Source organism: Occallatibacter sp., from assembly GCF_035317045.1.
Lineage (GTDB): Bacteria > Acidobacteriota > Terriglobia > Terriglobales > Acidobacteriaceae > Telmatobacter.
On the sequence record NZ_DATHHT010000040.1, the window covers coordinates 1 to 57,671 of the forward strand.

45 protein-coding genes and 1 tRNA gene (1 of these 46 running past the window's edge) are annotated in these 57,671 nt (G+C 57.7%); 28 read left to right on the forward strand and 18 right to left on the reverse strand.

Annotated elements, in window-relative coordinates:
• Both VK574_RS19215 and VK574_RS19220 read right to left on the reverse strand, forming a co-directional pair.
• Nucleotides 1–2,053: PPC domain-containing protein (locus VK574_RS19215; RefSeq protein WP_472801493.1), on the reverse strand; the 2,053-nt coding region annotated here is incomplete at its 3' end.
• Nucleotides 2,054–2,095: 42 nt separating this feature from the next.
• A complete protein-coding gene (locus tag VK574_RS19220) occupies nucleotides 2,096–3,694 on the reverse strand; it encodes a hypothetical protein (protein ID WP_472801494.1) in 1,599 nt (532 codons plus the stop codon).
• 429 nt (nucleotides 3,695–4,123) lie between these two features.
• On the opposite strand from VK574_RS19220, the gene VK574_RS19225 reads away from it, so the two are divergent.
• The 16 genes from VK574_RS19225 (at nucleotide 4,124) to VK574_RS19300 (ending at nucleotide 23,573) form a co-directional block, all read left to right on the forward strand.
• A complete protein-coding gene (locus VK574_RS19225) occupies nucleotides 4,124–4,762 on the forward strand; it encodes a sigma-70 family RNA polymerase sigma factor (RefSeq protein WP_472801495.1) in 639 nt (212 codons plus the stop codon).
• The gene (locus VK574_RS19230) at nucleotides 4,759–7,356 is read left to right on the forward strand and encodes a protein kinase domain-containing protein (RefSeq protein ID WP_472801496.1); all 2,598 of its coding nucleotides are present in this window, start codon (nucleotides 4,759–4,761) and stop codon (nucleotides 7,354–7,356) included. Before VK574_RS19225 ends, VK574_RS19230 begins: the two co-directional genes overlap by 4 nt.
• A 238-nt stretch (nucleotides 7,357–7,594) precedes the next feature.
• The gene (locus VK574_RS19235) at nucleotides 7,595–11,107 is read left to right on the forward strand and encodes a TonB-dependent receptor (RefSeq protein ID WP_472801497.1); all 3,513 of its coding nucleotides are present in this window, start codon (nucleotides 7,595–7,597) and stop codon (nucleotides 11,105–11,107) included.
• Between the two features lie 203 nt (nucleotides 11,108–11,310).
• Complete coding sequence (locus VK574_RS19240) at nucleotides 11,311–12,192, forward strand: sugar phosphate isomerase/epimerase family protein (RefSeq protein WP_472801498.1); 882 nt, start codon at nucleotides 11,311–11,313, stop codon at nucleotides 12,190–12,192.
• A 57-nt stretch (nucleotides 12,193–12,249) separates the two neighbouring features.
• The gene (locus tag VK574_RS19245) at nucleotides 12,250–13,569 is read left to right on the forward strand and encodes a Gfo/Idh/MocA family protein (protein ID WP_472801499.1); all 1,320 of its coding nucleotides are present in this window, start codon (nucleotides 12,250–12,252) and stop codon (nucleotides 13,567–13,569) included.
• Between the two features lie 128 nt (nucleotides 13,570–13,697).
• Complete coding sequence (locus VK574_RS19250) at nucleotides 13,698–14,858, forward strand: ROK family protein (RefSeq protein ID WP_472801500.1); 1,161 nt, start codon at nucleotides 13,698–13,700, stop codon at nucleotides 14,856–14,858.
• A gap of 272 nt (nucleotides 14,859–15,130) precedes the next feature.
• Nucleotides 15,131–15,206 (forward strand) — tRNA-Ile (locus VK574_RS19255).
• A 97-nt stretch (nucleotides 15,207–15,303) separates the two neighbouring features.
• On the forward strand, nucleotides 15,304–16,116 hold the full coding sequence (gene trpC / locus VK574_RS19260) for an indole-3-glycerol phosphate synthase TrpC (protein WP_472801501.1): 813 nt from the start codon (nucleotides 15,304–15,306) through the stop codon (nucleotides 16,114–16,116).
• Nucleotides 16,113–16,790 carry a phosphoribosylanthranilate isomerase gene (locus VK574_RS19265; RefSeq protein ID WP_472801502.1) on the forward strand — a complete coding sequence of 226 codons (678 nt, stop codon included), beginning with the start codon at nucleotides 16,113–16,115 and terminating at the stop codon, nucleotides 16,788–16,790. Before trpC ends, VK574_RS19265 begins: the two co-directional genes overlap by 4 nt.
• A gap of 86 nt (nucleotides 16,791–16,876) precedes the next feature.
• A complete protein-coding gene (gene trpB / locus VK574_RS19270; RefSeq protein ID WP_472801503.1) occupies nucleotides 16,877–18,094 on the forward strand; it encodes a tryptophan synthase subunit beta in 1,218 nt (405 codons plus the stop codon).
• A gap of 9 nt (nucleotides 18,095–18,103) precedes the next feature.
• Nucleotides 18,104–18,886, forward strand: coding sequence for a tryptophan synthase subunit alpha (trpA, locus tag VK574_RS19275; protein WP_472801504.1), 783 nt, complete (start codon nucleotides 18,104–18,106; stop codon nucleotides 18,884–18,886).
• 123 nt (nucleotides 18,887–19,009) lie between these two features.
• The gene (locus VK574_RS19280; protein ID WP_472801505.1) at nucleotides 19,010–19,384 is read left to right on the forward strand and encodes a chorismate mutase; all 375 of its coding nucleotides are present in this window, start codon (nucleotides 19,010–19,012) and stop codon (nucleotides 19,382–19,384) included.
• The gene (aroF, locus tag VK574_RS19285) at nucleotides 19,381–20,397 is read left to right on the forward strand and encodes a 3-deoxy-7-phosphoheptulonate synthase (protein ID WP_472801506.1); all 1,017 of its coding nucleotides are present in this window, start codon (nucleotides 19,381–19,383) and stop codon (nucleotides 20,395–20,397) included. The genes VK574_RS19280 and aroF overlap by 4 nt, the downstream gene beginning before the upstream one ends.
• Nucleotides 20,398–20,485: 88 nt before the next feature.
• Entirely contained in the window at nucleotides 20,486–21,346 is an 861-nt protein-coding gene (locus tag VK574_RS19290) for a prephenate dehydrogenase (RefSeq protein WP_472801507.1), read from the forward strand.
• 152 nt (nucleotides 21,347–21,498) lie between these two features.
• On the forward strand, nucleotides 21,499–22,380 hold the full coding sequence (locus VK574_RS19295; RefSeq protein WP_472801508.1) for a tyrosine-type recombinase/integrase: 882 nt from the start codon (nucleotides 21,499–21,501) through the stop codon (nucleotides 22,378–22,380).
• 20 nt (nucleotides 22,381–22,400) lie between these two features.
• A complete protein-coding gene (locus VK574_RS19300) occupies nucleotides 22,401–23,573 on the forward strand; it encodes an IS91 family transposase (RefSeq protein WP_472801819.1) in 1,173 nt (390 codons plus the stop codon).
• Nucleotides 23,574–23,961: 388 nt separating this feature from the next.
• Here the strand turns inward: VK574_RS19300 and VK574_RS19305 are convergent, their stop codons facing one another.
• The gene (locus VK574_RS19305; RefSeq protein ID WP_472801509.1) at nucleotides 23,962–24,408 is read right to left on the reverse strand and encodes an Lrp/AsnC family transcriptional regulator; all 447 of its coding nucleotides are present in this window, start codon (nucleotides 24,406–24,408) and stop codon (nucleotides 23,962–23,964) included.
• A 108-nt stretch (nucleotides 24,409–24,516) separates the two neighbouring features.
• Between VK574_RS19305 and VK574_RS19310 the strand changes: the two genes are divergently transcribed.
• On the forward strand, nucleotides 24,517–25,689 hold the full coding sequence (locus VK574_RS19310) for a hypothetical protein (RefSeq protein WP_472801510.1): 1,173 nt from the start codon (nucleotides 24,517–24,519) through the stop codon (nucleotides 25,687–25,689).
• 285 nt (nucleotides 25,690–25,974) lie between these two features.
• On the forward strand, nucleotides 25,975–28,392 hold the full coding sequence (locus VK574_RS19315) for an ABC transporter permease (RefSeq protein ID WP_472801511.1): 2,418 nt from the start codon (nucleotides 25,975–25,977) through the stop codon (nucleotides 28,390–28,392).
• Nucleotides 28,393–28,406: 14 nt separating this feature from the next.
• Here VK574_RS19315 and VK574_RS19320 read toward each other — a convergent pair whose 3' ends face one another.
• Together VK574_RS19320 and VK574_RS19325 are read right to left on the reverse strand one after the other, a co-directional pair.
• Nucleotides 28,407–28,883, reverse strand: a complete 477-nt coding sequence (locus tag VK574_RS19320; RefSeq protein WP_472801512.1) for a type II toxin-antitoxin system VapC family toxin — start codon at nucleotides 28,881–28,883, stop codon at nucleotides 28,407–28,409.
• Nucleotides 28,880–29,596 carry a hypothetical protein gene (locus VK574_RS19325; RefSeq protein WP_472801513.1) on the reverse strand — a complete coding sequence of 239 codons (717 nt, stop codon included), beginning with the start codon at nucleotides 29,594–29,596 and terminating at the stop codon, nucleotides 28,880–28,882. Before VK574_RS19325 ends, VK574_RS19320 begins: the two co-directional genes overlap by 4 nt.
• Nucleotides 29,597–30,020: 424 nt before the next feature.
• Between VK574_RS19325 and VK574_RS19330 the strand changes: the two genes are divergently transcribed.
• On the forward strand, nucleotides 30,021–32,549 hold the full coding sequence (locus tag VK574_RS19330; protein WP_472801514.1) for a hypothetical protein: 2,529 nt from the start codon (nucleotides 30,021–30,023) through the stop codon (nucleotides 32,547–32,549).
• A gap of 197 nt (nucleotides 32,550–32,746) precedes the next feature.
• Here VK574_RS19330 and VK574_RS19335 read toward each other — a convergent pair whose 3' ends face one another.
• Entirely contained in the window at nucleotides 32,747–32,998 is a 252-nt protein-coding gene (locus tag VK574_RS19335) for a 4Fe-4S dicluster domain-containing protein (RefSeq protein ID WP_472801515.1), read from the reverse strand.
• A gap of 322 nt (nucleotides 32,999–33,320) precedes the next feature.
• Here VK574_RS19335 and VK574_RS19340 point away from each other — a divergent pair, with 322 nt between their 5' ends.
• From VK574_RS19340 to VK574_RS19350, 3 genes are all read left to right on the forward strand, one after another.
• Nucleotides 33,321–34,388 (forward strand): hypothetical protein, encoded by a 1,068-nt coding sequence (locus tag VK574_RS19340; protein WP_472801516.1) that lies wholly within the window; start codon nucleotides 33,321–33,323, stop codon nucleotides 34,386–34,388.
• 760 nt (nucleotides 34,389–35,148) lie between these two features.
• Nucleotides 35,149–35,517 (forward strand): hypothetical protein, encoded by a 369-nt coding sequence (locus tag VK574_RS19345; RefSeq protein ID WP_472801517.1) that lies wholly within the window; start codon nucleotides 35,149–35,151, stop codon nucleotides 35,515–35,517.
• Between the two features lie 213 nt (nucleotides 35,518–35,730).
• The gene (locus tag VK574_RS19350; protein WP_472801518.1) at nucleotides 35,731–36,351 is read left to right on the forward strand and encodes a hypothetical protein; all 621 of its coding nucleotides are present in this window, start codon (nucleotides 35,731–35,733) and stop codon (nucleotides 36,349–36,351) included.
• 54 nt (nucleotides 36,352–36,405) lie between these two features.
• Here the strand turns inward: VK574_RS19350 and VK574_RS19355 are convergent, their stop codons facing one another.
• Nucleotides 36,406–36,831 (reverse strand): OsmC family protein, encoded by a 426-nt coding sequence (locus VK574_RS19355; RefSeq protein WP_472801519.1) that lies wholly within the window; start codon nucleotides 36,829–36,831, stop codon nucleotides 36,406–36,408.
• A gap of 187 nt (nucleotides 36,832–37,018) precedes the next feature.
• Nucleotides 37,019–37,240 (reverse strand): hypothetical protein, encoded by a 222-nt coding sequence (locus tag VK574_RS19360; RefSeq protein ID WP_472801520.1) that lies wholly within the window; start codon nucleotides 37,238–37,240, stop codon nucleotides 37,019–37,021.
• A 193-nt stretch (nucleotides 37,241–37,433) separates the two neighbouring features.
• Between VK574_RS19360 and VK574_RS19365 the strand changes: the two genes are divergently transcribed.
• The 4 genes from VK574_RS19365 to VK574_RS19380 all read left to right on the forward strand — a co-directional run bounded on the left by VK574_RS19365 (nucleotide 37,434) and on the right by VK574_RS19380 (nucleotide 42,056).
• On the forward strand, nucleotides 37,434–37,853 hold the full coding sequence (locus VK574_RS19365) for a hypothetical protein (protein WP_472801521.1): 420 nt from the start codon (nucleotides 37,434–37,436) through the stop codon (nucleotides 37,851–37,853).
• 106 nt (nucleotides 37,854–37,959) lie between these two features.
• A complete protein-coding gene (locus VK574_RS19370; RefSeq protein ID WP_472801522.1) occupies nucleotides 37,960–39,966 on the forward strand; it encodes a TonB-dependent receptor plug domain-containing protein in 2,007 nt (668 codons plus the stop codon).
• Nucleotides 39,967–39,969: 3 nt separating this feature from the next.
• The gene (locus VK574_RS19375; protein ID WP_472801523.1) at nucleotides 39,970–40,599 is read left to right on the forward strand and encodes a YfiR family protein; all 630 of its coding nucleotides are present in this window, start codon (nucleotides 39,970–39,972) and stop codon (nucleotides 40,597–40,599) included.
• A complete protein-coding gene (locus tag VK574_RS19380; RefSeq protein WP_472801524.1) occupies nucleotides 40,596–42,056 on the forward strand; it encodes a sensor histidine kinase in 1,461 nt (486 codons plus the stop codon). The genes VK574_RS19375 and VK574_RS19380 overlap by 4 nt, the downstream gene beginning before the upstream one ends.
• A gap of 10 nt (nucleotides 42,057–42,066) precedes the next feature.
• Here VK574_RS19380 and VK574_RS19385 read toward each other — a convergent pair whose 3' ends face one another.
• From VK574_RS19385 to nusG, 9 genes are all read right to left on the reverse strand, one after another.
• Entirely contained in the window at nucleotides 42,067–43,008 is a 942-nt protein-coding gene (locus tag VK574_RS19385; RefSeq protein WP_472801525.1) for a glycosyltransferase family 2 protein, read from the reverse strand.
• Between the two features lie 83 nt (nucleotides 43,009–43,091).
• On the reverse strand, nucleotides 43,092–44,831 hold the full coding sequence (locus tag VK574_RS19390; protein WP_472801526.1) for a glycosyltransferase: 1,740 nt from the start codon (nucleotides 44,829–44,831) through the stop codon (nucleotides 43,092–43,094).
• Nucleotides 44,828–46,108 (reverse strand): O-antigen polymerase, encoded by a 1,281-nt coding sequence (locus tag VK574_RS19395; RefSeq protein WP_472801527.1) that lies wholly within the window; start codon nucleotides 46,106–46,108, stop codon nucleotides 44,828–44,830. Before VK574_RS19395 ends, VK574_RS19390 begins: the two co-directional genes overlap by 4 nt.
• The gene (locus VK574_RS19400) at nucleotides 46,105–47,100 is read right to left on the reverse strand and encodes a glycosyltransferase (protein ID WP_472801528.1); all 996 of its coding nucleotides are present in this window, start codon (nucleotides 47,098–47,100) and stop codon (nucleotides 46,105–46,107) included. The genes VK574_RS19395 and VK574_RS19400 overlap by 4 nt, the downstream gene beginning before the upstream one ends.
• A 3-nt stretch (nucleotides 47,101–47,103) precedes the next feature.
• A complete protein-coding gene (locus VK574_RS19405; RefSeq protein ID WP_472801529.1) occupies nucleotides 47,104–48,519 on the reverse strand; it encodes a hypothetical protein in 1,416 nt (471 codons plus the stop codon).
• Between the two features lie 67 nt (nucleotides 48,520–48,586).
• Complete coding sequence (locus VK574_RS19410; protein ID WP_472801530.1) at nucleotides 48,587–49,915, reverse strand: GumC family protein; 1,329 nt, start codon at nucleotides 49,913–49,915, stop codon at nucleotides 48,587–48,589.
• 89 nt (nucleotides 49,916–50,004) lie between these two features.
• Nucleotides 50,005–52,620 (reverse strand): SLBB domain-containing protein, encoded by a 2,616-nt coding sequence (locus VK574_RS19415; RefSeq protein ID WP_472801531.1) that lies wholly within the window; start codon nucleotides 52,618–52,620, stop codon nucleotides 50,005–50,007.
• A gap of 147 nt (nucleotides 52,621–52,767) precedes the next feature.
• Complete coding sequence (locus VK574_RS19420) at nucleotides 52,768–53,553, reverse strand: sugar transferase (RefSeq protein ID WP_472801532.1); 786 nt, start codon at nucleotides 53,551–53,553, stop codon at nucleotides 52,768–52,770.
• A 242-nt stretch (nucleotides 53,554–53,795) separates the two neighbouring features.
• Nucleotides 53,796–54,527, reverse strand: a complete 732-nt coding sequence (nusG, locus tag VK574_RS19425) for a transcription termination/antitermination protein NusG (RefSeq protein WP_472801533.1) — start codon at nucleotides 54,525–54,527, stop codon at nucleotides 53,796–53,798.
• 321 nt (nucleotides 54,528–54,848) lie between these two features.
• Here nusG and VK574_RS19430 point away from each other — a divergent pair, with 321 nt between their 5' ends.
• Nucleotides 54,849–55,202 (forward strand): DUF309 domain-containing protein, encoded by a 354-nt coding sequence (locus tag VK574_RS19430; RefSeq protein WP_472801534.1) that lies wholly within the window; start codon nucleotides 54,849–54,851, stop codon nucleotides 55,200–55,202.
• A gap of 335 nt (nucleotides 55,203–55,537) precedes the next feature.
• The gene (locus tag VK574_RS19435; protein ID WP_472801535.1) at nucleotides 55,538–56,116 is read left to right on the forward strand and encodes a hypothetical protein; all 579 of its coding nucleotides are present in this window, start codon (nucleotides 55,538–55,540) and stop codon (nucleotides 56,114–56,116) included.
• A 70-nt stretch (nucleotides 56,117–56,186) separates the two neighbouring features.
• Here the strand turns inward: VK574_RS19435 and VK574_RS19440 are convergent, their stop codons facing one another.
• Nucleotides 56,187–57,671, reverse strand: the 3' portion of a protein-coding gene (locus VK574_RS19440) for a diguanylate cyclase domain-containing protein (protein ID WP_472801536.1). It continues 867 nt past the right edge of the window; the window shows 1,485 of its 2,352 coding nt (coding positions 868–2,352); the start codon falls outside the window, past its right edge; it ends in the stop codon at nucleotides 56,187–56,189.

A 57,671-nucleotide genomic window follows, 5' to 3' on the forward strand; every position in this document is an offset into this window, starting at 1 on the left:
AGCTTTGGGGCACTGAAGAGCTCGATGTTCCCTGTTGAGCTACCGGCGCGGCTCTGCTTTGCAGCCCGCCAGGCAGGACATTGCCAGACCCGAATGTCAGCCCATTGACGCTGAGGGAGTAGGAAGGGGAGGCTGTACTCCATGCGTAAGACCTTACTTCAACAAGGACGGTGTTGCTACTCTGTGACGCTCCGAAGGTGGTCTTGAAATTCTCTGAACTTGTTCCGCGAGTCAGCGAGCAGCCAATCGGTGTGAGATCGGAACGATAAACATATAAATCGAAATCCGACCCGGCCTGCATGCCACTCAGGGAAATGTTTGCGTCTGTTCCAGCACTCAACGTGATCTGGTAGAAATGCCGATCGGTAGCCGAGGTCAGATTCCCCGGATCCACAATCGATTGACCTGCCGACATCGTGCCGATGATGATCGGATTGCCGATGCCTTGAGCCATGCTTGCGCCGACGCAGCTTTGGGGCACTGAAGAGCTCGATGTTCCCTGTTGAGCTACCGGCGCGGCTCTGCTTTGCAGCCCGCCAGGCAGGACATTGCCAGACCCGAATGTCAGTCCATTGACGCTGAGGGAGTAGGAAGTGGAGGTAGTGTTCCAACTGTACGGCTTCACCTCAACGATCACCGCGTTGCTGCTTTGTGTAGCGCCGAATGATGTCTTGATATTCTCTGAACTTGTTCCGCGAGTCAGCGAGCAGCCTATCGGCGTAAGGTCGGAGTGGTAAGCATACAGATCAAAGTCCGCCCCGGCCTGCATGCCGCTGAGAGAGATACTTGCGTCGACTCCGGCAGGCAAGGTGAATTGATAGAATTTCCGGTCCGAGGCCGATGTCAAATTCCCGGCATTCGATGCTGAGCCACCTGACGGAATAGTTCCAATTATGTTGGGACTGTACGGACTGCTGGATCCTTGCAGTAGGCCTGGATCCGTACAACCAGCTTGAGCGCCAGTGTTTTGCTGATTCGCGCCCAGCGTCGAACCCTGTTTTGCCGGATCCGTCGCGCCGCTCGATGCCGCGCCCGCAGTCCCAGCTCCACCGGCCGCACCGCCACCCGACGCAGCACCCGCGGTCCCAGCTCCACCGGCCGCACCGCCACCCGACGCCGCGCCCGCAGTCCCAGCTCCACCGGCCGCACCGCCACCCGACGCAGCACCCGCGGTCCCAGCTCCACCGGCTGCACCGCCACCCGACGCCGCGCCCGCGGTCCCAGCTCCACCGGCTGCACCGCCACCCGACGCAGCGCCCGCAGTCCCAGCTCCACCGGCCGCACCACCCGGCTTAGAGCCCGATCCGCTGGCTCCGGAAGCACCGGGGGGGACAGCTCCTGCGTTCGAGATCGAAACTGGGAGGGGTGAATTCGCCGCATTTGGCGAGCGGGCTAAATTCGCCGCTGTTACGGATGCTGGCGGCGGTAAAGCGTCAACACCTTGGTGAAATTGCCATTTACAAGTGGCAGTCCCATTCACCGTTGGAGACTGCAGAGGCAATAAGCCTCCAGAAACAACAATCGTGCCCGATCCGCTGATTTTCGTGCTGTTGGACGCGTCCTCAATGACAGGAAACGGCCACTCAAAAGCAGCAAGGTCGACCGGCGATTGTGTGGCCGACCCGCTCGCAGGGACAAGTTGACGAGTGCCGGTAGTGGCGCTCGGAACACGCAATTGTGAATGCCACGGCTTGATGAGTAGTCGATTGTCTGAGGCGCGGACAAACACCGCTATCGGCGCGCTCGTTTCCGGAACTTTCGTATTCCACTGGGCGGAAAGAACCTGTGAGCCTGACGTCCGTTGGTTTGCGCCTTGCCCGGCCACGCTCCAGGTTCCTGGATAGATCGGCATGGCCCCCGGCGCACTCGTCGAAGCGCCGGTAATCGTCCAGGTCTGCACTTCCTGGTGGACGTAATCTGAGCCCTGCATATTCAGTTGGCACTGCGCCTGCCCCGACCAAATCGGCGGGGCCTGGGAGAAAGCAGGCCCCGCAGCCCCAACGCACGGCAGTGCGACAAGAACGAGTACACGCGCACCGAACTGGGATTTCACAAACCGAAATCCGAACCGGCTGTTCATCGCAAAGCCCCCGGTCTATTTCTTCGTGACTTCGGTCAGAATCGAGTTGGCTGCCTGCTGGATCAGTGGAGTCAAAACATCTTCCCCATCCGACTTGGATTTGCCCTTCAGCTCGTTTTGCAACTTGGGCTGAGTCCCTCCCGTTGGAAGAAGCTGGTAGTCGACGGTCACTTCATCCTTTGACTTGATCTGGCCGTTGAAACCGGAGAGTTGGCCCATGGCCTGCTGTTGTGTTGTCATGGCGGCTGTCGTCTGCATCACAGTCTGTGTCGCAATCATGCCGTTCACCGCGCCCATGCTGTGCGCCATCATGCCCAGAGGCGTGAAGTTGGCAGCCATGCTGCCGGCCTTCATGAACTTGCTCAAACCCCCGCTGCTGGCGCGTTTCACGGTCACGGCGGACACCAGGATGTAGTCGCACTGTTTCTGCTGAGCCTCGGCCTGCAACTGAATTGGAAGCTGCGCATCCAGTGCGGTGATTTCAACCGCCGGCCCGTTCATCATGAAGACAATCGCGTTTCTCACGGGAGTGCTGTAGTCGGCTTGCGCGTTGTTCCCTTGTCCCATTTGCGCCTGCGCCGGAGCAATGCCAATTCGTATCTTGCCCGGCGCCTTCGGACCTAGCGCCTGCGGTAGCGGGACCTGCGCGCCCGGGGGAGGGCCTTGCATGCCTGTCGCGCCATTGGGAAGTTTACCGCCCATCCGCTGCGCCAGCATCGACATCGCAGATGGCATTCCGCCGGTCATGCCCATTGGGGAGGGGGAGGGCATCGCGTTCATTGCCAGGTTCTGCGGAGCCGCAGGTGCGGGTGAGTTTGCTTGAGCCGGTTGCTGCAACGCAGCCGATGCGTAAAGCTCCATCTCTGAATGCACTTCGTGAAACTCAGCGGGGACGTCGAATAGTTCGGGCTTCAATGTCTCCTTGGAGATATCCGACGTGGCGACCTCTATCTTTGTAGGGTTCGCACCGTCATTCTGGAGCGCGATGGTCTCGCGCAGCGGATAGCCCGGTTTGGCCGTTCCCTTGTGGCGGACGACAATCCTGTCAGTGCAATTGGCAGCCACCTTCACCGGAGGGAGAGATTGTGAACAACTTACCTGCTCCTTGCCCAAATCGGCATACCAGCCGTCAATGTCATATTTCTGACTAATGGGGGAGCACGCGTTCGCCGAAGACTCTACGACAACGACCGTCTTGAGATGCCGCGCCGCATACCCGGAAATCTGCTTGCGCTCGCCGGTGTCGGTCACACTGATCGTCTGAGTGATGACGCCTCCGGAACTTGAAGGTGTCGCGGATGCGCCTGTCATCAGGGCGGCGGCGTTTGAGGCCGACTGATCCTGCGGATCGTTCACGACGAAATAGGATTGACTCTGCTCGTTTACTGTCACCGTCCGCTTGAGATCGCATTGGCGCAAGCTGACGACATCACCCGCTGGCGATTTTGTGACAGTGCGTTCGCGCGTCCCTTTTACCCAGGTTTCGGAACCGGAAACAGGGTTTCCTTCAACCGAGATGCTCTTTTTGAAATGCAGATCGTCTGCCGGTGCGGCCAGACTCAACGACGATACGACAAGCAACAGGGATGCGTAACGCAGAGAACTCACAAACATGGGACACTCCTTTGCGGGAAGGATCGCGGAGATGTCGGCGCGCTCAGGTATCCGCTTGGACAATGGACCAATCGGAAGAGTGAAGTCGCCCTGAACAGCCAACCAACTGTATTCCGTCTTCTATCTTGTCTAAACGTGAATTCGAGAGAAACCGGCTCAGAGATTGCGAAATATTTCAGCTGCTGAATGACCAATCCATCTGGTGACCGGGGATTTCAGGTTCCGCCGCTCGTTGGACACACATCAACGATCGCGGCGCTGGGGCTCTAGCGTCGCCGTTCTACCGCTCCGAGCCGACGGACAGTGCATTCGGCTCTCTCATTTACCTGAACGTAAAATCGAGCCGGATTGGCTCACAGGGAACGCGGGGACACTGCGAACGCTGCATGGAGAGCGGTCGAAATCAATCTGCCCTTAACGAACAACCCGTTGACTTCCTACCGGGTGGACGGTACCATTCCTCATCTTCTCGACGGTCGGGGCAAGCGCGTGACGTCTACTTCATCGCAACCAGTGACCGAATTGCTCGCCCGTTGGAGCAACGGAGACATCTCGGCGCGAGATGCATTGATCCCCCTGGTTTACGACGAACTGCGACGTATCGCTCGCCGCTGCCTTACAAGCCAATCCAGCAGTCACACTTTGCAGCCCACCGCCCTTGTCCATGAAGCGTATCTGCGTCTGGCTCGGCGCGATCACATCGATTGGCAAGGACGCGCCCACTTCTTCGCTATGGCAGCGCAGATGATGCGTCAGATTCTGGTGGATCATGCACGCAAGCATGCCGCAGCCAAACGAGGCTCTAATCCCGTCACTCTCGTAATCGACGAAGCTTCTGCAACCACTAAGGCGCTAAGCCTCGACCTCCTCGCACTCGACGCCGCCATGCAACAGCTCGCCAATCTGGACGCGCGTCAATGCCGGATCGTCGAGCTGAGATTCTTTGGTGGACTTTCAATCGAGGAGACCGCCGAGATCGTTAAGATTTCGCCGGCGACCACGAAGCGGGAGTGGGCGACCGCACGCCTGTGGCTACATCAAACCATGAGCAACAGAACGCTGCTATGACTCCGGAACGTTGGGAGAGAATCAAGGACGTCCTCGGCACGGCACTCGAACTGCCGGACGATGACCGCCCCCTGTATCTCGATCAACAGTGTGGGAGCGACATCTCTCTTCGCTACGAGGTTGAACTCCTGCTGCGAGGTGAACAAAGCCTCGAGCCTCAGTTTTTGGGTGAAACTTCTCTGGCTGAAGTCGCAGCAGCTCTTATTCCGACAGAAGAAAATCCGTGGATCGGACGCCGTGTTGGCGTATACAAAGTCGTCGAGCAAATCGGATCCGGCGGGATGGGCGAAGTATATCGGGCCTTCCGCGCCGACGATCAGTATAAAAAGGAAGTTGCACTGAAGGTGATCCGTGCTGGCCAGGATTCCGGCTCCGTCATCACGCGATTCAAGAATGAGCGCCAAATCCTGGCAAGCCTTGAACACCCGAATATCGCGCGATTGCTTGACGGAGGCACGACTGAAGAAGGCGTTCCGTATTTCGCGATGGAACTGATCGAAGGTCGACCCATCGCGGAGTATTGCGACGAGAAGAGGCTTTCGATTGCCGATCGGCTCCGCCTCTTTATGCAAGTTTGCGGAGCTGTCCAGTACGCGCATCAGCATTTGATTATTCATCGTGACATCAAACCCGGAAATATTCTTGTAACAGCTGAAGGCACGCCGAAGTTGTTGGACTTCGGCATCGCCAAAATTGTCGATATCAGCGGCGACCGTAATTTCACTGACTCGACCGTGACTGCTTTCCGGGTTCTGACGCCTCGATACAGCAGTCCGGAGCAGATTCACGGCGACCCGATAACTACTGCCAGCGACGTGTACTCGTTGGGAATCGTGTTGTACGAGTTGCTGACCGGACAAAGTCCCTACCGGTTGGCCACCGGTTCGTCGCAGGAGATGATTCAAGCTGTCTGCAAAACAGAGCCGCAAAGACCGAGCGTCGCCGTTTGTAGGGTCGACCCCCGGCATGAACCGTCAACGCAGCTTCCTGGACGGGAAGAACGCAGCGGGTTGAGAGACAGCTCTCCTGAGCGCCTTCGCAAGCGGCTCAATGGCGATCTCGACAACATCGTCTTGATGGCGTTAGAGAAAGATCCCACTCGTCGCTACCGCTCGGTCGAGCAGCTACAGGAAGATATCCGTCGGCATCTGGAAAATATTCCCGTCATTGCGCGCAACGGAACCGCCTGGTATCGCGCATCGAAGTTTGTGACCCGTCATAAGGCCGGAGTCGCATTTACCGGAGCGTTCGCTCTGGCGCTTCTGACCGGCATGGCCATTACCCTGCATGAGGCGAGGGTCGCACGCATGGAGCGCGCGAGGGCCGAGATGCGGTTTAACGACGTTCGCAAGCTGGCAAATTCCCTCATGTTTGAAATTCATGATTCGATCCGGGATCTCGCTGGAGCAACACAGGCCAGAAAACTGCTGGTGGAACGTGCGCAGGAATACCTGGATAGCTTGTCGAAAGAGGCCTCAGGCGATCTGTCTTTGCAGCGCGAACTTGCCGCTGCCTACGATCGCGTTGGAGACCTGCTGGGATATGACGGCGCCGCGAATCTCGGAGACGTTGCCGGAGCGATGCAGAGCTACAAAAAAGCACTTGCGATCCGCTCCGCTGCCGCTGCCGCCAACCCCGGCGACGCTGCGATCCAGTCTGATCTGTTAAGCGACTATTTCCGCTTGAGCTTTGTGCTTCTTGCTGCCGGAGATTACGCGGGCGCTTTGAGCGATCTGCATTCCGCGCTTCCCATTGCGCAGAAACTCGCGGATACGCAGACAGATCCAAAGTACAAAGACTTCCTGGCCGGCTTCTATTGGCAAACTGGATCGGTGCAGAACCAGGCGGGTGACTACCTCCATGCGGCGGAGAACTTCAGGCAGGCAGCGGCGATTCGCGCGGTTGCTGCGAATGCCAGCGCAGAATTTAGAACGCATCTCGCGGGAGACTATCTTGGCCTTGCAACTGCATTGCAGAAGACGGGCGAAATCGGTCCTGCGCTTGAGGCCGCGAATGAAGGATTGCGGCTAACCGAGCAGTTATCTCAATCCAATCCAACCAACGCAACCTATCGCGAATACCTTGGTGAAGCCTACAACCTTTCAGCACCATTGCTGGAAAAGAAAGGCGACATCAACCTTGCCTTGGAGTATTACCGAAACGCTCACCGAATCTTCGCCGGTCTGCGAACTACTGATCTGGCCAACTCTTTGGCGAGAGCTAATTTTGGCTTCAGCGATCTGGGCATTGCCAGGGAATTGCTGCTGAAGCATCAAATTCAGGCTGCATTCACACCAATCCGCGAAGCAATGGCTACATTCGAGCCGATAAAGCAAAAAAGCAGATACGACATGGAGGGCCAAGCCCAGTCGTACGAGACTATGGGCTTGGCCTTTGCGGCACTTGCCGACCGCGCACCAGCGAATTCGAAGAAAGCTGCGGACCTGCGCGAAACGCGGGGTTGGCTGCAGAAAAGCCTTCACGCCTGGGAGCAGGACTCGAGCCAGGGTGCCAGTGATCCAGTGGCCGGTTACGAGTCTAACCGCGTTCGGCGGGAACTCTACAATTGCGAATCCACTCTCGCGAAGATTTGACACCGGAGCCGGTCAACCTTGGCATTTCAGCGAATTGGTCCCCACAGGGCCTCCCGGCTACGACTGTCGGATAGCCATCCTGTCGCTCCCACAACCCGTAGATTGCTAAATCGATAAAGCTTTAAGCTGAGCGGATTCTTCTTGACAGCGCTGATCACTCAAAGCTAGCTTGTTCGGAATTCGAACAATATAGGAAACAGGTCCCCCAAAATTCAGATCGACTTCTTGGAGGTTTCAGATGGCCAAATCAATCAAGAATGTGAATTCGTTCCTGGGAATCCTAACCGCGTTTATCGTTTTCTGTTTCTCCCATCCACTGATGGGACAGGCGGTCAATGGGACGCTGCTGGGTACCGTCACCGATAGTTCAGGGGCAACCGTTCCGGGAGCAAAGGTCTTAGCGACTGAGGCCGAGACCGGGGCTATCCATGAAGCCATGACCAATGAAAGCGGAAACTACTCTTTTCCGGACCTCCAGCCCGGAACATATTCCGTTGGCGCTGAGGCAAAGGGATTCAAGCGCGTAACTCAGGAGAACATCGGTCTGCTCAGCAACACCTCAACCCGCGTGGATCTATCGCTCACACCGGGAAATGTGTCGGAGACCGTTGTTGTCAACACGGCGCCGCCTGAACTGCAAACGGATCGCGCTGACATCAGCACCAAACTCGATTCGGAAGCTGTCGTGGATATGCCTTTGGGCACAAACCGCAATTTCCAGTCTCTCTTGAACCTGGTTCCAGGCGCTGCGCCCGCTGTCTATCAGCACTCACAGTTCTTTAATGCGGCGAGTTCACTGCAAACCGAGGCGAACGGTTTGCCGCGGGAAGGGAACCTTTACCAGATTGAAGGCATTGATGACGACGAACGCACAGGTCTTCTCCAGATCATCATTCCTCCCGCCGAAGCCATCGAATCTGTCGACATTTCAACAAACAACTTCGAGGCGGAACTTGGTCGCGCTACTGGTGCTGTCACAAATGTCACGCTAAAATCCGGCACCAATCGCTTCCACGGGTCGGCATTCGAGTTCATCCAGAACAACGACTTGAATGCGCGCTCCTACTTCGGAGGCCCGCTTGGGCATCTCTCTTATAACTACTTCGGTGGTAGCGCCGGCGGGCCTATTATGAAAGATCGTCTGTTCATCTTCGGCGACTATCTGCGCACATCCGATCACGAAGCAATCGGCAGCACCTTCACAATCCCGGATTCCCGCTTCTTCACCCCGACCATGGGACAGGCCGGATGCAACGATCCGTCTGGATGTATCGACTTGAGCGCTGCAATGAGCGGTACGAAGGGGCAGGTCTACGACCCGAACAGCGGCGACGGAAGGACGATTGCCCAGGGAGGAACTCCGCGCACGCCATACCCAAACAACCAGATTCCATTCAGCGCGGTGAATCCGGTGTCGCTGGCAATCCTGCAACAGTTGAATGTAGCGGCCGCGAAGTTTGGAACGCTCGCGACCAAGCCCCTGAACAACCCGGCGAACAACTACACAACCAACCTTCCCTTCACTAAGACCACAGACAGTTTTGATATCAAGTCTGATTTCAAATTGACTGAGAAGAACCACATCAGCGGCCGCTACAGTTTTCAGCGCGTGATCACCTTCCAGCAAGCTGCGTTCGGAACCTTTCTCGGCGGGCCGGCTGGCGGGGGCTTTGAAGGCACGGGCAATCAGAAGTCCTATAGCACCGGCATCAACTTTGATCACGTCTTTTCTCCGACTCTCCTGACCGAAGCGCGATTCGGAGTTGCACACCTGGGTAACAGTGCGCAACCCAATGATTTTGGCTCCAATGACGCGACCACGATCGGAATCCAGGGCGTGAACATCGCGGGGCAGCCGTTCACGAGCGGACAGGCTGCTATTACAATCAACGGCGGTTTTACCAACCCAATCATGGGATACTCCGCCTCCGTGCCGTGGATCCGGGCCGAATCGAATATCGACTTCGTCAACAACTGGACCAAGATTGTAGGGAACCATACGTTTAAATGGGGCGCGGATGTTCGACGCGTGCACGACGACCTCCTCCAGGATCAGACCTTCAGCCCGCGAGGGGCGTTTACTTTCTCTGACGTGCAAACGTCAGATGCGAGTGCGCCGGGAACAACGGTCGCCAACGATATCGGCAGCTTCCTGCTCGATCAGCCGAGCCAGACGGGCCGCGACCTTAACACCTTCTTCCCCCGTTATCGGCAATGGTGGGTCTTTGCGTTTGCCAGCGATAAGTGGCAGGCTACCTCGAAGCTGACTTTGGATCTCGGCGTACGCTGGGACTTCTATCCGCCTGCAACGCCCGTAGTCCAGGGCGGATTCTCCAACTACAACCCTGCCAACAACACACTCGTTCTCACCGGCTTCGGCGGTAATCCGTCGAACATGGGGATGAAGACTCAGTATAAGTATTTCGCTCCGCGAACCGGATTCGCGTACCGCGTCACTCCCAACACAGTTGTTCGTGGCGGATTCGGCATCAGCTACACTCCGTTCCCTGACAACACCTACGCATATAACTACCCGGTCCGCGCCAATAACAGCTATCAGCCAGTTGGCGCCTCTGGATTTACTCCCGCCGTTCTCGGGGACGGAACAACGGTCGCAACCTTCCAGGCAGGTTTCCCGGCCCCGGTTCCAGTGGCGATTCCCACCAACGGCATCATCGTTCTGCCAACTTCGGGCACAACGCTTTTGGCGAAACAACTCATCGCACAGGTCTACACATACATTCCACTGAACTACAAGAATCCGTACGCCGATTCATGGAATGTAGCGCTGCAGCAGGCGTTGCCGTACGACCTTTCGTTCCAGATCGCCTACGTGGCGAACCACGGTACACACATCTCCGGCAGTCAGAACATCAATCTGCCGAGCTACTTCGGCGGAGGCGCAGCGTCCGATCCTGAAAATCACGATGCGAACGGAAACCTCACGTTTGGCCGCACGGCAGCCACAAACGAGTACTTTCTCGGTTTCTCCTCCAATTACAACTCACTGCAACTGCAGCTGACGAAGCGCACCTCGCACGATCTGACGTTTACCTCAGCCTTTACCTGGGGCAAGGCGCTGGGATATACCAACGACGACGACGGCGGACTTCAGTTCTTCATCAACTGGCGTAGGAACTATGCCCCGTTGGACTTCGATCGACAGTTGAACTATGAACAGAGCTTTACCTACGGACTGCCGTTCGGCCGTGGGCATCAGCTTGCCAACTCAACTCTGGCGGATGCAATCGTCGGCGGCTGGAAGTTCGCCGGGATCATATCCGTGGTGAGTGGTATGCCCATGATGATCACTGCCAACGGAGGTTCGCTGAATACGCCTGGCACGGCACAGACACCGACTCTGGTGAAACCTTTCCGTAAGACCGGAAAGATTGGCGCGAATACTCCATGGTTCGATCCAACGTCGTTTGCGCAACCGACCGGCTGCACATCCACTCCCTGCAATCCAGGGCTCGGCAATGTTGGAAGAAACCAGTTCCGCGGTCCCGGGTACCTTCAGGACAATCTCTCCGTCTTCAAGCGGTTCCCGATCTATCGCGAAAGCGCTCTTGAGGTTCGAGTGGACGCGTTCCAATTCAGCAATACCCCACAGTTTGGTCAGCCCAATTTAAGCGGTGTGACCGCGGCGAGCTTTGGCACCATCACAACAACGCTGGGAAGCGGTCAGGGCAGCGTGAATGGTGTTGGAGGAGGACGTACTCTGCAGGGATCAGTGAAGATCAGCTTCTAGAGAAAAGATTTTGTCACGCAATGAGAGCGGCCGGTAATCGCGCAACGGTTATCGGCCGCACGGCTAAATGGCCTGTCGAAGAGGATCCCCAAAATGAACAATGGAGCAGTATGACGAGCTGTTCAAGACGTGCGTTTCTTGCAAAATCGGGAGCAGCATGCGCAGCCTGGTCTGCCTTGCCGATTCTCAGTATTGCTGAATCCTTGAAAAGTTCTTTCAGGATTGCAGTCATTAACGATGAGATTTCTCCGGACTTTGATCATGCCTGCTACGTTGCCTCACACGACTTCGGGATGAGTTGGATAGAACTTCGTTCCATGTGGGGCAAGAATGTCATCGATCTGGATTCAGCGCAGATCAATGAGGCGCGAACAATTCTCAGTAAGTACAAGCTTCAGGTGACTGACATTGCCAGCCCGCTCTTTAAAACCGATTGGCCGGGAGCGCCAAGATCGCCATACGGTTCAAAAGAAGATCTGCACGGCGCCCCTGAAGTCACCTTCAAACAACAGGATGGAATTCTCGAACGCTCGATCTCGTTGGCAAAGGAATTCGACACCGCCAAGGTCCGCTGCTTCGATTTCTGGCGACTGGAAGACGTTGCGCCCCATCGTCAGGCGATCGACGAAAAGCTTAGGTCAACCGCGGAGATTTGCGGCAAGCAAGGGATCCTCCTGGTTCTCGAGAATGAGTTTGCCTGCAACACAGCAACCGGCCGAGAAGCGGCACGCACCATGAATGCGGTGCAGACTCCCCACCTGGCGCTGAACTGGGACCCGGGCAATGCCGTGATGCGCAATGAACTTGATGCTTTCCCTGTTGCTTGGGACTTGATTCCAAAAAATCGAATTCATCATTGCCATTGCAAGAATGCAATCAAGGGCACCGGAGACAAGATCGAATGGGCGCCGGTCGATAAAGGCTACATCGATTGGGCCGGACAGTTTCGCGCCTTCAAGCAGATGGGCTATCACGAAGCAGTCAGCCTTGAAACGCACTGGCACGGCGGCGGCACTCCCGAAGAGTCCACACGGATCAGTTGGGCGGGAATGAAACAAGCCCTCGAGAGCGCGAAAGCCGTTTGACGCCAAACAGCAAGTCGATCAAAGATCGACATTGCACTTCAGAGAAGGAGAGAAGAGATGCTCACTCGACGGGAGTTTCTCGACACGCTTGCTGTGGGAAGCGCAGGCCTGGCAATCAATTCGACAGCCAGGAGCTATGGCCAGATTCTAGGTTCTAACGACCGCCTGAATTTTGCAGTCATCGGCCTGCATTCGCGCGCCTATGCCCATCTTTCTGCTTTGAAGGCCAACAAGGATACGGCTCGTGTCGCGTATGTGTGCGACGTCGACACCAACACGATGAAGAAGTTTGCAAGCGATACCGAGCGCGAGTTGGGCTACGCTCCGGCTACGGATCAGGACTTCCGCCATATTCTGCAAAAGAAAGACGTCGACGCCATCACGGTCGCGACTCCGGACCACTGGCACGCTCCCATGGCGATCCTCGGGTTACAGGCTGGTAAGCACGTCTATGTCGAAAAGCCGTGCAGCCACAATCCTGCTGAAGGAGCGTTGCTCGTCAAAGCGCAGCAGAAATATGGAAAACTCGTCCAGATGGGGACGCAGCAACGTTCTTCAGCTCACACCATCGAGATCGTCGACAAGATCCACAACGGTCTGATCGGCAGGGCCTATTACGCGAAAGCCTGGTACAGCAACATTCGAAAATCGATCGGCGTAGGCAAGGAAGCGCCAGTCCCTGCTCAACTCGACTGGGATCTGTGGCAGGGGCCTGCCCCGCGCGTTGCCTATAGAGACAATGTCCAACCCTATAACTGGCACTGGTTCAAGATCTGGGGCACCGGCGAGACACTGAACAATGGCACGCACGAGATTGACGTCTGCCGCTGGGCTCTCGATGTTGATTATCCTCGCTCCATTTCGTCGTCCGGCGGTCGATACCATTTCAAAGATGATTGGCAGTTCTACGACACGCTGGTGACAAACTTCAACTACGAAGACAAGATGATCTCGTGGGAGTGCAAGTGCTGCGAAGGGATGAGATTCTACGGTCGCGATCGCGGATCAGTGATCATCGGAACAAGCGGCTCAGTTCTCGTCGACCGCGACGGTTATGAGATCTACGATCTCAAAGGGAATAAGACGAGCGAATTCAAAGCCGGTAGCGTGACGTCGTCGACCGATCTGACCGGTCGCGATTCCATGACTGATGCTCATTTTGCCAACTTCATCGCTGGAGTCCGCAAAGGCGACAAGCTGAATGCCCCGGTCTCCATTGGGAATGTAGCCGTAACCATGCTTCAGTTGTCCAACGTGGCCTGGGAGCTGCGGCGCGAATTGCAACTCGCCCAGGACACAGGTCAGCCGCGGAATGATCCGGATGCAATGAAGCTATGGGGCAGACAATATGAGAAGGGATGGGAGCCGCGAGTTTAGCCCCATAGTTAGAGATACTCTCAGGAAAAGCGGAGCGTGCGCGTCCCTCTCGGCGGGAAACAGAGCGGGAATTTCTCTTGTGTTCCAACTTTGTATCCTATCCTCGAAGTGGAGAATAACGATTCCAGATGCCAACGTCGCGCTTTACCCTCAATGGAAATCTGAGCGCGTCGAATAGAATCGCAAGACAAATCAATCGGAATCTCATCTTCAACCAGATTCGCGTGAAGCAGCCAATCTCTCGAGCGGAGTTGGCGCGCACCTCGGGCCTCCAAAGAAGCACGGTCTCGCTGATCGTTGAGGAGTTGCTCACAGATCGGTGGGTTGTCGAGGGACTAACCGGGGAGATTCCTCGCGGTAGAAAGCCTACGTTTCTCAACATCAATGGCCAGCGCGGGGTTCTCGCGCTCGACATCCATCCAGCACACGCCATGTTGGCGGTGACTGACCTGGGCGGCAAGATCATTTCCCTCGATTCCGTTGAATTTCCTGCCAATCCTCAGAACGTCATCGGAGCAATTCTGAATTCCGTGAAGAAGATGCTTCGAGCCCATCCGAACCGCACTTTCGAGGGCATCGGCATCAATCTCCCGGGACGCTTTGATCCACATCTTGAAAAATCCATCTTTGCGCCAAACGTTGATTGGCCCATCGGTCAGCTTAAGTCGAGCGTCGAACGTGCCACCGGCCTTCCCGTTGTTGTCGACAACGTCGCCAACGCATGCGCCTTGTCTGAAATATGGTTCGGACACAGCGACAAGATCCATGACCTGGTCGTCGTGAATGTCTCTGAGGGAATTGGCACCGGAATCTTCGCAAATGGGCATCTCTTGCGTGGCCAGGCTGGTGTAGCGGGCGAATTTGGTCATGTTCAGCTTGACCCAAATGGAGTGCGCTGCGGATGCGGCGGAAAAGGTTGCTGGGAGACTATCGCTTCCAATCGCGCCGGCATGCGCTACTTCGCTGAAATCGCAAAGAAACCGATTTCGTCATTCGATGCCCTCATCCAACTAGCCAAAGCGGACGACGACGCGGCCAAGCAGGCGTTGACGATGATGTGCAAAGCACTGGGACGCGGAATGCACATGATAGCTCTGGCTCTGGCACCCGGGGAAATCGTGGTTGTCGGCGACATCGCCAATGTCTGGGATTTGGCGGGTCCCGTGATTGAAGCGGAGATGCGTAGCTTCGCTTTAGTCCGGGCTCCAAGTATTCGATCTGCCCGCGAGGGAAATAAAGCACGACTTCGCAGTGCGGTTGCCTTGATCATGAACTCAAAGGTGCTCTAACATTTGATTGCCCCAAGCTGAATAATCCAACAGCATCCGGGATCATTCGTCGAGGCCGAAGCTCACGATGAGTCTCCAGCGATTCAACGTTCAGAATAGATCAAGCTGTTTTACCCTGGAAGGTGCATGTTGCATGGCGCCTTTTGCACGGAATCAAGGCTGACAGTATAGATTGAGCGGCGCTAGAACCGGCACCAGAGGGTATGGATCTCAGAAATCGAAATTTAGATGCCCCAATAAAACATGCAATTACAATTAGATAAGTCACAAGCGGGCCTGTAGCTCAACGGTTAGAGCAGGGGACTCATAATCCCTTGGTTGGGGGTTCGAATCCCTCCGGGCCCACCAGAGCAATCTTCCTTGTCTTCGATCTGCGCAATCCGCCTTCTTCCCCCCGCGACCTCGCCGCAACGATCCTCGGCCGACCGTATACTCAAGCCAGCGCATGTCGACTCGACTGGACAATATTCTAGGCACAACGCGAGCCACAGTCGCCGCTGCCAAAACTCGTGTGCCGCTGGCCGATCTCGAGAGAAAGGCCAGCCTTCATGAGCCACGCGGCTGGACCTCGGCTCTTCGCCGGCGCTCCCTGTCTGAACCGGCTATCATCGCTGAAATCAAAAAAGCTTCGCCGTCAAAGGGACCGATCCGCGCTGACTTCGATGTGGCGTGGCTCGCGAAAGCATATCAAGACGGCGGCGCTACTGCGCTCTCCGTTCTCACCGATGAGCCCTACTTCCAGGGGAGCCTGCGCAATCTCGAAATCGCTTCAGCCGCGGTGAACCTCCCCTGCCTTCGCAAGGACTTCACCGTCGACGAGTACCAGATCGTTGAGGCGCGCGCCCATTGCGCCGACGCGATTCTCCTCATCGCCGCCGCACTCACCAGCGCCGAACTCAAGCAATTCGCCGCCGCGGCCCACAAGCAGGCACTTGATGTCCTCGTCGAAGTTCACACTGCGGACGAACTCGACTCCGTGCTCAACACACTCGGCGACAACGGCGCTGACGCCATCGGCGTCAACAATCGCGACCTCAAGACCTTCGAAGTGCGCATGGAAACTTCCCTCGAACTCGCAGCCCGCATTCCAACCAACGTCGTTCGCGTAGCCGAAAGCGGAATCGCAACTTCGGAGGACATCGATCGCTTGCGAACCTCCGGTTTCCACGCATTCCTCCTCGGCGAGAGCCTGATGCGCCAGCCCGACCCCGGCGCCGCCCTCTCCGCTCTGCTCGCAAGTTCCAAAGTCATCCGATGAGCCTCTGGATCAAAATCTGCGGCAACACTTCGCTCGAAGACGCAACGCTCGCCGCTGAAGCCGGCGCAGACGCCCTCGGGTTCGTCTTCGCGCCCAGCCCGCGTCACGTCACACGCGAACAAGTCGCAAAGATCATTCCTCATCTGCCGCCCGCCATTGAGAAAATCGGAGTCTTCGTCGACGCAACCTTCGAAGAAATCGAAGCAATCGTCAGCGCCTGCAACCTCACCGGAGTTCAATTGCAATTTGAAGCGAACCCAGACACTCGGTCCCAATTGCGCGACAAGTTCGGTCCTAATCTCCGCATCCTGCAGACGCTTCACTTTAACCCAGCCATCGCCGAGCAAGCCGCCGCTCTCGCTCCCGACAGAAATATTGATGCACTCCTCGTCGACTCCCGCACCGCCACCGCCGTCGGCGGAACCGGCATCGCCCTCGACTGGACTGGCGCCGCCTCCACACTCTTCGGAACTCCGGGCACCCACCACAAGCTTGTAGCCGCCGGCGGACTCACCCCCGAGAACGTATCCGAAGCCATAGCAGTGCTGAATCCCTGGGGCGTCGACGTGGTCTCCGGCGTAGAATCCGTCCCCGGCTGCAAAAATCCCGAAAAGGTCCGCGCCTTCATTACGCAGGCACGAGCCGCAACCGCCAAAAACAAGCGCGCAACCTGACCAAACCCGGCATTCCGGCTCTTCCACTCCTCCTAGTAAACTGAAAGTGATCGTCTCACCCGCAAGATCTGCAGGAGGCCGGCCCCATGGCATCAGTGATCCTTCCATCCGCCCCATCGGAGTCGCGTCCCGGGCGCTTCGGCATTTACGGCGGCCGGTACGTCCCCGAGACCCTGATGGCCGCGTTGCTCGAACTCGAGCACGAATACGAGCTCGCGAAGGCCGACGCCGCGTTCCAGACCGAACTTGATGGCTTGCTCAAGGACTTTGCCGGCCGCCCCACACCCCTCTACTTCGCAAAGCGACTGACCGAAGAACTTGGCGGCGCCAGAATCTACCTCAAGCGCGAAGACCTGCTCCACACCGGCGCCCACAAGATCAACAACGCTCTCGGCCAGGGATTGCTCGCGAAGCGCATGGGCAAAAAGCGCATCATCGCCGAAACCGGCGCCGGCCAGCACGGCGTCGCCACCGCCACCGTCTGCGCGCTGCTCGGCATGGAGTGCGTCATCTATATGGGCGACGTGGACATGGAGCGCCAGGAGCTGAACGTCCTGCGCATGCGCCTGCTCGGAGCAGAAGTCCGCGGCGTTTCCTCCGGATCCAAAACACTCAAAGACGCCATCAGCGAAGCCATGCGCGACTGGGTCACCAACGTGCGCACTACTCACTATTTGTTGGGCAGCGCTTTGGGTGCGCATCCCTACCCGACGATGGTTCGCGATTTTCACCGCTGCATCAGCCGCGAGATGAAACAGCAGATCCTCGAGAAGGAAGGCCGCCTGCCCACTGCGGTAATCGCATGTGTCGGCGGCGGATCCAATGCCATCGGCGCGTTCTACGAATTCATTCCCGATCGCAACGTGCGGCTGATCGGCGTCGAAGCCGGCGGCAGAGGCACAGAACTTGGCCAGCACGCAGCACGATTCAGCGGCGGTGTTCCCGGAGTTTTGCAAGGCACATTCTCCTACGTGCTGCAGGATGAAAACGGGCAGATCGCCGAAACGCACTCCGTTTCTGCCGGGTTGGACTATGCCTCCATCGGTCCCGAACATGCCGCGCTCCACGACTCTGGTCGAGCCGAATACGTTTCGCAGGATGACGCGGCCACGCTCGACGCCGTCGTGAAGCTGGCGCGAACCGAAGGCATCCTGCCTGCACTTGAAAGCGCGCACGCGGTTGCCGAGTGCCTGCGCATCGCTCCTTCGTTCTCGCCGCATGACATACTGATAGTGAACCTCTCCGGACGCGGCGATAAGGATATGGGCATCCTGGCGCGCGAACTGGAAATCCAGGGAGCGTAACCAACTTCAATGGCGCTTACCTTCACTCACAAACCAGGCTTGGTCGTCTATTTGACGGCCGGCGATCCCAGCGTCGAAATCACGCGAGACATCGCGCTTGCTGCACTTGATGCCGGTGCTGATGTGATTGAACTCGGCGTCCCCTTCAGCGACCCCCTGGCCGACGGTCCTGTGATCCAGCGCGCCAGCGAACGAGCCGTCGCACGCGGAACCAGCATGGCCGACGTGCTAAAGATTGCCCGCGAGATTCGTGTCGCACGGCCCAATGCCGGCCTCGTGATTTTCACGTACCTCAATCCCGTTTTGCGTTATGGCTTTTCTCGATTCGCCGACCATGCTGCGGCGGCAGGCGCAGACGGCGTTCTCATCATCGACATGATTGTCGAAGAAGCCGGCGAATATTTGTCTCAGATGAATCGTGTCGGACTCGCACCGATCTTCCTCGCCGCGCCCACCAGCCCCGACGAACGTCTCGAGGCGATCGCCACGCACGCCAGGGGATTCGTCTACGCCATTTCGCGCGTCGGCATTACCGGCAAGCAGCAAAGCATGACCGCTGACGCCGCGGCTCTGGTCGCCCGGATTCGCCATTGGACCGGGCTGCCGGTGGCCGTCGGATTCGGTATCTCCACTCCCGAGCATGTTGCGCAGGTGGCGGAGTTCGCCGATGCCGCGGTGATTGGCAGCGCGATTGTGGAGTTGATCGAGCGGTCTGATCCAGGAGCGGCGCCCGAAGCCGTGGCGCGATTTATCAAGGGTCTGCGTCTGCCCCAGGCAACGCTGGCCCGGTAGTTACGCGGTTCTGGGCGGCCCGCCATAGCGCAAGCCGCTGTTTCGGTTCAACTCTTGTTCCCACGCACCGTGGTGGGCCGGCCTCGCAAGAGGTCCACACCCCGGGCGCATCACGAGGATGGAATGACGCTGGAAGAATTGCGAAATCAAATCGATATTCTGGACCGCCAGCTTGTGGAATTACTGAGCGAGCGGGCCCGTGCCGCATTGATGATCGGTCATCTGAAAGTCGCGACCTCCCTGCCGGTCTATGAGCCGGCTCGCGAAAAGGTCATCTACGCCAACGTGCGCGCCGCCAACAAGGGGCCGTTACCCGACATCGAGTTGACGCATATCTACGAGCGCATCATCGACGTGATGCGGGCATTGCAGAGGAACGAGTTGGCTTCAGAAAGAAATGCCCTCAAGGGCCAGGACACAGGCGCCCCGCAATCCCAGCAGCAAGGACCCGTTGCTGGAAACCCCGGAGCCGCGTCCGAGACAGGGAAAGAAAAATGATAGTCGCAATGCAGGAGAAGGCCACCGAAGAACAGATTGATTTCGTCATTGAAGTCATGGTCGAAGCAGGAGTCGGCGTTCATCGCACCACAGGCGCAACCCAAACCATCCTTGCCGGCGTGGGCCCCACAGCAACGATCGACCTCACAAAGTTTGAAAACTTACCCGGTGTGCTTCACGTTCACCGCATCAGTTCGCCGTACAAACTAGCCGGCAGAGGCTTCCGCCCCGAAGGCACCGTCATTGAATTTGCCAACGGTGTAAAGCTCGGAGGCGAACAGGTTGTCGTGATGGCCGGCCCGTGCTCCATCGAAAATGAAGCGCAGATTTTCGAGACCGCAAAGCGCGTAAAGGCCGCGGGAGCAGCATTCCTGCGCGGTGGCGCTTACAAGCCACGCAGCTCGCCCTATTCTTTTCAGGGCATGGGTATTCCAGGTCTAAAGCTCATGTACGATGCCGCCCGCGCCAACGGTCTGCTCGTCGTCAGTGAAGTGATGGAGATAGCGCAGATCGAGCCCATGCTTGGCCTTGTCGATTGCTTCCAGGTGGGCGCGCGGAACATGCAGAACTTTAATTTGCTCCGCGAACTGGGCATCGCTCGCAAGCCGGTTCTGCTCAAGCGCGGAATCGCCGCCACCATCGAAGAACTGCTGCTCTCGAGCGAATACATCATGTCGGGCGGCAACTACGACGTCATCCTGTGCGAGCGCGGCATCCGTACCTACGAAACCGCCACGCGCAATACGATGGACATCTCCGCCATTCCCGTCGTCAAGAAGTTTTCCCATCTGCCCATCGTCGGCGACCCGTCGCACGGCACCGGCCATCGCGAAATGGTTGCACCCATGGCGCGCGCCGCTGTCGCCGCTGGAGCCGACGGCATTCTCGTAGAAGTTCATCCCAATGCAGACAAAGCCACCTCCGATGCCGCGCAGACGCTGTACCCCGATCAGTTTGAGAAACTCATGGCGGATCTGCGCGTGATTGCCAGGGCGGTCGGGAGAACGATGTAGCGGGGTTCGCGGAGCTAGCGGTGCTAGCATCGTCATGCTAACTCCGCTAGCTCCGCTGGTTTTGACTAGCTCCGCTCCGAAGGAATCCATGATCGAACGCGTCGCCATTGTCGGTACGGGCCTGCTGGGTACATCGGTAGGCCTCGCGCTGCGTGCCGCCGGATTCAAAGGATCGATCATCGGCTGGAATCGCAGCGCTGAAGGCGCACAAATCGCCTTCAAGTCCGGCGCAATCGATTCCATTGCGTCCGATCCGATCTCTGCGGCACGTGAAGCCGACGTGACGATTCTCTCCGTGCCTGTCTATGCCACGCTTGATCTGATGGCGCAAGTTACCATGCATATTGGCGGAGATCATCTCGTCACCGACGTGGGCAGCACCAAGCTTCAGATCACCAAAGCTGGAACACAGTACTTCAACCAGGTGGGCTGCGCTGCCTTTCTCCCCGGTCATCCCATGGCGGGTAAGGAGCGGGGCGGCGCAGAGCTCGGCGACGCGAACCTCTTCCGCGGCGCAGCGTGGCTCTTCACCGACGCGCCTGGCGCAGTGCGCACACAACGCGGTGGCGAACTCGTTCTGAGCTGGCGCGAATGGGTGGTCGCCATGGGCTCCAAAGTCATCGACCTTGACGCCGCCCGCCACGACGAACTCGTCGCCTGGGTCAGCCATCTACCGCAATTTGTCGCCACCGCGCTCAGTTCGGTGCTAGCGGAACGGGTTGGCGATGCTCCGGAATTGAAAGATGTTGGCGGTCGCGCTCTTCGCGAGATGACGCGTCTCGGCGCCAGCCCGTTTTCCATGTGGCGCGACATCGCCCATACCAACACCGATGCTATTGCAGCCGCGCTTGAGGCTCTCGAACAGCGCCTCGCCCATATCCGCGAAAATCTGCGCACGCCCGAATTGCGCGATGAATTCGAAAAGGCCAATCGCTTCCGGCGCGAATGAGGCTGTCACGAAACTTTGCGCTGTGCCCTCCTCAGCGATTACTGATGGGAAGCCGACTTGAACGAAGCCGCTGCGGCGGCGGACGCTTCGCGTGCTCCTGAGCCGACATTTGCGGCGGTCCCGGTAGGTTGGTTCGCAGAGGAGGGACTTCTGTGAACCAACTACGTCAGCTCATGCTTGAGGAGTTGCATCGCCGCAACTTCGCCGCTACCACCATCCGCACATACCTGCACGGTGTTGAGCACTTCAGCCGGTACTTTCGCCGTCCGCCCGATCAGCTTGGCCCTGAGGACATTCGCAAGTACCAGGCGATGCTGTTCACCAAGTTGAAGTTCAGTCCGAACACCGTCATCCTGCGGCTGGCGTCTCTGCGGTTCTTCTACATCCACGTGTTGAAGCGCAACTGGAGCATCGCGGAGACCCCTTATCCGAAGAAGCTGCGTCACCTTCCCGGGGTGCTCAGTCAGGAAGAGGTTACGCGGCTGATCGACGCCGCGGACACACCCTTTCATCGCATCCTGCTGATGACTATGTATGCCACCGGCGCACGCCGCGCAGAAGCAGCCCGTCTCAAGGTGAGCGACATCGACAGCAAGCGGATGGTGGTTCATATCCGCGAGGGCAAGGGCGGCAAGGACCGCGATGTCATGCTCAGCCCGAAGCTGCTCGAAGAACTGCGCGCCTACTGGCGCGGCCTCCGGCGCAAGCCCAAGGAGTGGCTGTTTCCGGGCAACCGCTGGCACACATCGAGTCATCCAGTGACCACCAAGGTTCTATGGTCTGCATGTCAGATCGCAGCCGAACGCGCTGGCCTCGACAACAGGCGCATCCATCCCCACACGTTGCGCCACTGCTTCGCCACACACCTTCTTGAAGCCGGTGCCGACCTGCGCACTATTCAGATTCTGCTCGGTCATCGCGATCTCGAGGTCACCACAGTCTACCTGCATCTGTCCCAGCGGCATCTCAGCGCGACCGCCAGCCCGCTCGATGCGCTCACTCTCTCTTCCCACGGAGGACAGCAACACAGTTGAACAACCGGCCTCTCCTGGAGATGGCCGACATTGTTCGCTGTGCTGGACAGACATTTGTGGAACACAGCCGCAGGTGGATCAACTGGCAACACCAGAAGGTGCTGCTGGCCATCGTGCGCTGCCGCACCGCCGCGCTGGGTGGGCATCGCGACCGCTGCACCGGCTGCGGACATACGACCACCATCTCCTACAACTCGTGCAGAAACAGACATTGCCCTCGCTGCCAGGGCAACGCGCGCCGACGCTGGCTCCAGGCGCGCGAACGGGAGCTTCTGCCCACTCACTACGTCCACGCGGTCTTTACTCTCCCGCGCGAACTGGCTCCGCTCGCATTACAGAACAAGCGGCTCATCTACAACCTGCTGTTCCATGCCAGCGCTGAGACCCTGCTTGAAGTCGCTCGTGATCCACGCCATCTCGGTGCCGAGATCGGTTTCTTCAGTGTGCTTCACAGTTGGAACCAGCGACTACAGTTTCATCCGCATATCCACTGCGTACTTTCCGCCGGCGGTCTCGCTCCGGATCATTCCCGCTGGATCTCCGCTCGGCGTTCCTTCTTTCTTCCCATCGGCGTACTCAGCCGCGTCTTTCGCGGCAAGTTCGTCGCCGGGCTCCGCAACGCCTTTCATCGTGGCGAGCTTCAGTTTCACGGCGAGCTTTTGCCGCTAGCTCATCCGAGCGCCTTCGCTCGATGGCTGAGGGTACTGTTCCGCCACGACTGGGTCGTCTACTCCAAGCGGCCCTTTGGCGGACCGGAACATGTGCTGCGCTATCTCGGCGCCTACACCCATCGCGTTGCCATCTCCAACTCAAGGCTGGTCGATCTCTCCGATGGCATCGTCACCTTCCGCTGGCGCGATTCCGCGCACGGCAACAAGAAGAGGCTCATGGCTCTCACTGTCGACGAGTTCCTGCGCCGCTTCCTGCTCCACCTGTTGCCGCCCGGCTTCGTGCGCATCCGCAACTTCGGATTCCTCGCCAACCGCAACCGCGCTTCTCTCCTGCCGCTATGCTTCCAACTGCTCAGCGGCACAGAGAGGATCACTGCTTCGCCAGCATTACCGCCCGCTGATCAGAACCACTCACTCTGGAACTGTCCTGTTTGCGGCGCAACCATGCGCGTTGTCGAACGGCTCTCCGCTGCGCAACTCCTGCTTCGCTCACCACCTCAACCAGACCGGTGTGCAGCATGAAGCTCTATCTACATCCCCGGCCTTGCCCAGTGCTTCGGCGCGCTCGCCGATCCCTTGTCTCTTCCGGTCAAAACCCCTTCGATACCAGCCTCGCCACCCTCTACATCAGGTCTCGGCAAGTCAATAGGCTGCCCCAACCTCCCCTTAAGTCATCGGATACTGCGCAACTCTGTTTGTGCCTGATCCCGCTGCATCCGTTCAGACCGATTCAAAGTACATAGGCTTCCATGTGGGCGGCTTCCTTCAAGTCGCTGTATCCGAAGCGCCCCCTGAAGACTCTCCAACTGCGCACCATCGCGTGGCGGGCGCTCCAGATACAGCACTAAGACTTATCGGTATCGATTCCTGGCTACGGTGGCTTGCAGTTTCCGCGCTGAGCCAGAAACGTTCAAAAGCGCGCCCCAGATGCATCTACGCTCCGGCAGATCAGAACACTGTTCGTCTCATGAACGCCGCCCTTGCTTCGAATCTCCTCGATCGTGCGGATGAGGTCCTCCTGATCCCTGCAGGCTACTTTGATCCTGAGATCGAAGGTTCCCGTAAGTATTTCTATCCTGACCACGCTTTCGACCGTGGAGACGGCCGTTTCGAATTTCTTCGCGTGTGCTCCTGCGATCAGCTTTACATCGATGTATGCCTGCACCATGAGACCAAGTTGCCCTAGATCTAAATCGGCATAGAATCCCCTGATCACTTTTTTGCCAATGAGTCTCCGCACCCTCTCTGTAGTGGCGTTTGCGCTTAGATTGACCTCTGAAGCCAGTTCGCGAAAGCTTATGCGTCCCCGGCGAGAGAGAGCTCGCAGAATAGCGAGGTCGATCTCATCGAATGTCATAGATTACCTCCGTTAACCCTGTCTGGAGGGCTTTTGCATTATAAATACCCAAAATATAGCGATACAGCAGATGTTTTGTCAGGTTTCGCGCTATAAAGGGAGTCACTTATGAAGAAGCAATCGCAATTCTCGGGCTTTGTAATGTTGGGTCTACTCTGCTCCGTCGTTGTTCGCGCCCAGACAGGGCTAGCTCTGCGCCCCGCCAACGTTGATCAACTGGTTGCGGCCGGCATCGCGCAGGCCGCTGCCGCGAAGCCACTAGATCCAGTAGACGGCATCATCAATGCGTTCAAAACCCACGATGTCGTTGCGCTCGGCGAAGGCGATCATGGCAACGAACAGGGCGCAGCATTCCGCACGAAACTCTATCGCGATCCTCGCTTTCAGGCTGTCGTTAACGACATTGTCGTCGAGAGCGGCAACGGGCGCTATCAAGCGATGATGGATCGCTACATCGCGGGCGAGACCGTTCCCGAGAAAGAACTTCGCATGGCGTGGCTGGAGACGACGCAACCCAACGATGTCTGGGACCGCGATATCTACGCCGACATGTTTCATACGATCCGAGAGATCAACCAGAAACTGCCGAAGGAGAAACAACTCCGGGTGCTGCTGGGCGACACGCCTTATCCGTCCGATCCCGCCAACCCGGGGGCCCGGAAGGGGCGCAGCGACACTTTTCCTGCCGAGCTGATCGAGCGCGAAGTGATCGCGAAGAAGCGCAAGGCACTGATCGTGTATGGCCAGATGCATTTTCTGCGCAGGATCCCGCCGCCGATGCCTAACCAACCTGCCGGAACAATTGTCGGCCTGCTTGAAACGGCAGGTGTAAAGGTCTTCTCAGTTTGGACTTTCACAGCGCTCGGAGCGGATCTTTCCACCCTGCAACCCGACATCACGACCTGGAAGAAGCCGAGCCTCACGCTGATCAAAAACACGCCGCTCGGGACGGCGCACTTCACCTTCTACTACCCGAAGGATTCGGGCATGACGATGCGCCCTGGCCCGAACGGGCCAATCATGGTCGATCTGGGCGAGGCGATCGGCGGAGTAATGCAGGAACAGTTCGACGCGGTGCTCTATCTCGGCCCGAAGAACGAGATTACCTACGCTGGGCTCTCAAAATCCCTGTGCTCCGACCCCGAATACGTCGAGATGCGCGCCGCCCGCCTGTCTGCGATGCAACGGCCAGGGACACCCACCACAGAACCTTCTCCCGCCGACGACTTTCGTCGGGGTTGCAAGGAGGCGGTGGAGGGCCCGGGTACCCCAAAGGAGTGAAGAATCCCTTGACGGCATCCGGCTCAAAGCGGACGATCTACCGTAGCGCCAATGACAGGCAAACCAGAATGACTATGCAGAGATTTTCGTTCCGGTTCAGCCAGGGCGCGTACCGATGTTTCGACTGACCTGTGAAGTCCACTGGATTACTCCTGATAAACGCTCTTGTCGTCATCTGCAGGCTAGTGCAAACCGATGAGCAGGGTAAATGCCGCTACGGGTTTCATAACGAACTCGAATAGCACCCGAGCGGCTCATTCATCTCACCCCCTATAATCCAACGACATGCGGCTTCTCCTTCGCGACCTGCGCTTCGGCCTGCGCACCCTTGCCAGGACACCCCTCTTCACCCTCGCGGTTGTTCTCACTCTCGCCCTCGGCATCGGTGCGAATACGGCGATCTTTACGGTTACGAATGCGCTCCTCCTCCGCCCGTTTCCCTATCACGATCCCGATCAGATTGTCAGCATCACGTCCAAAGATGCCACGAAAGAAAATCAATGCACCCTACTGCGCTTTGAACTGGTGCGCGATTTCAATCGCTCGTTGCAATCCGTTGCTGTGTGGACCAGCGACAACCTGAATCTCACCGGAAATGGCGAGCCACTTCAGGTTCCCGTCGCGCGTGTCTCTGCGGGATTCCTCGAGATGCTCGACATACATCCCCAACTGGGCCGCGGTTTCACGCAGCAGGAGGGCACTCCCGCCGGTAGTCCCGTCGTGATCCTCAGCGACGCCATCTGGCGTGCGCGCTATCATGCCGACCCCAGGATCGTCGGCTCCGTCGTCACCCTCGACTCGGTTTCCAGCACCGTCGTCGGCGTGCTCCCCGCTGATGCGCATTTTCCCTTCATGCCCAAAGCGGACATCTTCACCCCGCGGTACTTTGAGCTCTCCCTCATGACGCCGCAGCGCCTGCGTCTCGGCGTCGGATACCTTAGCATGATTGCGCGCCTCCGTGCCGGCACTGCGTTGGCGGATGCCAACAATGAACTGGCCGTCCTCAACCAGCGCTACCGCGAGCAGAATCCGACCGCACCCGACGCGGCCCCCGGGACAACAATGTCGGCCGCAAGCCTGCGCGACCAGGTTGTCGGCGACGTTCGGCCCAAGATCCTCATCCTCTCCGGCGCGGTGTTTGTAGTCCTGCTCATTGCATGCGCAAACGTTGCCAGCCTTCTGCTCTCCCGCGCCTTCGCGCGCAAGCAGGAAATCGCCACGCGTGCCGCCATCGGAGCAAGCCGCAGTGCTATCGTTCGGCAACTGCTCACCGAGAGCATGCTTCTCGCGCTCACCGCCGGCGCACTTGGTGTCGGAATCGGATGGGCCGCCACTCGCGCACTCGCCACCTGGGGAGCGTCTCATGTCCCCCAGGGTTTTTCCGTCTCCCTCGACCTGCGCGTCTTGCTTTTCACGCTCGCGATCTCGCTGCTCGCCGGTGTTGCATTCGGCATCTTCCCCGCTGCGCAGCTTGCCCGCATCGATCTGAATACCACCTTGCGTGCCGAAGGCCGATCCGCATCCCCCGGCCGCTCCGGCTCCATGACCCGATCGCTCCTGGTCGTCAGCCAGGTCGCGCTCTCCCTGGTGCTGCTCATCGCCGCCGGACTGCTTCTGCGAAGCTTCGACCAGCTCATCCACGTTGATCCGGGATTCGACGCGCAGAATCTGCTCACCATGAATCTCTCGCTCTCAACAACCAAATACGCAAAGCCCGATCAGCAGGTGGCCTTCTTCGACGACGTGCTCCAGCGCGTATCAACCCAGCCCGGAATTCGCTCCGCCGCCATCAGCGCAACCCTGCCGCTGACCTTCAAGCGCATCTCGCCCGTGCTTCCGGAGGGCCATCCCGATGTGCCCCTCGCCCAGCGGCCATTCATCGATATTGAAGCCATCAGTCCGCGCTGGTTTGAGACCATGCGCGTTCCCCTGCGCAACGGACGCACCTTCACCACCGACGACAACGCCACAGCGCCCTCAGTAGTCATCGTCAACGAAACCTTCGCTCGCCAGTTCTGGCCCGGTCAGTCCGCAATCGGAAAGAAAGTCATCATCGGCCGCAAGCCGCTGCCAGCCCTGGTAGTCGCCGTCGCTGCCGACATCAAAAACCAGGGCCTCGAGAAAGAGTCGCAGCCCCAACTCTATCTGCCGTTCCCGCAACTCCCGTGGAGCGATATGAACCTTCTGGTGCGAACCGAGATCCCCCCGGAGACAGCCATCTCCACGATCCGCGCCCAGATCGCCGCTGTCGACAGCAATCAGCCCGTCGATGAAATCCAGACCGCCCAGGACCTCATCGGCACTTCGCGCGCGCAGCCCCGTTTCACCATGTTGCTCGTCGGCGGCTTCTCAGCAACGGCGCTTCTGCTGGCCATCGTCGGAGTCTACGGTGTTTTGTCTTATTCGGTTGGTCAGCGCCGCCAGGAGTTCGGCATCCGCCTCGCGCTTGGCGCCCATCGCTCCGACATCCTGCGCATCGTCATGCGCCAGGCAATGCTTCTCGCAATAGGTGGAGTCATCGCAGGACTATGCGTCGCACTTGCGCTCACCCGGTTTCTTGAGCATGTTCTCTACAAGACCGGCTCGCACGATCTGGCAACCTTCATTCTGGCGCCGTCAATATTTCTGCTGGTAGCAGCGCTCGCCAGCTATCTTCCCGCCCGGCGTGCCATGAAGCTCGAACCGGTCGATATTCTCAAGTAATCCGCAGGTCGAATTCAAGCCGTTCGTTCAACCGCCTCAATGCCGTCTTTCTCGGGATCAAGAACCTGGAAACCTTCCGCTCGTGCGGTTTCCATCAATACCGGTGAAGCCGAAACAAAGATGATCTCGGTGCCCCTGAACATTTCGCGCGCCACCAGCGCCGCTCCCAGCTGCAGCGCATCCGTCCAGCGTAGTTTCGTGCGGTCCAGCAGTTGCCGTGCAGATTCCAGCACCGCGGGATTCAGCGGCTCCTGCACCATCCGAGCTGACTCAATGCGGAGAATTTCGAATGCCGCCGCGGCGTCCGCTTGACTAATGTCCCCGGCCCGCTCCCGGCGCCGAATCGCCGCATAGACCTCTAACGGCGCGCTGGCTGCAATCAGCTTGCGGTTATCTTCAACCGACTCCATGAGCCGAATCAAAGCATCCGTGCCCGGTTCCTGCACAAACAGCTTCGCAAATGCCGTCGATTCGAGGAAGTAGCAGTTCACAACTTTCCTCGTTCGTCCTGGATGACTTCGGTGATCGACTCGCCCTGGATCACCACCGGATGAAAGCGCTGTGCCTCTTCAGGCACGCCGGCCTCCGCCCGATTCAATCGAATCGTCGTCGTCGGGTAGGCTGGAGTCTTTGGATTCGCGATTTTACTGGTAAGCACCACACCGCGCTGTATCGCCTCCGCCAGCACCGCTTGTCTCGACTCCGGATGCTGGTTCCAGCGAAATGCCTTGCGCGGCAAAAATGAATCCCGGAACCACTTCAACGCAATGAATGCATGCCCGCCCCGCTCTGCTTCCGCGAGGGCCGCGCAAAGTTCCTTTACGCGCGCATCCAGATCCGCCGGTACCGCCACTTCATCGTCGGGCTCCTCTTCGAAACTCGTCTCGATCGGGGCCCGCGATCCGCGGCTCTGCCTCACCGGCGCCGAGCCATCATCCAGCCGTTCGAAGTAGATGCGAACCTCATCTTCTTCCGGCGACCAGCTGTCTGCCGGTGCATTCCGGCGCTTGCTGCGCCCGTTCTCGCTGCACAATTCGACAATCGCCTGGTAGCCCGGAGGCGCCAGAAACCGTAGCGCGCGCGCCAGCCCGGGATCCTGGGAAAAAGCCAGTTCACTCAAGGCCTCTTCAATAATCTCTTCAGCGTCCGGAACACTCAAATTGCTTATGTCTACGCTGCTTTGCGCAGCCCGGTTCGACTTCATGACATTCTCCATATAAAGCTTCTTTAGCCTGCCCTCATCGCGCCACGCGCCCCGGGAATCGAAACCCGCAAGCAGCATCGTTTTTTCGGCGAGTGACAGGTCTCCGATCTGGATGTAACTGAACCATCGGCTTTTCCGACACGTTGTAAGGTAATCAGGGCGGATTTAGTCGTGCCGAAGCAGCCTGGTCTCCACCTCTGCTTCTGTCTTGATACCCCACTGGGCCGAGTAAAAACTTTAACTAAAATGCACTTCCAGCCTAACCACGCACCAGTGTAAACGATTGTGCAGCCGAACCCCACGCTTATGCAAGAGATACCCCACATGCCGGGTCGTCCTGGCTGCCCCAATTTCCATCAAAAGTCTCCGCGCACTCCGTGCGGTTGTCATATGCTTCGCACCCTCATCTTCGTACAATAGAAAGATGCGGCGTTGTTTTCTTTTACTGTTGTTTGTTTCGCTGGTTTGGGAAAGTACACCGGTACACGGTCAGGCAGCAGCACCATCATTCGACCTGGTCGGACCGAAAGTCGATGTGCACGTGAAACGCGGAGAGGTCACTCTGCCGATTGGACAGGTTCCCAACCTTCTTCCCGGTGACCGCCTGTGGATTCATCCCGATTTCCCCGAAAGCCAGTCTGAGCGATACGTGCTCATTGTCGCCTTTCTGCGCGGCGCTACCAATCCTCCACCCTCTGAATGGTTTATCCGCGTCGACACATGGGCAAAAAAAGCCCGCCAGGAAGGCATTTTTGTCACGGTTCCCAACGAAGCGCAGCAGGCAATCGTATTCCTTGCGCCCGCGACAGGCGGCGACTTCAGCACCCTGCGCAATGCCGTTCGGGGCCGTCCTGGTATCTTCGTCCGGGCCACCCAGGACCTGCAGGCTGCGGGCCTCGACAGGATGCGCCTCGACGCCTATTTGGCCGAGGTCAAGGTCACCTCGCAGACCGACCCGAATTCGCTCAAGGATCGGGCACAAAAAGCGGCTTCCGTTCTCGGCATCCGGCTTGACCAGCAGTGTTTCGATAAGCCCACCGATCAGCAGGCCCCTTGCCTTACACAGCACACCGAAGGCATGGTTCTCGACGACGCAAACGTCTCCAGTCGCGTGTCACAGCTCACCAGCGGCAGCAGCGGCGACCTCATGAACCAGCTCAGTTATTCCTCGCTCGGCGGGGCCGGTATCTACAGCGCCTACATCGGTGCAATTGTGGACACCGCCCGGATTCTTGCCTCCCTCCACACCGCGCACTTCCAGTACATTCCCGCGCTCGCGTTGCCCACCGAAGATACACTGAACCTCCGTTTGAGCGTGCCACCCTCATTCAGAGACCCGAAATCGGTGGTGGTCGTCGCGCTGCCTCCCGTGGCGTCCGCTAAGATGCCGCCGCTGCACCCCTTGAATCCTGAGGAGCAGTTCTGTGCTCAGAAGACAGGCCTCGTGCTTCCGGCTGACGGCGCACCGATGGTGTATGCCACTCCTGAGGCACATGATCTCAAGTTGCACATTGAATCGAAGAAGGGCCCGATGGACGTGCCTCTCAAGGCGGATGCCGCTGAAGGCGGCCTTGTGCCGTTGCATGCCATCCCCATGTTGCCCCCCGGCGACTTCACCGGGGTGGTTCAGGGCAAATGGGGCTTCGATGATTGGGTCGGGCCCAGATTTCACCTCGTAAGTGCGGAAGCTGGCAAGTGGACCGTTTCGCCGAGCGACCAGTCGGCCCTGGTGGTCGGCCGCGAAGATACACTCCACATCAACGGGGAAAATACCCTGTGCATCGAGAAGGTCGAGGCACAGTCAACCGGCGCGAGCCCGGTAAAGCTCCAATGGAAGTCTTCCAAGCCAGGCTCACTCGAAATGGGAGTGCCCCTGAAGGACGCCGCGCCCGGTCCGGTAACAATCAATATCGACCAGTACGGTCTGGGTGCGCCCGACAAACTCACCCTGATGGCCTACTCCGAAGCCGCGTCACTCGAGAGGATGACCCTCAGCGCAGGTGACAGCGATGCAGCGCTCACCGGAAACCGGCTCGATGAAGTTGCCAAGGTCTCGCTCAATGGCATTGACTGGATCCCCGTGAACTTGAAGCGTGTGCAGGACCAGGATCAGTTGCGGATGAAGGCAGATAGGGCCACGGATAATTTTGAGCCGGGAAAGCACTACACCGCCAAAGTTGAACTGCGCGACGGACGCGAATTGAAAGTTCCGGTCAGCGTCGACCCACCAAGGCCGGAAGTGACCCTGTTAAGCAAGGGTACGCAGGATGAAGCATCAGCTGATCCCTCGCCGGTTCACCTGGGAAGCCCCAACGATCTTCCCGTCGACGGCAGACTGGTGTTCTTCTTGAAATCGAAAACGCCGGCAAATTTCCCGCGCAACGAAAAAGTGGAGGTCGCAGCCGTCGACAATAGCTTCCACACCACTCTCTCCGTCAGCGACGGATCGCTGATGCTGGAAGATGCGAATACCGCGCTTGGCGTCGTCGAACCGCTGGCCAAGTTCGGTTCATCGGCATTCGGGCCGCTGCAGGCGCGAGCCGTTTCCGCCGACGGCGTGGCTGGAGACTGGATGTCGCTCGGAACGCTTGTGCGTCTTCCCGGTTTCAAAGAGCTGCACTGCCCGCACAATGTCTCGCGCCCCTGCACCTTGACGGGCACCAATCTTTTTCTGGCCGAGTCGGTTGCATCGTCATCCGACTTCGACAACGCAATAAATGTGCCGGCAGACTTCACCGGCACCCAGCTTTCCGTGCCGCACCCGGTGGGCGGAGTGCTGTACCTGAAGTTGCGCGACGATCCAGAAACGGTTCAGACGCTGGCACTTTCCGCAATGCCGATGACCCCCGGCACGTCGGCTCCAGCGGCGATCAAGACCCCTGCCGCGACACAGCCGGCGGATCAACAGAACGCACAAACACCGACTCCGCCACCTTCCAAGACAGAACCTTAGCGGGATCTCTCCCTGCCGTCGCGGGGTACCGTGCGCAGACCGTCGTGTCCTGAGTCCGAAATCCTTCCCTTTAGTCAGGTGTCATTCTGAGTGAACGGGGCCCCAAACGCAGTTTAGTTTGGGGGTGGTGAGCGAAGAATCTGCTTCTTCACGCCGTTGGTCTACGTTATGGAATTCAGACTCACACCAACGAGACTCTATTGAAAGTAAGCGCGGTTCTTTTCCGCGAAGTGAGCCTTGTCCGCAGGCAAATCAGCTTCCGGATAGATCGCGTTCTGCGCGCAAAGACTCGCGCAACTGCCACAGTCAATGCAGTCGTCGGGGTTGATATATACCTGCGATACGGTTCCTGCAGCCTCATCGGCCGGTTGCGGCGCAATGGCGGAAGTGGCGCATTCGGTTACGCAGACAAAATCCCGGACGCAGGCATCGGTTATGACATAAGCCATGAAAATTGCTCCTTGATAGCAGTGCGCATGGCCGAGCCACGCGCTCATTCGAGCTTAGGGGAAACCATGTCCCACGCTCGGTGACTTGAATCACAACCAAACGATCGTTCCGAAACCTGGTATCCCGAGTCCGAAATTCTTCTCCATGATTGTGGCGTCATTCTGAGCGAACGGGGCCCCAAACGTTGTTCAGTTTAGGGGTGGTGAGCGAAGAATCTGCTTCCCGCGTTCCTCATCTGCGAACGAGACTCCTGCAAACAGTTCCATATGTTCACAAACTCTTGATGAAGGCTTCGACGGAGAGCCCATTTATCCTGAAGGCATGTTCCCGGCCTTCCCTATTCGTTCCCTGCTCACGTTTTTTGCCTTAGCCGCCACGTCCGCCGTCGCCCAGACAACCGGCACTACCTGGACTTTCGCCGTTTCAGGCGACAGCCGCAACTGCGGCGACTTCGTCATGCCCGCCATTGCCGCCAGTGTGAAGGCAGAAAACGATGCCTTCTACTGGCACCTCGGTGATTTCCGCTGGATGTCGAATCCGGATCAGGACATGCTCGCCATGCTGCCCGCGGGCAAGGATCTTGCGATGGACGAGTATCACCACATCGCGTGGGATGATTTCCTTACCCGTCAGATGGCGTCCTTCGGAACCTTTCCTGTCTTCCTGGGCCGCGGCAACCACGAAACGGTAGTCCCGATGACCCGCGATGGCTACATCGCAAAGTTCTCAGCCTTCCTCGATCGGCCTGAAATCGCAGCCCAGCGCCAGACCGATGGCCCCGGCGCCGCACCAATTGGCCCCTGGTATCACTGGACACACAATGGCGTCGATTTCATTACGCTCGATAACGCCAGCAAGGCCGAATTTTCAGATGAGCAGATGCGGTGGCTGCGTGGTGTTCTCGATCGCGATCTCGCGCCGGGTTCGGGGATCCGCACGATAGTTGCTGGAATGCACGAGGCACTGCCCCACTCGAAGGGCTCCGAACACGCAATGGACGACTGGGCACAGGGCGAACGGACCGGCGATCTTGCCTATACCTGGTTCTACGACGCGCAGGCCGCCGGGATGCACGTTTATCTGTTTGCGAGCCATTCGCACTACTACTCCCCCAACATATTCAATACGCCTTACTGGAAACAGCACTCCAGCCGTGTGGTGTCCGGGATCATCATCGGATCGGCAGGCGCACGCCGATACCAGTTGCCGCGGGATGCTGAGAAAACTGCGAAGTCGCACATCTACGGGTATGTGCAGGGCCTCGTGCAGCCCGACGGGCAAATCGACTTCAAGCTGCATGAACTCTCTGAGCAAGATCTGGTTAAGAGCCGCTGGCCCAACGCTCCCCTCGATGCCATCCACGAGTGCTACATCAACAACGCCGACTAGGGCGTCCGAAAACCCCAGTCCCGGAGGGACGTTTGTGAATAGCCCAGGGTGAAACCCTGGGAATCTCCGTAGCAATCGCCTCCCGCCCCGTAGGGTCGGCCGAAACCCGCGAAAAACTCGTGTCAAGCCTCAAATCCCATTACCCCCGCCTAACCTGCTCAAAACAAACGCCAAAAAGTCTTCTCGATTTTGCAGGTTATTTCGCCGATCAGCCTATGCTGAATCCATGCTCCCAACTTCGATCGCCCTTCCGATTGCGCCGCGCGCAGTTTCACAGGCGAAAGAATCCCTTGAACATGGCGATTACGCGCCAAAATGCGCCAAAAACCGCCAGAAAACACCGTGCGAAAATCGGTTAACCCTCATCTTCACAGTGAGTTAGTTATTCACATCGCCCTTCTCAACGCGAAACTGTGAAACCGTGAGACAGGCACGTAAGTCCTTTGCCGAGAAGACCCTACAGCCAAGTCTTATCAATAGCGGATTCTACAGCCACGTCTCTTCTCTAAAGCATTTAGAATCAATAGCTTTCTCCCAGAGATGGGTGGGGGAGGGGGTACTAGGCAGTCTGACGACTGCATTATCAGGCGGCGCTCACTTCTCCCCATCGCCAGCGCCTGCTTGCGGTCCGGCGTAACGTTGGCACCCCCTTTGCGCACGGCCGTGCCGACACGAACTCGATACGGCAGCCAACCTTCAGTGGGCAACGCCCGTCCCTCCGTTCTCATCTGTACGCCATGAACTAGGAGGTTCCCACTCTATGAGAAAAATAAACTGGATCGCACCATCCTTACTTGCTCTCTGCGTCGTATCAGCAGGCGCGCTCAAGGCGCGTTCTCTCGAAGCACAACCTGTTCCCCATATCTCTTTTGCACAAGATCATGACCGTTGGGACGAGCCACCGTCGGAATACCGCGATGCACAGCGCCGCGGGTTTCACGAGGGCGTTGAGGCCGCTCGGCACGATATGAGCGAGCGCCGCCATGCCGATGCCGATGACCACGAAATGTACAAGCACCCTCCTGTCGAAGGAGACGCCCGCAAGGAGTTCCGCGAAGGCTTCCGCGAAGGATACCGGCGCGCGATGGAGCATATGAGGCATGATCACGACGATCAACCCCACATCTAGCTCTCAGCTACGCTTTGAATTCAGGATGCCCGGCACAATCGCCGGGCATTTCTGTGTGGGCATACTCCGGTTGCTCATGAGCAACTGTCGTCGGCACCGGGTGTTCACAAGAACATGCATTACTCCCGTTGGCAGATCGAGGGTCGCGGCAGTACGATTGCGGCCTGAAGTCTCAGGGACGGTGCCGTCATTTACGAAAGGAGCATTGGCAAGATGAATCTCAATAAGCTTCAAATTACAGCACTGATTGGATGTGCTGCTTTTGTGCTGCTCTCTGCGCCGCGCATATACGCGGCAACTTCTGGTCCTCAGCCTGTGGGCTTTGGCCAGGACCGCGACGACTGGCAACGACCGCCGGACGCCTGGAATGATGTTCAACGTCGCGGCTTCCACGATGGAATCGAAGGGGCCCGCAAGGACTTCGAAAACCATCGGCGCCCCGACGTGGACAATCGCGATGAGTATCGCCACCCCGGTGCGCCTCCACCCATGTGGGCAGCCTATCGTGAAGGATTCCGTCGCGGATACGATGTCGGCATGTCTCATCTGACGGGCGCAACGGATTGGCGCATGCGCGCACCGGACCGGCCGTGGGATGCCCCGCCAAATGAATTCGATCAACTACGCCGTCAGGGATTCCAGGACGGAATCGAAGGAGCCCGTAAGGACTTTGATAATCACCGTCGGCCCGATGTCGAAAACCGCGATGAATATCGCCACCCGCACCTTCTGCCGGAACAGCGCGAAGCTTACCGCGACGGCTTCCGCCGCGGATATCAAGGTGGTATCGACCACATGATGGGCGGTCACGATCACGACCGTGATCACTACTGAAGCAAGTCGCAATCTGGACGACGTATGCCCGGCGCTTTCAATGGCCGGGCATTTTCATTTTTGAAACGAAATTAGAGAAGAACCCTCGCCGACGGCCAGCTCAATCTCGATGCTCGGCGAGGACAACAGCGTGTTGTGAATCAGGCAGTGATGCACCGAGCGCCGTAATCCTTCAGTCTGCTCCGCGCTCAATTCGGCCGGGCACGTTACATGAATTCGAAAATTCCCCAGCCGCGAAGGTTGCATCAGCTTCTCTGCCGCCACAGTCACTTCCACGCCGCGGTCATCGAGCTTGCGCGTCCGCAGATACTGTACTGCATAGAACTCCGCGCACGCTCCGAGCGAAGCCAGCATCAGCTCCGGCGGAGTCATCCCGGCATCGTCGCCGCCGTTGTCCACGGGCTGGTCGCTGATCACCGAGTGTGAACGCGCCTCAATGTTGAATCTGAACCGATCGATCTGCTTGACTTTGACTTCCATTGAAACCCTCGCCCTTCACGGGATGAAAGACACGAACCCCCAGGTTCGTCACAGAGTTTCTAACCCTATTTCCCGAGGTACGCAGTGATCAGCGGCACGTGCTCGCGGGTGAGCACTGTTGGCTACCTTTTCGCGCGATCGCATTGCGCCGGCCTCTGCAGCGTGCAGTCCGCCGCTGGGAGATTCCTTACCGGTCCTTGCGATAGAGCAGGTCTCGGATCACTTTGCGCCGTTCGGCATTCACTTCGCTCAGCGCCTTGCGCTCCTCGGCGCTCAGGTGCTGATCGTCCGCTTGCCCTTCGGCTTCCGGCGCGCTGCACTCCGGACAACGATTCGCAAATCCCGGTTTGTCGGGCCGCAACTCGAACTCTTCCCCGCACACTACACAGGTTTTGATCGGAAAACTCATCGCTTCCATTTTATCGAAGCTGGGATTTCAAATGCCGCATCCAATGTCCCGTTCACGCTAAAAGGGGTGACTATTTGTGCGTCGCAGCATCTTGAAGCGGCTGTCGGGGACGGCCCGATTTCGATCTAATCCTTTGACCTGAGTCCCGTTCGTGATTATCCTGAGTGCTCATCTCGACCTTCTGGAGGGTCTAGTGCAGGCGAGTCGTCGTCCAAAAGTGTTGATTCTCGATGATGACCCGATGCACCTTGAGATCTATAGCTTGCTGATGAAACAGGCTGGCTATGAGGCTCTGCCCACGTTGGTTCGGTTTGTCGGAACCGAGATTCCAAGGGGAGAGCGGATCGGACTGGTTCTGCTCGATTACCGCCTCAACTCCACCAAAACCTCACCCGAATTTGCCAGCGAGATCCGCTCGCTCTACCCCGCTGTTCCTATCATTGTCCTCTCCGATCTTTGGTCGCTGCCCACCGATATCGCTCCACTCGTCAATGGCTTTGTGCGAAAGGGCGAACCGGCCAAATTGCTTGAAATTGTTTCGCAGTTTTTTGTCGCTCCGTCGGAGCATCCGTCCGGCGCTGACGATAACCAGCAACACTCGAATAATCTATAGGTTCCCGCCGCCGGAGTCCCCTTCTGAAGGCAACCAATTTCTGCAGTATGGCCTCTAAAATCACAATCTTCCTTCCTCCCTTGACCGGAAGACCTATGTAAGCCTCATGCTTTTTGCACGCTTAACAGTGCTGTGTTTTCTGTTGCATGCTGGCATTATCCAGGCTGCGTCGCCGCAGACCCAGCGTCGCGCGGACAAGCTTAAATCTCTTACTTTGCAGCAACTTGGCGAAGTTGAAGTGACAACTCAATCGAAGGAGCCCACCCCAGTGTGGGCTACGCCCGCTGCGATTTATGTGCTGACCGGCGAGGATATTCGCCGGGCGGGCGTGACCAACATTCCCGACGCCCTCCGCCTCATTCCCGGGGTCAATGTCGCCCGCGTCAATGGCTCACGTAATTGGGCGGTCGGCATCCGCAGCTTCGGCGATCAGTTCTCGAAGTACGTCCTTGTTCTCATTGACGGGCGCAGCGTCTATACGCCCTTGTTTGGCGGAGTGCTGTGGACGATTAACAACGTCATCCTCGAAGACATCGATCGTATTGAGGTCATTGGCGGACCGGGGGGCACGATCTGGGGAGCGGACGCTGTCAACGGAATCATCAATATCATCACCAAGCAGGCGCAGGACACGAAGGGAACCCTGCTTTCCTCCGGCGGCGGGAATGTGGACCAAAACACCGAAGACGCCCGCTACGGCTCAGCACACAAGGACTGGACATGGCGCACCGATGCCTTTGGCTTCATCCGCTCACCAGAGTTCCACGTGGATGCTCAGCCTGATTACGACTGGTCGCGATTCGGCCAGGCTGGATTTCGTGTCGATTGGGCAAGGAACTCAACCGAGTTTACTTTCCAGGGGGATGCATACTGGGGGAAGTTTGGCGATGCGCAGCGTCTATCTACGTACGTACCACCCGTCTCCTTCATTTCTTACCAGTCCACCAATGTTTCCGGAGGCAACCTGCGCGCCCGTTGGCGACGACAGTACAGCAACCATTCCGACATTTACCTACAGACGTTCTGGTCACACGACCACAGAATCGGCTCTAACTTCGGCGAAGACCGCGATACCTTTGACATCGACTTCCTGCATCGTCTCTCGGCAACCCGATTCCAGCAATTCACGTACGGCGTTGGACTTCGACTGAGTCCGAGCACTGTAACGCAAACTGTTCCTACAGACAGTTTCGACCCGCAGCACAAAACGGATAGCATCTACAGCGCATTTGTTCTGGAGGAACTTCGTCTAGTCCCCGGCAGGCTTTCGCTCACTTTGGGCTCGAAGCTCGAACACAATAATTACACGGGTTTCGAATATCAACCCAACGGCCGGCTCCTCTTCACACCGATAAACCGGTTTTCGGCGTGGGCGTCAGTTTCGCGCGCCGTGCGGACTCCCGATCGCGTGGATGAAGATATCCAGGTCGATCTCTTCGCAGTTTCATCCCCATTGATATTTGCGCGCGTTCTAGGCAATCACGATCTCCGGGCGGAGCGACTCATCGCATATGAGGGCGGTCTGCGCACGTTGATTCATCCGCGCTTCTATATCAGCGCCGCTGGATTCTACAACGCCTATCGCAATCTGATTGCGCAGGGTTCGCCTACCATAACCGCCGGACCTGCGCCCCCGTTTCCGCCAGCGAGTTTGCTCTTCACCTTGCAATATACAAACGGAATTCACGGCACCACTGACGGCGCCGAGATTGCGCCGGATTGGCAAGCAACTTCGTTCTGGCATGTCCGGTCTGGCTTGTCCTATCTGAATATCGATCTCAACGACGAGCCGGGCTTCAGCGACACGGTGACCTTGAAGAATCTGCGCGGTTCCAGCCCAAGCTACCAGGCGTTTCTGCAATCAGAGATCAATCTTCCAGACCACGTTGAGTTCGATCAGTCCTTCCGATATGTCGATTCGCTGCCGGCACAATCAGTGAGGGCCTACACGACCGCTGATGCGAGAATTGGATGGAACCCAACGAAGCGTTTCAATTTTTCAGTGACCGGCCAGAATCTCTTTCAGCCGCATCACGCCGAATTTGGAATCGATCCGCCGCCCACGGTTCTCATCAAGCGCGGTGTCTATGCAAAACTCGTTTGGAGCCATTGAGACGTGGTCACGGGCAAGAAGATGAATCAGACCTCGCCAACTGAGCCATCACCACGAGGACACCACCACTGCGCGGGCATCACCCGCAGGATCGCCGCATCATTGCTCGTCGCGGCCGTTGCTATCCCGACGTCCTTCGCCCAGACATCCAAGCCCACCGAATACGACGTCAAGGCAGCCTATCTTCTCAACTTCGGGAAGTTTGTTCGCCAGGCCGATGGCCAGGGACCGCGCGCATCTTTCGACATCTGCCTGCTTGGGCATGACGCGATGGGCCAGACCATCGACGATCTCGCCGCAAACCAGGCCATCGACAATCTACCCGTACATGTTCGCCGCATTCCCGATGTAACCCAGACCAAAGGCTGCTCAATTCTCTTCATCAGCGCCGATGAAGACGACCATCTGCGCGAAGATCTGGCCATCCTGTCTTCTTCCGACGTACTTACCGTGAGCGACGCTCCGGATTTTCTCGACCGCGGCGGCATGATCCAATTCGTTCTCATTCAAAATCATGTGCGCTTTGCGGTGAATCTCAACGCCGTGAACCGCGCACATCTCGTCCTGAGTTCGGAGCTGCTGCGGGTTGCATCATCGGTAATCGGCAAGCCGCCCACGGGTGACCCGCGATGAGGATTTGGAGCAGCCAATCCATCTCAGACAAGTTCATGCGCATGACGATTCTGGTGAGTGGAGTCGCCCTGCTGCTGGCTTATCTCTCGTTCCTTGTCTACGATCTGTACAGTCTTCGGCAAGAGCTAATCAGTTCGATGGCAACTGAAGCGAACATCATGGGCGCCAACACTATCACGGCTCTCCTGTTCGATGACAAGCAAGCCGCTGAGAACACACTCTCGGCACTGCGCAATGCACCGCAGGTCCGCTCCGCTATGATTCTTCGTCCGGATGGCAGCGAGTTTGCGCGGTATCTGCGCACCACTTCGATTCAGTTCGAACTGACTAATCGTCTTGCGCCGGGTGAAACTCAGCGCTATTGGACACAAGGGCGCTACATTCTGCTGGGGAGCAGAATCTGGTTTCAGGGAGGGCAAGTGGGAACAGTCTATCTAGTCGCCGAAACCGGCGACGTGGCGCGACGCGCGGGACGCTTCGGTCTGATCTCAGCCGGCATGCTGATCATATGCTTTGCCATCGCCCTTCTCGCGACGTCGGCAGTTCGGCATCTGGTGACCGACCCTCTCACAGGGCTGGCAAAGACTGCACAAATCGTCACACGCGAACGGGACTACTCCGTACGCGCCAAAATCCCACCGAGCAGCGATGAGCTGTCGTTCCTCGTTCAGTCGTTCAACGAAATGCTGGAACAGATCCAGGCGCGCGATCGTGCCCTTGAAGCAACACGAAGCGATCTTGAACGACGAGTAGAAGAACGCACGGCTGAGCTTTCCGCAGCCAACAAGGAGCTTGAGGCGTTCTCGTACTCCGTGGCCCATGATCTTCGTGGCCCACTGCAGCATATCAACAACATCGGATTTCTGCTGCACCATAGTTCTGAGGGACTGAATCAGGACGGACGAATGCTGATAAACCGATTGCTTGAAGGGGCTAGCCGGATGTCTGGCCTCATTGACGATCTGCTTAATCTTTCGCGCGCGTCGAGCCACCCACTGCATCGCACTCTTATCGATCTCAGCCATATCGCCGATGCGATTGCTTCGCGTCTGCAGGCAGACAGCAAGGGACGCGACGTGCGCTTCGTCATTGCCAAGGGGGCACGCATCTTTGCAGATGACGGCCTGATGCAGGTGGTTCTCGACAACCTGCTCGGGAATGCGTGGAAATATACTTCGAGACTGGAATCAGCGGAGATCGAGTTCGGATATATCGAAGAAGAATCTGGAACCGTGTACTTTGTGCGCGACAACGGAGCGGGCTTTAACCCCCGCTATGCCGATCGACTCTTCCGGCCGTTCCAGCGTCTCCACTCGCAGAGCGAATTCACCGGTACCGGCGTAGGACTTGCAACTGCCTACCGGATCATTACCCGCCACGGCGGGAAAATTTGGGCCAAAGGAAACGTAGACCAGGGAGCTACGTTCTTCTTTACCGCGCCCTATACCGAAGCATGACACAGGATGTTCAACGGATCCAGTATTGCCGGTTCAGCCCCAGGTGATACTTCAGACGCGGCGCGATCCTGCTCTCGCGGCGACCAATTTTATACCCAAGATACTTGGCAAGGGTGCGCATAAGTGCCGACGGCACATGATGTGGCGCGTGCTTCAACAAGTCATTCAACTCGGAGGCAATGAAACGTCGACCTTCGCCCGAGGCGCTGCCAAACTGTTCGATGAGCCAACTCTCGCGTGCGTGCAGCACTCCGATGTCGAAGTACCTCCGGAATTCTTCAGGGATGGAATAGGCGTGTGAGTGCCGCACCATCGCATCCGCCACGTAGGCGGTCTTCCACCCGGCGCGATGCAGGCGCGCCACGACCAGGGTATCTTCGCCAAAGATGACATCCGGCGAAAATCCGCCAACGCTCATGAGCGCGCTGCGCCGATACGCTCCGAATGCATTCGAGAAGAAGATTGATTTGAATCCATGCGTCCGGCGGCTTTCCCATGAGCGAACGCGGGAGACCGGCGGATAACTGAAGCGCCGCGCATGTGCTTCAATCGGCCCGGCTGTCTCGCGCGGAAGCTGCCTTCCATATGCAGCGCCAATCTCCGTATTCTCAAAGGTACAGACGAGGTTTGCGAATGCATCCGCGCCAAAGGGCGCGGCATCCTGGGTCAGGAAGATCAGGATCTCTGCGTCTTCGGCAAGTTCGGCGCCAAACTGCCTCGTTCCGCCGTGATTGAAGTCTCTGGATGCAATCTCAACAAGTGTAAATCCATTTCGCCTCGCCAGGTCCTGCGTACCGTCCGAAGAGGCCGAGTCGATTACGATGACCTTGTCGGGGGCGAGACTTTGCGCTCGGATCCCCTCAGACAATGCCGGCCAGTAACGTGCCGCATTGAACGTTGGAATGATGAGCACTACAGGGCCGCTCACGACAGCCTCAGTTGGTTGCTTCATGAAGAGACTCTTTCTCGCAGGGCTGGAATTCAGGAATCCACACTGACTTCTTGCCGGTAAATGTTTGCTGTTCCTAACAGGCGTCAACGTTCCGGCTGTTTGCCAAGCGCGTTTCGTGACAGCCATGGCGGCGAGTGGAAGGAATGGACAAGGTGCGCGAGAATCAGCTCGGTCCGCGTGCGGATCTTTTGCAGCGGGGATTTCGCACGGCTTGCATTGTGGCCATGACGCCTGTAGAACAGAAGGTCTTCGTCGATGTACACGAAGTTTCCGCCCACCAAATCGTTCCGTGTTCCGATCCATGCATCATGTAAAAACGACTTGCGCACCGGGAACGGAAGCACCCGCCCCAGTAATGAGGCGCGCAGCGCCATTGCTGATCCCTGATAGTGATTCATGAAAAGATTTCGCCAGAATCCCGGGCGAAACCGGCCATGCCGGTTAATCCGAGAATCGGGCATCGGCTGGTCGCCTTCGTCAATCATCCGCACCCGGCTCTGCACGATTCCCACATCCGGGCCGCACTCAAATGCATCGAGAAACCGCCGTACCTTTGCGGGAGCCCACACGTCATCGTCATCGCTCAGGAATAAAACGTCGCCGGATGCCAAGCGCAGCGCATCTTCAAATGTAGCAACCACCCCTGCATTGTGTTCGTGCTTGAAAATTCGAATACGCGCGTCACCGATCAGTTCAATTCGCTTGAGAGTGTCGTCCGTCGAACAATCGTCAACAATGACAACCTCATCCTCCGGCCTTAACTGCACAAGAATCGATCGCAGCTGAGGTTCGACAAAAGCGCCACCGTTATAGGCTGCCATACACGCTGAAACTTTCAGCTCCGAGTTGACTGCCATCCTCGCTTGCTCGTTGACTGCAAACTTGTCGGTGGACAGCATCCACGCGGCGATCCGCTTCTTGCGCGATGTGAATAGACGTCGAGTCAGCGCTTGCCACGTGAGCCGCCGCAGTTCCGTGGAGTCCTTCCGCCACCATTGCTTCGCGAGGCGTAAAGCCAGCCGTAGCGTCCGTTCCCAACCCGCGGCGCGGTTCATGCGCAGATCCCAGAAGGCCGTTTCGGCAAACAGGGCATTGCGGTAACGCTCCGGGCTCATTCTTCGCTGCATGTCTTTCATCGAAAACTCATGCTGAACCTGGATGTCACCCGCCACATAAACGCGCTTGCCATGCTCGTGCAGCTTGCTGAAGATCATTGCATCGCTGTTGTCGAGCCAGAAGCGCGGATCGTATCCGCCCACTTGTTTGAGGGCAGCAGTGCTCAGCATCGCACCAGAGTTAAAGGCAAACACGAGTTCGCCGGGTACGCCGACATAGCCCGCCGCGTACCACCGTGGAATCGCGCCGAACTGGAAATAATTTGGTGAAAGCTGCCTTCCTCCAGCCGCGATCTGCGGCACAATCGCGCCAACTCCCGCGTAGCGCGAACTCTCGCGAGCGGCAGCAGCCATTTTCACAAAGAAATCCCGCGGCACCGCTGTATCTTGATCGAGCGTCAGCAGCCAGGCCGAACCTTGCTCCACCGCCCACGCGAGCGCCCGGTTATAGGCTGTAGCCAATCCGGAATTGCTTTCATCGGCGAAGTAATGCACGCTTTCCGGCAGATTGCGACCTGCATCTGGTGCGGGGCAATTATCCCAAAGCACCACGTCCACATTTCCACTACCCGGATCGATCTCTTTCCGCGCCGCCATCAAGCTTTGAAATGCCGGTGACTCGGCGGCTTTCATCCGATACAACACGATCACCGCCGTTACCTTCAGGCAACTCGACGCTGGCGCAAACACTGGATGCACTTTGCTCACTTGGGTACCATACCTTCATCGTGCGTGTCGGCCCAATGGAAGCACTTTCGCTGTACCGCGCTCTGAATCGCAAACTCCAGAATCGTCGAAAGGGGCGTGAACATGTCACTGAAAAAAATGAACGAGAGGCAGCCGAGGAAGATGCCGGCCACGAGGATGTTCTTCGGAAGGGAGCGCTCCATCAGCCAGCCGCATCCCACGCCCAGTAACAGGTTGGCGAGATAGACGCCGAGGTAGGAAAAATCGAGAGCGTACGCTGCAAGATAGGTGCTGGCGCCGTCAATGATGCTCAGGTTATCGTGAATGGAAGCGTGGGGATTTGCAGGCGTCAGGAACGAGGGCAGCAACGGATACAGGAACGACAGCGTCGGTCCGTGAAAACTGCCCTTCGCGAAGAGCCAGCACAAGTTGGAAATCGGAATCGAAATGTAGGATGTGAGCCACAGATACGCCATCGGCCAGTCAAAATACTTGTGCCGTATCTGGAGATACTCGAGAAATACGCCTTGCGCGGTGCGCGCATTCCCGATCAGGGTGATCGCAACGATCGCGAGGGCAAGACAGCCAGCCGCGATCGAATACAGCTTCTTCCTGTTCATCCGCGTCTTGAGTGAGAAGACAAAGAGCATCTGCAGGAGCGCGACCATGAGAAGGCCGCGCGTAATGTACAGCGCCATGCCGGCAATGCCGAACATGGCGAACAGGACTTTGCGCCAGCGTGACGCGTCAAGCATTGAGTTGACTGTGATCACGACCAGCAGCGGGAAAAGCACCTGCTTGAATCGGCCGTACGTGAGATACGAAGAAGGATCGCCGAGGGCAGGCGGAGGACCGGATAATATCCAGTTGAACCCAATAATCAAGAGCGAAGCTGCGCAAAACAGAAGATTTATCTGCCACAATCGCGTCACATTCAGCGTGTAGGCAAGGGGCTCCGAACGCGTTGGCCAGCGGTGCAGCAGCGTTCGCGCTACGAGGTATCCAAACAGAAACGATCCCAGCGAAAGCGCAAACAATAAAACCGGCATTCCCATCACCGGATACGAAACATAGGTGATCTGAAAGCTGAGCGATACCAGCATCAGCACCCAGTTCAGCAGAAAGATGATGAGCGGATTGCAGAAAAGCGGAAGCTCACGCCGGCCTAGCAAGACGCTGTGTACAAATCTGTGCTTCGTCAATTTCTCCGTCAGTCTCGGCCACAGGGCAGCAGGCGAAATTGAAACGTCTGCAGGCTGCACCGCGCTGAAGTTCGTACTGAGGAGCGGATCGTTCATGACGCCTCCCGACCCAGACGAAAATCGGTGCACACAGATCCAAGACCCCGAGCGTATTGCATGTAGCGCGGCAACTGACCAACCATCTGTAACGTTCGGACTCCAAGGCTGGGCGAGAGGTTCGATTGCGCTTTCAGGAATGCGATCTTTTCGCGTATTTTCTCGATCAGCGCATCATGTTCATTCCAACCCTCCGCCAGCACGCGGTGCAGCAGGTCTTCAAACTGGCGCGCAACACGGCTATAGAATTGCCGCCGTGTCTCAGGCCTGGAACTCGAGGCTTGCGCGCTCGGAGCGGCCTGGACGCCGAGTTGCTGGCCGACATGAATGCGGTAATCGGTGAGCGGCTCGGGAATTAGGGTCAAACGCGAGTGCAGCGCAATCATCCATGCGAGCCAGCCGTCGTGCACCCAGGACGCGGGAATCGGTGAGCAGTAACGTCGAATGGACGCGCGAAACATCAGGGTGGCTCCCGTCACGATATCGTGCTTCAGGAGCGTTGCCGTTGGGCAACCTATAAAGCTCCGCTGCTTTGCTGCGGTGAACTTATGCCGTGCAAAGAGTCGCATCCCCATAGGGCGCCCATCGCCATCGATCAGGTTGGCGTCAGAGAACGCTCCGCCGAGAAATGGATCCGCAGCCAGGGCTTCCGAAAGCCGCTCCAGCTTGGTCGGCGCCCAGCGGTCATCCTGATCGCACATTGCAATGAGATCGCCGCGCGTCAGGCCGATTGCCTGGTCGAAATTGCGCGTGGATCCCAGTCGTCGACTGTTCAGAATGACCTTGACTGCAAATGGAGCGCGTGCCTGAAACCGTTTCAGGATTGAGAGCGTATCGTCGATCGATTGATCGTCACAGACGATAAGCTCGGAGGGCAACTGCGACTGCAACGCGATGCTCTCGAGTTGTTCCTCGAGATATCGAGCACCGTTGAATGTGCACATCGCGACCGAGATGCGCGGAGCGGATGTGCCTTTGGTCTTTGCGGTCACGAGTCAGATCTCCAGGTGCGCCCATTGGCGTCGTTTTGTCTTGAAGATCGCCGTTGCTGAAATGACTCCTGCCAAGCCAAGCACCACGAAATAGGCGAGCGAAACGCCCCACGCTCCCGAAGTCTTCGCGAATACAACAACACTTCCAGCAGTGCAGAGAGCAATCACAATGGACTGCACCAGGAATGGCTCGCATTTGTGCGCGCGAAGGTAAATCGCCTCGCTCTGCACCACGTGGCTACTTAATGCTGTCAGCAGAAGCAGGAGAAAGATTGGCCAGTCCTCAATGCGGCGACTAATCTTCGGCATAATGTAGGGTGCCGCCAGTACACCGACCAGCACCAGGACAGCACCACCTACAAAGAGTGAAATCGACTGCCACAACGACCGAAAAAACATGCGGTCCAGCTCGGGCGTTTCCTTTTTCGCGATCAGGCTGCCGAATGGTGCAGCTTTTGTGGTCATCCATGCCAGCATCATCGCGCTCATCTGCATCACGATGTTCATGGAGAGGCCCATCTTGCCCGCCTCCACCGGACCGCGAAACGCAAACAGTACAGGCGTGAACAACTGAAAGATAAAGTAGTCGCAGAGCCAGCTCACCGCAATCTTCCACTGGAAGGGCCATACCTCGCGCCGCCAGTTGATTCCACGGTGGGCCACATGCATCCGCAGCAACGGGATAAGCAGCCTGCGACGCGAATACAGCAGAACGCTTGCCACGGCGCCCTGTCCCAGAAGAACCATCGCGGGCGCAAATAGCCCGTGGTGGCTCAGCATCGCGGTCCACGCAGCGGCCACACTCACGGTCGACTGAAAGAAACGCATCCGCGCAACCTGTGCGACCTGCCCGCATCCTTCGAGAAACGAGAGCACCGGGCCAATGGAGAAGGTGATGGCGCAAGCAAGCACGGTAATCCGCAGCGGAACAATCCAAACCTCGGGCGCCTGCGGCTCCTGGTGGAGAGCAAAGAAGCGCATTCCGCCGACCAGCAACAGAATTCCCATAATCGCTGCCGCGCTCGTGTACCAGCGCACCGCGCGCTGTAAGAGAGACGCAAGGCGGAAGTGAGCAGCTTCATTCCCGCTAATGCTGCCATCGGCGTGAAACTCCAGGACCGCCCTTTCATGCGCAGCCACCTGCAGAATCACGAATGAAAATCCCAGTTCGAATACGCTTTGCAGCGCTACCAGGCTCCACAGGGCATAGTAGTAGCCCTGCTGAGAAGCGGAGAGAAAGTGCACAATTAGCAGTACGCTCCCCACGCTTCCCAAGCCCTGCACCACGCGCCCAAGTACCGTGAATGCTATAGCCCTGTCGAGGCCGATGGCGTGAGGCACCTTGTAACGCAGAAAATCGCGCACCACCAGCCAGACACTTCGTGTGGGCCGCGGCGATGTCTTTGTTTCGGTCAGCATAAGTACCGGATCGGATTTCGGTGGTGGATGTGCGGAGTGAAGCGTAGCTGCGGGAGGGCAAACTGCGTCAACTCGTTGCCTCAGGCCGTGCATGCTGCAGCGTGGTCACTTCCTCCTTGGCTTGCTTCGGCCTGACCGTGCGTCCGTTCCAGAGAGATCGTTTCAGAAGGTCGAGCTTGTCTTTGGTGACGGGATTTTGCTGCATCCTCAGCAGGCCTCCCCGTAGCAGAGCCAGCATGATTCCGAAAGTAAAGCCAACGGCAACGCCGGCAATTGCGAAAAGACCGCGCCTCGGAAACGACTTTTCTTCAGGCGGTACCGCAGGGTCCACAACCTGGATGAATGCTCCCTCTCTCGCTTCGTCAAGCTTGGCAAGTTCGAGTTGGCGCGCCAGTACTTCGAAGATTGCTTCGTAGTATTTCACATCGCGCAACCGGCGGACATACTCCAGCCCAGCCTCAGGAACCGCACCCTTGGGAACGAATACGTCGTCTGCGGAGCCGCCTTTCGATCCGACCAGTTTGTCGAATTGCCCGCGTAGACCATCGAGCTCTGTCTGTGCCTGAGTCAAGGCGGGGTTTTCATCGCCGGCGTAGGACCGCATTGCCTGGATCTGCACTTCCTTGGCGACAATCTGGGCGCGTAAGCGAGCTGCAGAATCGATCATCGCTCGGGCCTGACCATCCACCTGCACCATACCGGTGGAGAGCTGTGTCCGCTTCAAGGCCTCATCGGCATTCTCGAGATCGGTTTTTGTTTTATCGAGCTGAGCCTGGAAAATAACCCGGCGCTGCGATGCCTCGGTAATGGCGAGATGCTGCGACAAGTCTCTGAACTGGTTTATATATCCGTTTGCAATTTCCGCGGCACGATTTGGATCGCGGTCCCAGAAGTTGAGCCGGATCAAGCCATCCTTTGTCGAGCCGTCGATCTTGGTATGCTTCTCAAGCGCTCTTCTCGTGTCGGCCAGGTAGGTCTTCCGATACTCCGACTGCAGCCCGTAGTGCTGGATCACCGCATCTTCGACCGAGCGGCTCTTCAACATCGAGACGTACATGTCGTTAACGTTTTTCATGCCGAGCATACTGCCGGCCATTCCGCTCACCGCGCCACCCATGCCCTCCAACTGGCTGGCCAGCATGGAACTCATCGACGAATTCCCTTGCGGAGGAAGAATTATCACCGTTGCGGTGTATTCCTGTGGCAGCGCGAATGCCAGGAGCAGCGCCACCGCCGCGCATATTGCGGTCACGATTCCGACCAGCTTCTTGCGCTGCGTGATAATGAGCAGAACATCCAGGAATGTGAGGTCTTCCGGCTCACCTGGATGAATCGACGGGAAGAGAACATCTTCAACCGGCGATTCTGCCGTGCCGTCGTTTCGCATATTCACCATGTCTCCTGTACTCCAATTGGTGCTCTCGCAACACCTGATTTCATTTGACGCGCACCGGACCGCATGATCAGACGCAATTGGATCCGCGCCTAACGAATCACGTTGATCGCCGCTGCTCCAAGGGCGAACTGTGAAAAGACGGCTGACCAATCGGTCAGGCCGCGCAGAAGTGTAGTTTTGTTTAGCTGTTCTGGAACGATGATCGTATCGCCCGGATAGATAACTTGGCGGTCGAACTTGTCGTCCGCCCAAAGTGTGCGATCGAGATACTGCTTGCTCACCACCGAGCCGTCGGCGCGGATGATGAAGATCTGACGCCGATCGGCATTTCGGTTCGGACCGCCGGCGTTGCGCAGATAATCACCTGCGTGCTTGTGCTCCTGATACACAAACGAGTTCGGATCGTAAACTGCGCCGACAATTCCCACAGTCGAAGGAACCGGAGGTACGACAAAACGATCCCCATCTTCCAAGGGAAGATCGGGAAGCGAATCGATGTCCGACTTGAACGGATCAATGTGAAGGACGATGCGCCCGGTGGCGCGAATCTCCCGCAAGCGATTCACCAGCTCGCGCTGGCTGGCCACCGAAGCGCCAACAGTAGCTGCCTCCTGCGGACTGACGACCGACGAAGCTTTGTTCGAGCCAGAAATTTCGATCTGATACGACAGCGCGGAGACGTATTCATCGAGCCGCTGTTGCTGCTCGCGCCTCGTACTCTCGCGGCTGAACTGCGAACCATAGAGATAAGCTTGTGGCGTGAGCCCACCTGCCCGAAAAGCTAGCTGACGCAGCGTTTCGCCGGGCATGGCGCTGTATACGCCAGAGTGCACGAATTCGCCTTCCAGGCGAATGTACTTCGTCTGTTGTGCGCGCGGCACGCGGATGTCCGCGTCGGAGAAAATCGTAATTACGTCGCCCGGTTCAAGTTGGATGTTGGCGCCGTCATCGTGCTGCAGAACAGCTGCACCCAGGTCAAAGGGATGCAGATGCGTGGTCAGCGTCTTTGGGTCAACGCGCTCGACCACCGCATAGCTCCAATCGATATCCGGTGAGGTTCTCACCACCTGCGTCTCAATTGGAAAATGCGGCGCTGTCACGAGGTGCGGGCCTGAACCGAGGGTTTCATGTGCTTGCCCTGAAACCTGCGTCACGTTACCGGGCTGTCCGCCCTTTGCCGCGGTCCCGTCTTCGCTTGACGCGGCCAGAGACTGGAACTGCGCCGTACTGCCTTGCGCCGCGGAGGTATCGTTGGGCACACCTGCTGTCAAACCGGGAAACAAACCGCTGTTGATGGTCTGTGCATCGGCAGGAGTGACGGGCCGAGTGATGGACTGACCGGGTTGGGTCGTCGGCGTCTCCGTCTTTACTGGCGGGAGCAGGGGTTGAAAGTCCGCAACCGGCAGTCCGAGATGCTCGCGACGCAGCCAATAGTCCGGCGTCAGCAAAGACTCTTTATTCGGGATGAGATCGCGGACGCGCATTCCTTCGCGCCACGCAAACCGCCCCGGCGTAGCCACGTTCCCGCGCAGCGTTACTGTCTTGGCGAAGCGCGGTGCTGCCGCGCGGACGCGAAGAATGTCAGCATTCCGCAGCGGAGCAGCCAGCGAGGTTGCATTCATTGCGACGTCGACGGCAATGCGCGCACTGGCTTCTTCTGACTGCTTCTGCGTGCGCTCGACTTCCAGCATCGACGTCTCTGCTGCCGCTGAAACACCTCCCGCGAGGGCAAGTGCCTCGGCGATGCTTTCAGGCCCGCGCAGTTCATAGATCGCCGGCACATTGACGCTACCAACGACCGCGACCTGCGGCCCCACGGAAGGAAAGTAAAGGACGTCGCCCGTTTCCAGGCTCACATCTTTCGATTTGTCCCCTTTCAAGAGGAGATCGTAGAGATCGAAATCTGCGAAGGACGCGCCATCGCGCTTCAGCAGGATGTGGCGAAGCGATCCTTGAGGCCCAGGTCCTCCGCATGCAAACACTGCGTTCACAAGCGTGCTGAGAGAGCTGACGGTGTAGCTTCCCGGCCGACGCGCCTGCCCTGTAACAAACACCTGAATCGAGCGCAGCTGCCCAAGGTTCACATTCAGGTCATAATTGCGATAAACGCGGTCGAGCCGCGCTTTCAAGAAACCCTGCAACTGGCGAAACTGCAGGCCGGCTACACGAAACTCACCCACCTGCGGAATGTAGACGGAACCTGAGCGGTCGACAGTCAGATGCAGATTCTGCGTCACCTGTCCCCAGGTACGAATCAGGAGTTCGTCTCCCGGACCGATGACATAATCAGGCGAGACAGGAAGCCGCTGTACCGGGGCGAAGGTGTCTGGCACGTTCGCGAACAGCTCGGTCCCGTACACGGGCACAATACGGCCGATTGATCCGGCGACCAACATCTGAAATTCAGTCAACGGTTGTGTCTGGACGGGTCCAGCAGGGCGCTGCCGAAGGCCCGCGGTGTGGTCGAATCCGTCCGCGTTATCGCGATAGACCGACATCGGCGCATTGGGCGCGCCGGGGCTCATATTGGGAAACGGCCAGGATGATCCGAGGCCTCCATCGCCGGTGGGGGTCGATTCGCCAGACGACGACGTCGACCCGCAGGCCGACAAGTCTCCATTGGCACAGTTCGAACTCGTCGAACCCTGCTGAGGGCTGCCCGGATTCACAACGGGGGGCTCGGTCTGCGCTGTTGCTGCGGTCAAGGATAGGGCAACTGAAAAAACGATCAATATCCGCAAGCACCCACTTACGCACGTTCTCATTCTGTTGTCTTCCGGTCGTGAATTTCCGGAGCTGAGCGTCGCTTGACTTAGCACGAGCGATCCGCCCAGTCCCGGTTTAGTTCCAGCTCAATACGCTCCGCGCATCGTGACGACGGCGGGAATGGTCTGGGTAAGAATTTTGAAGTCGAGCAAGCAGCTCCACTTGCTCGCGTAGTCGCGATCGAAGAGGACGCGCCGTTCAAAGCCGACGTCGCTGCGCCCCGAAACCTGCCACAGCCCCGTGATGCCCGGGCGGAACAGATCGTAATAGGCGAACTGTTGACCGTAGAGCGAAACCTCAGCCTCGACGATCGGCCGCGGTCCCACGAGTGACATATCCCCGAGCAGCACGTTGAATAACTGCGGCAACTCATCGAGGCTCAGCTTGCGGATAATCCGGCCCACAGGAGTGATGCGAGGATCTGGTACATCCTTGTTCAGCGGATATGCTGCTTCATTTCTGCGATCCGCTTCAATTCTGCGATGACCGTTGATCTCGAATACGTTGTCCTTGTGCTTCCGCGCGAACATGGAACGGAACTTGATGATGCGGAAAGGCGCGCCGAATCGTCCCAGCCTTTCCTGGGAGAAGAAAATCGGCCCGGGCGATGTCAATGCCACTGCCAGCGCCACCGCAAGCATCACCGGAAAGAACAGGACAATGAGAATGCTCGAGAGCAGAATATCGATGGTTCGTTTCAATACTGCGTAGCGCCACGAGAAAGCCCGTCGCACTGCGGCTGAAAGATAAGGTGTGGGGCGCCTTGAAACCGACGCCGAATTTGTTTCATGCAACATGCCGACGGCCGTAATCGCGCTGATTCCCGGTGCATCGGCTTCATAAATATTTAAGGCAGTACTTTTTCCTTGCATTCGCGATACCCTCGCTTTTTGTTTTTCCATGCCCTCGCGAGTTCTCTAAAGAAATGAGCTCGCAGCGGTGTGCGCATGGGCGTGCGATATAGTTTTCCTCCGATGCCCTCTGAGTGCGGTTGAACACGATCCGTACAAGGTACCGGAGAACGATCAGGGTAGGGATCAAGGCATTTCAATTCGTACAAGAGTCTTCGATACGTTTTTTTATGTGTTTATATGTATCCGTGTGCGCCGGCGGATTACGTACCGGCTAACTCCACATCATCGCCACTCACTTCAATTGCGATACTTTGCATGAGCAGGCTGAGGGTCAGTACAACCTGAAGCCCGCTCTTCTTGCGAAGAACGATTCCCTCCACTCCCGCAAGCGCGCCTCGCGTGATGCGCACTCGCTGTCCTACCGTGAGGAGTGGGTGCGGTTCTGCCTTCGTCGGGTCGAGGCCAGTTCGCAGCGCTTCCACTTCCAGTTCCGGCAGTGGTGCCGGCTGTTTCGCCGTTCCGATCATCGAAACCACACCCGGCACCTCAAGCACTCCAACCCGGTCGTGCAAATCGATGCGAACAAATACATACCCGGGAAACAGCGGAAGATCGAGCATAGCCCTGGTTCCGTCTTTCCAAGTGTGTTGCGTTCGGTAGGTCGGCAGAAAGTGCTCGATCTGCCTTTGCTGCAGGTTTCGAGCAACGCGCTTCTCGTGCCGACATGTCGTGTATACCGCGAACCAGTGCCTTGCAAGGTCCAGAGAGAGTGTCTGCGAGGCAGTTCCGCTGTTTTTGCGCAAAGCTTCGCCATCCTCACTTGGTGCGGTGCTTTTCCACAGCCAAACCGCAGCGAGTTCCTGTTTAGCTGGAAGCCCGAAACATTCAATCGGCTGCCAGCAACGAATACAACCCTGTTGAAGGGCACAGCGACCGCCAGCTCTTTTCAGTTGCAGCCGCTGATCGCCCCTCCTTGTCGGCCTTGCAGACACAAATGCGGTGGACGGGCGCTTGCACGCTCATTCGGGCGCATTGCTACTTGTCTTTCGGGCAACAAATCCTGCAGATGCCTGCAGTTAAGCAAGCACTACGAGCGATGTCATTTGCTTTCTTCTATTCGGCTAAAGTCCAATGTTAAAAACTCTTTACGCAGCCAATTCTGGATCGCCGCAAATCCTGCGACTTCTCCGGCTACAAAGAAGAGACGCAAAAATCGGCCGAAGAGTTATCTGGCCTTTGCGATCCGCCAATATCTTCTTTCCGCCCCATCGTTCGCTCTGCTCGGAGCCGGACACAGGGATAATGAATTCAGGATGCTATTTGATTGGACAACTGGGCCGCTCGCTGCAGGACTGCTCTGCTATCAAAAGCAGGATTTCTTCGACGCACACGAGCATTGGGAAGGCGTTTGGCTGCGGTGCAACGAGCCGGAGAAGACGTTCCTGCAGGCCCTGATCCAGGTCACGGCGGCCTTCCATCATCTAAAGCGTGGCAATCGAGCGGGGACGGCATCGCTGTTGCGTGGGGCGTTGCGGCGGCTAGACGGCTTTCCGGTGGAGTATGAAGGAGTTGCGGTGGATTCGCTCCGCGCGAACATTCGCGAATGGCTCGAAGCGTTCGAACTGGACGATTCTGGGTTTCAGCTTCCGTTTCCGCTGATCCGCTGAGCTCTCGAGTTCAAAGTGTGACATGCCGCGGATTGGGTGTATCCCATACTCTGTAAAGAAAGTCTCCTCTTCGGTGGTTTACGGGGTTTGTGGCTGCAAGGTACTCGGTTGATTTGACTTAGACCCGAAATCTCAGTGGAGAATTTATGCACCCGTTTCATAGCCTTTCCATACCCCGAAACTGACCGCGTTTGGGGGCCGTTCACTCAGAAGGACACTCCCAAGGATGGAAACCTCACGGATGGATATCCGAGCCTCGTTACGTATGGGAGTCCCGGAGGCAGGAGGGCAGTTCGTTTTTGGTCATCCTTACCCTATGATGGGCTGGAAGCCTCATGATTCAAGTCGAGAGAAGGGCCGGTTTTTTGCTGGCGACGTGGGTTTGCGCCGCCGCGCTGGCAGTCGCCGTGTACCCTTGCACCGGCCAGACTGATACGCACAAGAAGAAGGTGGCTCCGCCGCACGAACCAACTTCGGCTGAACTCTTCGCGTACGTGCACGGGGTGCTGCTGGCGTACAGTGCCGAAGACGGTGCGAACGACAATCTCGAAATTTCGATCGATCCCACAGCGACAATCTTAACGATCAAACAGCCCGACGGACACTGCGACATATATCTGAGCGCACTGGATGCAAACACGATCGTGTGGGACGTGTACGACGCGAGCGACTCGATGCAGACGCGGCCTCCGCTGGCGCGGCTCACAGTGGATGCGATGGCGGGCAAGAAGGCCCGCACCTGCTATGACACGGAGAACAACGTCGATCCGTCGATTCCGTCGACGCGGGCGCGGATTTTGTTTTCGTGGGCGATGATTCCGGATGGATCGGGATTTCAGGCGAAGTTCACGAAGGCTCTGAAAAAGCTGATCAAGCTGAGCGGCGGGATGACGGACAAGGATATCTTCAAATAGCCTTGGAGATGCAGGCGGCGATCCAACCGGAACCGTGGCTCTGCTAACGACCGCTTGCGCTGGGATGGCGTCAGGGGCGTTGGCGGTCTGCTTGAGCCTCTTTGTTTTCTTGACGGATGTGCTTGTTCACGTACATGGCGGCGTCGGCAGCGCTCAGGAGGCTATCCTTGGTCGAACCGTCTTCTGGGTAGAGAGCAAAACCGATACTGGCTGAACCGTGGACAATGTATCCTTCGGCGGCAAATGGCTCGTCGAGAGAGCGCTCGAGCCGATGCGCGATCTCTTCCACCGCGGCGCGGTTGCGGACTTGCGGCAGGAGGACGGCAAATTCGTCGCCACCGAGTCGAGCCAGCATGTCGGCGCCACGGAGCTGGCGCTTCATGCGGCTGGCAACCTCCTGCAGGTAGAGATCTCCGACCTGGTGCCCGTAAATATCGTTCACCTGTTTAAAGTCGTTGAGATCGATATAGACCAAACCGAAGATCGTCGCATTCTGACGTGCCTCTTCGATTTGCTTTTCAAGGTAACTCTCCAACGAGAATCGATTGTTGATGTCGGTGAGCAGGTCGAACTCTGAGCGGCGAACCAAGTCGGAGTAGAGTCGCCGGGTTTCAATAGCCAGGCTAGTCAGCGCGGCCGCCGAAAAAAGCGTTTCAGATTCGACGGTCTTTTGATTGGTGAGTGGATCGAAGGCGGCATAAATCTCTCCGAGCGGCGATCCGGTGCGGGCATGGATCACCTCGTGAACGACTCGGAATGCACCGAGGTCTGGGGGACAATTTCCAAGTTGCGCGCCGTCGACGATTTGGCACCAGCAGGGCGCGCCGCGCAGTCTGAATGAAACCAGCTCCGTAATTTGCTCAATGATCTCGGCCAGAGGGCGAGAGCCGTTGATGTCTTCAAGAATGCGGCTTCTGCGACGCTCGATGTAGGCCATCGAGGCGTTTTCCCGGCGCACTTTCCGTTCAATAAACCAACCCCGTGTGCCGGCTGCAAACAGCAGCGCGAGCAGTATTCCCACAAGAAAGACGAGATTGCGAACGCTCAGGGGTGAAGGACCGGCAATGACAGAAATATCGTCGAAGGAGCGAAGCAGGATGTTGAATGGCACTTCCTGCTTGGTGGGATCGATCGAATTTGCTTGAACGACCATGCAGATGCCGGTGGCGCGGATTCTGGTTCCTACCGGAATCTGCAACATTGGACGGAGAGGCCTGTCGATCGGAGGATGGCGATAAACCGCGGTAAAGAGCTTGCCTTCTGACGTGAGGACGAATTCATCCTGCGAGCCTTCTCTGACCGCGGTCACAAGCTGGCCTTCGAACGACACCAGGTCACTTTGACGGCCATCAGGGTCACCGCTGTTCCACGTAGCCAGTTGACGCCAAGTTGAGGGTTGCGGCCGGATCGGCTCGAAGATATTCGTGTCCTGGATTTCGCCATCCGTGAGTGCGAGGAATCCCTCATGGGCGTCTGGAAATCCGGTCGCGACCACCAAATCTCCGATCCGTAACGGAATACTGGACCGCGTCGATACCCACAGGCTTTCGGCGCC

Excerpts from the sequence above, each read along its gene's own strand:
- VK574_RS19220 (WP_472801494.1), bottom strand. The coding sequence starts at position 3,694 with ATGTTTGTGAGTTCTCTGCGTTACGCATCCCTGTTGCTTGTCGTATCG.
- VK574_RS19230 (WP_472801496.1), top strand. The coding sequence starts at position 4,759 with ATGACTCCGGAACGTTGGGAGAGAATCAAGGACGTCCTCGGCACGGCA.
- VK574_RS19235 (WP_472801497.1), top strand. The coding sequence starts at position 7,595 with ATGGCCAAATCAATCAAGAATGTGAATTCGTTCCTGGGAATCCTAACC.
- VK574_RS19245 (WP_472801499.1), top strand. The coding sequence starts at position 12,250 with ATGCTCACTCGACGGGAGTTTCTCGACACGCTTGCTGTGGGAAGCGCA.
- VK574_RS19250 (WP_472801500.1), top strand. The coding sequence starts at position 13,698 with ATGCCAACGTCGCGCTTTACCCTCAATGGAAATCTGAGCGCGTCGAAT.
- trpC (WP_472801501.1), top strand. The coding sequence starts at position 15,304 with ATGTCGACTCGACTGGACAATATTCTAGGCACAACGCGAGCCACAGTC.
- VK574_RS19265 (WP_472801502.1), top strand. The coding sequence starts at position 16,113 with ATGAGCCTCTGGATCAAAATCTGCGGCAACACTTCGCTCGAAGACGCA.
- trpB (WP_472801503.1), top strand. The coding sequence starts at position 16,877 with ATGGCATCAGTGATCCTTCCATCCGCCCCATCGGAGTCGCGTCCCGGG.
- trpA (WP_472801504.1), top strand. The coding sequence starts at position 18,104 with ATGGCGCTTACCTTCACTCACAAACCAGGCTTGGTCGTCTATTTGACG.
- VK574_RS19280 (WP_472801505.1), top strand. The coding sequence starts at position 19,010 with ATGACGCTGGAAGAATTGCGAAATCAAATCGATATTCTGGACCGCCAG.
- aroF (WP_472801506.1), top strand. The coding sequence starts at position 19,381 with ATGATAGTCGCAATGCAGGAGAAGGCCACCGAAGAACAGATTGATTTC.
- VK574_RS19290 (WP_472801507.1), top strand. The coding sequence starts at position 20,486 with ATGATCGAACGCGTCGCCATTGTCGGTACGGGCCTGCTGGGTACATCG.
- VK574_RS19300 (WP_472801819.1), top strand. The coding sequence starts at position 22,401 with ATGGCCGACATTGTTCGCTGTGCTGGACAGACATTTGTGGAACACAGC.
- VK574_RS19305 (WP_472801509.1), bottom strand. The coding sequence starts at position 24,408 with ATGACATTCGATGAGATCGACCTCGCTATTCTGCGAGCTCTCTCTCGC.
- VK574_RS19310 (WP_472801510.1), top strand. The coding sequence starts at position 24,517 with ATGAAGAAGCAATCGCAATTCTCGGGCTTTGTAATGTTGGGTCTACTC.
- VK574_RS19315 (WP_472801511.1), top strand. The coding sequence starts at position 25,975 with ATGCGGCTTCTCCTTCGCGACCTGCGCTTCGGCCTGCGCACCCTTGCC.
- VK574_RS19325 (WP_472801513.1), bottom strand. The coding sequence starts at position 29,596 with ATGAAGTCGAACCGGGCTGCGCAAAGCAGCGTAGACATAAGCAATTTG.
- VK574_RS19330 (WP_472801514.1), top strand. The coding sequence starts at position 30,021 with ATGCGGCGTTGTTTTCTTTTACTGTTGTTTGTTTCGCTGGTTTGGGAA.
- VK574_RS19335 (WP_472801515.1), bottom strand. The coding sequence starts at position 32,998 with ATGGCTTATGTCATAACCGATGCCTGCGTCCGGGATTTTGTCTGCGTA.
- VK574_RS19340 (WP_472801516.1), top strand. The coding sequence starts at position 33,321 with ATGTTCCCGGCCTTCCCTATTCGTTCCCTGCTCACGTTTTTTGCCTTA.
- VK574_RS19345 (WP_472801517.1), top strand. The coding sequence starts at position 35,149 with ATGAGAAAAATAAACTGGATCGCACCATCCTTACTTGCTCTCTGCGTC.
- VK574_RS19350 (WP_472801518.1), top strand. The coding sequence starts at position 35,731 with ATGAATCTCAATAAGCTTCAAATTACAGCACTGATTGGATGTGCTGCT.
- VK574_RS19355 (WP_472801519.1), bottom strand. The coding sequence starts at position 36,831 with ATGGAAGTCAAAGTCAAGCAGATCGATCGGTTCAGATTCAACATTGAG.
- VK574_RS19360 (WP_472801520.1), bottom strand. The coding sequence starts at position 37,240 with ATGAGTTTTCCGATCAAAACCTGTGTAGTGTGCGGGGAAGAGTTCGAG.
- VK574_RS19370 (WP_472801522.1), top strand. The coding sequence starts at position 37,960 with ATGCTTTTTGCACGCTTAACAGTGCTGTGTTTTCTGTTGCATGCTGGC.
- VK574_RS19380 (WP_472801524.1), top strand. The coding sequence starts at position 40,596 with ATGAGGATTTGGAGCAGCCAATCCATCTCAGACAAGTTCATGCGCATG.
- VK574_RS19385 (WP_472801525.1), bottom strand. The coding sequence starts at position 43,008 with ATGAAGCAACCAACTGAGGCTGTCGTGAGCGGCCCTGTAGTGCTCATC.
- VK574_RS19395 (WP_472801527.1), bottom strand. The coding sequence starts at position 46,108 with ATGAACGATCCGCTCCTCAGTACGAACTTCAGCGCGGTGCAGCCTGCA.
- VK574_RS19405 (WP_472801529.1), bottom strand. The coding sequence starts at position 48,519 with ATGCTGACCGAAACAAAGACATCGCCGCGGCCCACACGAAGTGTCTGG.
- VK574_RS19410 (WP_472801530.1), bottom strand. The coding sequence starts at position 49,915 with ATGGTGAATATGCGAAACGACGGCACGGCAGAATCGCCGGTTGAAGAT.
- VK574_RS19420 (WP_472801532.1), bottom strand. The coding sequence starts at position 53,553 with ATGCAAGGAAAAAGTACTGCCTTAAATATTTATGAAGCCGATGCACCG.
- VK574_RS19430 (WP_472801534.1), top strand. The coding sequence starts at position 54,849 with ATGCTATTTGATTGGACAACTGGGCCGCTCGCTGCAGGACTGCTCTGC.
- VK574_RS19435 (WP_472801535.1), top strand. The coding sequence starts at position 55,538 with ATGATTCAAGTCGAGAGAAGGGCCGGTTTTTTGCTGGCGACGTGGGTT.